The sequence below is a fragment of the Paenibacillus sp. FW507-14B1B genome (assembly GCF_058781425.1).
On sequence record NZ_JBYSWS010000002.1, the window covers coordinates 1,034,682 to 1,089,516 of the forward strand.

67 protein-coding genes and 1 pseudogene (1 of these 68 running past the window's edge) are annotated in these 54,835 nt (G+C 42.4%); 17 read left to right on the forward strand and 51 right to left on the reverse strand.

Translation table 11 applies throughout. The annotated features are described in order from the left end of the window. From AC3WJJ_RS13195 to AC3WJJ_RS13215, 5 genes are all read right to left on the reverse strand, one after another. Positions 1-614: the 5' portion of an ROK family transcriptional regulator gene (locus AC3WJJ_RS13195; protein WP_492541205.1), read on the reverse strand. The gene continues 544 nt to the left of window position 1, outside the view; 614 of the gene's 1,158 nt are visible here — the first part of the coding sequence; it begins with the start codon at positions 612-614; its stop codon lies off the left edge, out of view. Between the two features lie 280 nt (positions 615-894). Continuing rightward, complete coding sequence (gene fabV / locus AC3WJJ_RS13200; RefSeq protein WP_422657895.1) at positions 895-2,085, reverse strand: enoyl-ACP reductase FabV; 1,191 nt, start codon at positions 2,083-2,085, stop codon at positions 895-897. Positions 2,086-2,204: 119 nt separating this feature from the next. Continuing rightward, complete coding sequence (locus tag AC3WJJ_RS13205; RefSeq protein ID WP_492541207.1) at positions 2,205-2,795, reverse strand: DUF4825 domain-containing protein; 591 nt, start codon at positions 2,793-2,795, stop codon at positions 2,205-2,207. Then, entirely contained in the window at positions 2,788-3,471 is a 684-nt protein-coding gene (locus AC3WJJ_RS13210) for a permease prefix domain 1-containing protein (protein WP_492541209.1), read from the reverse strand. Before AC3WJJ_RS13210 ends, AC3WJJ_RS13205 begins: the two co-directional genes overlap by 8 nt. Then, positions 3,455-3,817: a PadR family transcriptional regulator gene (locus AC3WJJ_RS13215; RefSeq protein WP_422657898.1), complete on the reverse strand. Its 363-nt coding sequence runs from the start codon at positions 3,815-3,817 to the stop codon at positions 3,455-3,457. The genes AC3WJJ_RS13210 and AC3WJJ_RS13215 overlap by 17 nt, the downstream gene beginning before the upstream one ends. Before the next feature lie 203 nt (positions 3,818-4,020). Here AC3WJJ_RS13215 and AC3WJJ_RS13220 point away from each other — a divergent pair, with 203 nt between their 5' ends. The 5 genes from AC3WJJ_RS13220 (at position 4,021) to AC3WJJ_RS13240 (ending at position 8,669) form a co-directional block, all read left to right on the forward strand. Further along, the gene (locus tag AC3WJJ_RS13220; protein WP_492541211.1) at positions 4,021-4,539 is read left to right on the forward strand and encodes a DUF2062 domain-containing protein; all 519 of its coding nucleotides are present in this window, start codon (positions 4,021-4,023) and stop codon (positions 4,537-4,539) included. A gap of 184 nt (positions 4,540-4,723) precedes the next feature. Next, the gene (locus AC3WJJ_RS13225; RefSeq protein WP_492541213.1) at positions 4,724-6,169 is read left to right on the forward strand and encodes a spore germination protein; all 1,446 of its coding nucleotides are present in this window, start codon (positions 4,724-4,726) and stop codon (positions 6,167-6,169) included. Next, on the forward strand, positions 6,166-7,311 hold the full coding sequence (locus tag AC3WJJ_RS13230) for a Ger(x)C family spore germination protein (RefSeq protein WP_492541215.1): 1,146 nt from the start codon (positions 6,166-6,168) through the stop codon (positions 7,309-7,311). Before AC3WJJ_RS13225 ends, AC3WJJ_RS13230 begins: the two co-directional genes overlap by 4 nt. A gap of 34 nt (positions 7,312-7,345) precedes the next feature. Then, positions 7,346-7,537: a hypothetical protein gene (locus AC3WJJ_RS13235; RefSeq protein ID WP_492541217.1), complete on the forward strand. Its 192-nt coding sequence runs from the start codon at positions 7,346-7,348 to the stop codon at positions 7,535-7,537. Between the two features lie 31 nt (positions 7,538-7,568). Next, complete coding sequence (locus AC3WJJ_RS13240) at positions 7,569-8,669, forward strand: GerAB/ArcD/ProY family transporter (protein WP_492541218.1); 1,101 nt, start codon at positions 7,569-7,571, stop codon at positions 8,667-8,669. Between the two features lie 2 nt (positions 8,670-8,671). Here the strand turns inward: AC3WJJ_RS13240 and AC3WJJ_RS13245 are convergent, their stop codons facing one another. Both AC3WJJ_RS13245 and AC3WJJ_RS13250 read right to left on the reverse strand, forming a co-directional pair. Beyond that, positions 8,672-9,736 (reverse strand): copper amine oxidase N-terminal domain-containing protein, encoded by a 1,065-nt coding sequence (locus AC3WJJ_RS13245; protein ID WP_492541220.1) that lies wholly within the window; start codon positions 9,734-9,736, stop codon positions 8,672-8,674. Positions 9,737-9,830: 94 nt separating this feature from the next. Then, the gene (locus tag AC3WJJ_RS13250) at positions 9,831-10,994 is read right to left on the reverse strand and encodes a GntR family transcriptional regulator (RefSeq protein ID WP_492541222.1); all 1,164 of its coding nucleotides are present in this window, start codon (positions 10,992-10,994) and stop codon (positions 9,831-9,833) included. A gap of 272 nt (positions 10,995-11,266) precedes the next feature. Between AC3WJJ_RS13250 and AC3WJJ_RS13255 the strand changes: the two genes are divergently transcribed. Continuing rightward, complete coding sequence (locus AC3WJJ_RS13255) at positions 11,267-11,350, forward strand: putative holin-like toxin (RefSeq protein WP_379249454.1); 84 nt, start codon at positions 11,267-11,269, stop codon at positions 11,348-11,350. Between the two features lie 175 nt (positions 11,351-11,525). On the opposite strand, the gene AC3WJJ_RS13260 is transcribed toward AC3WJJ_RS13255, so the two are convergent. Next, positions 11,526-12,395 (reverse strand): DUF421 domain-containing protein, encoded by an 870-nt coding sequence (locus tag AC3WJJ_RS13260; RefSeq protein ID WP_492541224.1) that lies wholly within the window; start codon positions 12,393-12,395, stop codon positions 11,526-11,528. A gap of 211 nt (positions 12,396-12,606) precedes the next feature. On the opposite strand from AC3WJJ_RS13260, the gene AC3WJJ_RS13265 reads away from it, so the two are divergent. Together AC3WJJ_RS13265 and AC3WJJ_RS13270 are read left to right on the forward strand one after the other, a co-directional pair. Beyond that, complete coding sequence (locus AC3WJJ_RS13265; protein WP_492541226.1) at positions 12,607-13,572, forward strand: sugar kinase; 966 nt, start codon at positions 12,607-12,609, stop codon at positions 13,570-13,572. A gap of 19 nt (positions 13,573-13,591) precedes the next feature. Continuing rightward, positions 13,592-14,275: a bifunctional 2-keto-4-hydroxyglutarate aldolase/2-keto-3-deoxy-6-phosphogluconate aldolase gene (locus AC3WJJ_RS13270; RefSeq protein WP_492541228.1), complete on the forward strand. Its 684-nt coding sequence runs from the start codon at positions 13,592-13,594 to the stop codon at positions 14,273-14,275. 91 nt (positions 14,276-14,366) lie between these two features. Here the strand turns inward: AC3WJJ_RS13270 and AC3WJJ_RS13275 are convergent, their stop codons facing one another. Continuing rightward, positions 14,367-14,963 carry a YitT family protein gene (locus AC3WJJ_RS13275; protein WP_492541231.1) on the reverse strand — a complete coding sequence of 199 codons (597 nt, stop codon included), beginning with the start codon at positions 14,961-14,963 and terminating at the stop codon, positions 14,367-14,369. Between the two features lie 212 nt (positions 14,964-15,175). On the opposite strand from AC3WJJ_RS13275, the gene AC3WJJ_RS13280 reads away from it, so the two are divergent. Together AC3WJJ_RS13280 and AC3WJJ_RS13285 are read left to right on the forward strand one after the other, a co-directional pair. Continuing rightward, on the forward strand, positions 15,176-16,096 hold the full coding sequence (locus tag AC3WJJ_RS13280; protein WP_492541233.1) for a DnaJ domain-containing protein: 921 nt from the start codon (positions 15,176-15,178) through the stop codon (positions 16,094-16,096). A gap of 145 nt (positions 16,097-16,241) precedes the next feature. Then, positions 16,242-17,102, forward strand: coding sequence for a DegV family protein (locus tag AC3WJJ_RS13285; RefSeq protein ID WP_492541234.1), 861 nt, complete (start codon positions 16,242-16,244; stop codon positions 17,100-17,102). A gap of 75 nt (positions 17,103-17,177) precedes the next feature. Here the strand turns inward: AC3WJJ_RS13285 and AC3WJJ_RS13290 are convergent, their stop codons facing one another. From AC3WJJ_RS13290 to AC3WJJ_RS13305, 4 genes are all read right to left on the reverse strand, one after another. Next, the gene (locus AC3WJJ_RS13290; RefSeq protein ID WP_492541236.1) at positions 17,178-19,067 is read right to left on the reverse strand and encodes a PAS domain S-box protein; all 1,890 of its coding nucleotides are present in this window, start codon (positions 19,065-19,067) and stop codon (positions 17,178-17,180) included. A 156-nt stretch (positions 19,068-19,223) separates the two neighbouring features. Next, a complete protein-coding gene (locus tag AC3WJJ_RS13295; RefSeq protein ID WP_492541238.1) occupies positions 19,224-19,622 on the reverse strand; it encodes a response regulator in 399 nt (132 codons plus the stop codon). Positions 19,623-19,759: 137 nt separating this feature from the next. Continuing rightward, a complete protein-coding gene (locus tag AC3WJJ_RS13300; protein WP_492541240.1) occupies positions 19,760-20,464 on the reverse strand; it encodes a Na-translocating system protein MpsC family protein in 705 nt (234 codons plus the stop codon). 259 nt (positions 20,465-20,723) lie between these two features. After that, the gene (locus AC3WJJ_RS13305; RefSeq protein ID WP_492541241.1) at positions 20,724-20,897 is read right to left on the reverse strand and encodes a GapA-binding peptide SR1P; all 174 of its coding nucleotides are present in this window, start codon (positions 20,895-20,897) and stop codon (positions 20,724-20,726) included. A 217-nt stretch (positions 20,898-21,114) separates the two neighbouring features. Between AC3WJJ_RS13305 and AC3WJJ_RS13310 the strand changes: the two genes are divergently transcribed. Beyond that, positions 21,115-22,089: a cation diffusion facilitator family transporter gene (locus AC3WJJ_RS13310; RefSeq protein WP_492541243.1), complete on the forward strand. Its 975-nt coding sequence runs from the start codon at positions 21,115-21,117 to the stop codon at positions 22,087-22,089. Positions 22,090-22,187: 98 nt separating this feature from the next. Here AC3WJJ_RS13310 and AC3WJJ_RS13315 read toward each other — a convergent pair whose 3' ends face one another. The 3 genes from AC3WJJ_RS13315 to AC3WJJ_RS13325 all read right to left on the reverse strand — a co-directional run bounded on the left by AC3WJJ_RS13315 (position 22,188) and on the right by AC3WJJ_RS13325 (position 26,923). Next, positions 22,188-23,984 carry a S9 family peptidase gene (locus tag AC3WJJ_RS13315; RefSeq protein WP_492541245.1) on the reverse strand — a complete coding sequence of 599 codons (1,797 nt, stop codon included), beginning with the start codon at positions 23,982-23,984 and terminating at the stop codon, positions 22,188-22,190. A 202-nt stretch (positions 23,985-24,186) separates the two neighbouring features. Next, the gene (gene brnQ, locus AC3WJJ_RS13320) at positions 24,187-25,515 is read right to left on the reverse strand and encodes a branched-chain amino acid transport system II carrier protein (RefSeq protein WP_492541247.1); all 1,329 of its coding nucleotides are present in this window, start codon (positions 25,513-25,515) and stop codon (positions 24,187-24,189) included. Positions 25,516-25,750: 235 nt separating this feature from the next. Then, positions 25,751-26,923, reverse strand: coding sequence for a GNAT family N-acetyltransferase (locus tag AC3WJJ_RS13325; RefSeq protein WP_492541249.1), 1,173 nt, complete (start codon positions 26,921-26,923; stop codon positions 25,751-25,753). Positions 26,924-27,255: 332 nt separating this feature from the next. Between AC3WJJ_RS13325 and AC3WJJ_RS13330 the strand changes: the two genes are divergently transcribed. Next, complete coding sequence (locus AC3WJJ_RS13330; RefSeq protein ID WP_492541251.1) at positions 27,256-28,158, forward strand: hypothetical protein; 903 nt, start codon at positions 27,256-27,258, stop codon at positions 28,156-28,158. Between the two features lie 67 nt (positions 28,159-28,225). Here AC3WJJ_RS13330 and AC3WJJ_RS13335 read toward each other — a convergent pair whose 3' ends face one another. Continuing rightward, positions 28,226-29,707, reverse strand: coding sequence for a methyl-accepting chemotaxis protein (locus tag AC3WJJ_RS13335; protein ID WP_492541253.1), 1,482 nt, complete (start codon positions 29,705-29,707; stop codon positions 28,226-28,228). Positions 29,708-29,848: 141 nt separating this feature from the next. Next, entirely contained in the window at positions 29,849-30,241 is a 393-nt protein-coding gene (locus AC3WJJ_RS13340) for a hypothetical protein (protein ID WP_492541255.1), read from the reverse strand. Between the two features lie 179 nt (positions 30,242-30,420). Between AC3WJJ_RS13340 and AC3WJJ_RS13345 the strand changes: the two are divergent. Continuing rightward, positions 30,421-30,597 (forward strand): annotated as a pseudogene (locus AC3WJJ_RS13345) (SpoVR family protein); the annotation flags it as partial. Positions 30,598-30,646: 49 nt separating this feature from the next. Here the strand turns inward: AC3WJJ_RS13345 and AC3WJJ_RS13350 are convergent. Further along, entirely contained in the window at positions 30,647-30,931 is a 285-nt protein-coding gene (locus tag AC3WJJ_RS13350) for a hypothetical protein (RefSeq protein WP_492541257.1), read from the reverse strand. 77 nt (positions 30,932-31,008) lie between these two features. Here AC3WJJ_RS13350 and AC3WJJ_RS13355 point away from each other — a divergent pair, with 77 nt between their 5' ends. Beyond that, complete coding sequence (locus AC3WJJ_RS13355) at positions 31,009-31,236, forward strand: helix-turn-helix transcriptional regulator (protein ID WP_492541259.1); 228 nt, start codon at positions 31,009-31,011, stop codon at positions 31,234-31,236. A 167-nt stretch (positions 31,237-31,403) separates the two neighbouring features. Here AC3WJJ_RS13355 and AC3WJJ_RS13360 read toward each other — a convergent pair whose 3' ends face one another. From AC3WJJ_RS13360 to AC3WJJ_RS13375, 4 genes are all read right to left on the reverse strand, one after another. Next, on the reverse strand, positions 31,404-32,003 hold the full coding sequence (locus AC3WJJ_RS13360) for a replication-relaxation family protein (RefSeq protein WP_492541261.1): 600 nt from the start codon (positions 32,001-32,003) through the stop codon (positions 31,404-31,406). A 1-nt stretch (position 32,004) separates the two neighbouring features. Continuing rightward, complete coding sequence (locus tag AC3WJJ_RS13365; RefSeq protein WP_492541263.1) at positions 32,005-33,219, reverse strand: FtsK/SpoIIIE domain-containing protein; 1,215 nt, start codon at positions 33,217-33,219, stop codon at positions 32,005-32,007. A 133-nt stretch (positions 33,220-33,352) separates the two neighbouring features. Beyond that, complete coding sequence (locus tag AC3WJJ_RS13370) at positions 33,353-33,556, reverse strand: hypothetical protein (RefSeq protein ID WP_492541265.1); 204 nt, start codon at positions 33,554-33,556, stop codon at positions 33,353-33,355. After that, positions 33,531-33,722 carry a hypothetical protein gene (locus tag AC3WJJ_RS13375; protein ID WP_492541267.1) on the reverse strand — a complete coding sequence of 64 codons (192 nt, stop codon included), beginning with the start codon at positions 33,720-33,722 and terminating at the stop codon, positions 33,531-33,533. Before AC3WJJ_RS13375 ends, AC3WJJ_RS13370 begins: the two co-directional genes overlap by 26 nt. Positions 33,723-33,857: 135 nt before the next feature. Here AC3WJJ_RS13375 and AC3WJJ_RS13380 point away from each other — a divergent pair, with 135 nt between their 5' ends. Continuing rightward, positions 33,858-34,085: a transcriptional regulator gene (locus AC3WJJ_RS13380; protein ID WP_492541268.1), complete on the forward strand. Its 228-nt coding sequence runs from the start codon at positions 33,858-33,860 to the stop codon at positions 34,083-34,085. A 34-nt stretch (positions 34,086-34,119) separates the two neighbouring features. Here AC3WJJ_RS13380 and AC3WJJ_RS13385 read toward each other — a convergent pair whose 3' ends face one another. After that, positions 34,120-34,521 (reverse strand): YhjD family protein, encoded by a 402-nt coding sequence (locus tag AC3WJJ_RS13385; protein WP_492541270.1) that lies wholly within the window; start codon positions 34,519-34,521, stop codon positions 34,120-34,122. Further along, complete coding sequence (locus tag AC3WJJ_RS13390; RefSeq protein WP_492541272.1) at positions 34,511-34,708, reverse strand: hypothetical protein; 198 nt, start codon at positions 34,706-34,708, stop codon at positions 34,511-34,513. Before AC3WJJ_RS13390 ends, AC3WJJ_RS13385 begins: the two co-directional genes overlap by 11 nt. 153 nt (positions 34,709-34,861) lie before the next feature. On the opposite strand from AC3WJJ_RS13390, the gene AC3WJJ_RS13395 reads away from it, so the two are divergent. Further along, positions 34,862-35,440 carry a hypothetical protein gene (locus AC3WJJ_RS13395; protein ID WP_492541274.1) on the forward strand — a complete coding sequence of 193 codons (579 nt, stop codon included), beginning with the start codon at positions 34,862-34,864 and terminating at the stop codon, positions 35,438-35,440. A gap of 7 nt (positions 35,441-35,447) precedes the next feature. Then, positions 35,448-35,660 carry a hypothetical protein gene (locus AC3WJJ_RS13400; protein WP_492541276.1) on the forward strand — a complete coding sequence of 71 codons (213 nt, stop codon included), beginning with the start codon at positions 35,448-35,450 and terminating at the stop codon, positions 35,658-35,660. Positions 35,661-35,677: 17 nt separating this feature from the next. Here the strand turns inward: AC3WJJ_RS13400 and AC3WJJ_RS13405 are convergent, their stop codons facing one another. From AC3WJJ_RS13405 to AC3WJJ_RS13530, 26 genes are all read right to left on the reverse strand, one after another. Beyond that, positions 35,678-36,412, reverse strand: coding sequence for an N-acetylmuramoyl-L-alanine amidase (locus AC3WJJ_RS13405; RefSeq protein WP_492541278.1), 735 nt, complete (start codon positions 36,410-36,412; stop codon positions 35,678-35,680). Continuing rightward, entirely contained in the window at positions 36,393-36,599 is a 207-nt protein-coding gene (locus AC3WJJ_RS13410) for a holin (protein WP_492541280.1), read from the reverse strand. Before AC3WJJ_RS13410 ends, AC3WJJ_RS13405 begins: the two co-directional genes overlap by 20 nt. A gap of 5 nt (positions 36,600-36,604) precedes the next feature. Further along, positions 36,605-36,883, reverse strand: a complete 279-nt coding sequence (locus tag AC3WJJ_RS13415; protein WP_492541282.1) for a hypothetical protein — start codon at positions 36,881-36,883, stop codon at positions 36,605-36,607. Between the two features lie 53 nt (positions 36,884-36,936). Next, positions 36,937-38,091 (reverse strand): siphovirus ReqiPepy6 Gp37-like family protein, encoded by a 1,155-nt coding sequence (locus tag AC3WJJ_RS13420; protein ID WP_492541284.1) that lies wholly within the window; start codon positions 38,089-38,091, stop codon positions 36,937-36,939. A 102-nt stretch (positions 38,092-38,193) separates the two neighbouring features. Further along, on the reverse strand, positions 38,194-38,352 hold the full coding sequence (locus AC3WJJ_RS13425; protein ID WP_492541286.1) for a hypothetical protein: 159 nt from the start codon (positions 38,350-38,352) through the stop codon (positions 38,194-38,196). Next, the gene (locus tag AC3WJJ_RS13430) at positions 38,352-38,645 is read right to left on the reverse strand and encodes a hypothetical protein (RefSeq protein ID WP_492541288.1); all 294 of its coding nucleotides are present in this window, start codon (positions 38,643-38,645) and stop codon (positions 38,352-38,354) included. Before AC3WJJ_RS13430 ends, AC3WJJ_RS13425 begins: the two co-directional genes overlap by 1 nt. Positions 38,646-38,674: 29 nt before the next feature. Next, positions 38,675-40,015 (reverse strand): hypothetical protein, encoded by a 1,341-nt coding sequence (locus tag AC3WJJ_RS13435; RefSeq protein ID WP_492541290.1) that lies wholly within the window; start codon positions 40,013-40,015, stop codon positions 38,675-38,677. Positions 40,016-40,030: 15 nt separating this feature from the next. Beyond that, positions 40,031-40,897, reverse strand: coding sequence for a phage tail family protein (locus AC3WJJ_RS13440; RefSeq protein ID WP_492541292.1), 867 nt, complete (start codon positions 40,895-40,897; stop codon positions 40,031-40,033). Next, positions 40,898-43,846, reverse strand: a complete 2,949-nt coding sequence (locus tag AC3WJJ_RS13445; RefSeq protein ID WP_492541294.1) for a phage tail tape measure protein — start codon at positions 43,844-43,846, stop codon at positions 40,898-40,900. Positions 43,847-44,025: 179 nt separating this feature from the next. Next, entirely contained in the window at positions 44,026-44,403 is a 378-nt protein-coding gene (locus AC3WJJ_RS13450; protein ID WP_492541296.1) for a hypothetical protein, read from the reverse strand. 10 nt (positions 44,404-44,413) lie between these two features. Then, entirely contained in the window at positions 44,414-45,007 is a 594-nt protein-coding gene (locus tag AC3WJJ_RS13455) for a major tail protein (RefSeq protein WP_492541298.1), read from the reverse strand. Positions 45,008-45,011: 4 nt separating this feature from the next. Next, positions 45,012-45,347 carry a hypothetical protein gene (locus AC3WJJ_RS13460; RefSeq protein ID WP_492541300.1) on the reverse strand — a complete coding sequence of 112 codons (336 nt, stop codon included), beginning with the start codon at positions 45,345-45,347 and terminating at the stop codon, positions 45,012-45,014. Positions 45,348-45,349: 2 nt separating this feature from the next. After that, positions 45,350-45,730, reverse strand: a complete 381-nt coding sequence (locus tag AC3WJJ_RS13465) for an HK97 gp10 family phage protein (protein ID WP_492541302.1) — start codon at positions 45,728-45,730, stop codon at positions 45,350-45,352. Next, complete coding sequence (locus AC3WJJ_RS13470; protein ID WP_492541304.1) at positions 45,723-46,034, reverse strand: phage head closure protein; 312 nt, start codon at positions 46,032-46,034, stop codon at positions 45,723-45,725. The genes AC3WJJ_RS13465 and AC3WJJ_RS13470 overlap by 8 nt, the downstream gene beginning before the upstream one ends. Continuing rightward, a complete protein-coding gene (locus AC3WJJ_RS13475) occupies positions 46,031-46,333 on the reverse strand; it encodes a hypothetical protein (protein WP_492541306.1) in 303 nt (100 codons plus the stop codon). Before AC3WJJ_RS13475 ends, AC3WJJ_RS13470 begins: the two co-directional genes overlap by 4 nt. Beyond that, on the reverse strand, positions 46,333-46,506 hold the full coding sequence (locus AC3WJJ_RS13480) for a hypothetical protein (protein ID WP_492541308.1): 174 nt from the start codon (positions 46,504-46,506) through the stop codon (positions 46,333-46,335). Before AC3WJJ_RS13480 ends, AC3WJJ_RS13475 begins: the two co-directional genes overlap by 1 nt. A 20-nt stretch (positions 46,507-46,526) precedes the next feature. Further along, a complete protein-coding gene (locus AC3WJJ_RS13485) occupies positions 46,527-47,963 on the reverse strand; it encodes a phage major capsid protein (protein WP_492541310.1) in 1,437 nt (478 codons plus the stop codon). Further along, positions 47,963-48,535, reverse strand: coding sequence for an HK97 family phage prohead protease (locus AC3WJJ_RS13490; RefSeq protein WP_492541312.1), 573 nt, complete (start codon positions 48,533-48,535; stop codon positions 47,963-47,965). The genes AC3WJJ_RS13485 and AC3WJJ_RS13490 overlap by 1 nt, the downstream gene beginning before the upstream one ends. After that, on the reverse strand, positions 48,528-49,727 hold the full coding sequence (locus AC3WJJ_RS13495) for a phage portal protein (protein ID WP_492541314.1): 1,200 nt from the start codon (positions 49,725-49,727) through the stop codon (positions 48,528-48,530). Before AC3WJJ_RS13495 ends, AC3WJJ_RS13490 begins: the two co-directional genes overlap by 8 nt. Positions 49,728-49,732: 5 nt before the next feature. Continuing rightward, positions 49,733-51,457: a terminase large subunit gene (locus tag AC3WJJ_RS13500; RefSeq protein ID WP_492541316.1), complete on the reverse strand. Its 1,725-nt coding sequence runs from the start codon at positions 51,455-51,457 to the stop codon at positions 49,733-49,735. Further along, a complete protein-coding gene (locus tag AC3WJJ_RS13505) occupies positions 51,450-51,803 on the reverse strand; it encodes a P27 family phage terminase small subunit (protein WP_492541318.1) in 354 nt (117 codons plus the stop codon). Before AC3WJJ_RS13505 ends, AC3WJJ_RS13500 begins: the two co-directional genes overlap by 8 nt. 112 nt (positions 51,804-51,915) lie before the next feature. Next, positions 51,916-52,104 (reverse strand): hypothetical protein, encoded by a 189-nt coding sequence (locus tag AC3WJJ_RS13510; protein ID WP_492541320.1) that lies wholly within the window; start codon positions 52,102-52,104, stop codon positions 51,916-51,918. Between the two features lies 1 nt (position 52,105). Next, the gene (locus tag AC3WJJ_RS13515; protein WP_492541323.1) at positions 52,106-52,486 is read right to left on the reverse strand and encodes an HNH endonuclease; all 381 of its coding nucleotides are present in this window, start codon (positions 52,484-52,486) and stop codon (positions 52,106-52,108) included. Between the two features lie 26 nt (positions 52,487-52,512). Continuing rightward, positions 52,513-52,680 (reverse strand): hypothetical protein, encoded by a 168-nt coding sequence (locus AC3WJJ_RS13520; RefSeq protein WP_492541325.1) that lies wholly within the window; start codon positions 52,678-52,680, stop codon positions 52,513-52,515. A 57-nt stretch (positions 52,681-52,737) separates the two neighbouring features. Then, positions 52,738-54,141, reverse strand: a complete 1,404-nt coding sequence (locus AC3WJJ_RS13525; protein ID WP_492541326.1) for an SGNH/GDSL hydrolase family protein — start codon at positions 54,139-54,141, stop codon at positions 52,738-52,740. Positions 54,142-54,155: 14 nt separating this feature from the next. Beyond that, on the reverse strand, positions 54,156-54,512 hold the full coding sequence (locus AC3WJJ_RS13530) for a hypothetical protein (protein ID WP_492541328.1): 357 nt from the start codon (positions 54,510-54,512) through the stop codon (positions 54,156-54,158). Positions 54,513-54,835: the final 323 nt, after the last annotated feature.

The window sequence follows — 54,835 nt, forward strand, 5'->3', positions numbered from 1 at the left end:
GCAGCAGCTCCCTTCACATGTTCCGCAAGAGCCTTTAATTTAAGTTCGTTATCCACCGCTACTTCATATCCTGTTAGGGCCTTTAACTGTTGAACAATATTCACTTTCCTCCATCCTAGCTGAACAGAGAATACTACTTCACCACTCTCGTCATCTACAATGCCAGGAAGCCCAATACCAATGCCTGCAATACGAGCGGAATTCACACCTTCAGAATCGATCATTTCTTGTAATACTCTGGCAATGTTGTTCAGTGTCTCCTCAGCACTTTCTTCAAGGAGCCGTTCATCAACTCTGCTATATAGTAAGACACCATTAACATCGACAATGCCGATGCGGTACTGATGCTTATCAAGCTCTATACCAACAGACAGAACCGACGTATCCACGAGCTTAAGCATCGCTGCTTTACGCCCTAAACCGTTAGATACCAACTCAAACTCAGTAACATAACCTTGTTCACTCAGCTCACCAACAATTCGACTAACCGTCGTTGGGCTCATTCCCGTTATTTTGGCAATGAGTGCCCTTGATATGGGGCTACGGACTTTGATCATCTCGTAAACCGTTTTCTTATTTTGCAGCCTCATAAAATCTTGGTCATGCTTTTTCATTGAAACGCCCCTATTAATTTCTCCATTGGATTAATTGATTGCATAATTCAAATAAAACAAGTTAATCCAAGTGTATTTTGCATTCAATATAGAATTTTCGATTGACATCAAATATAACTTACTCCAGTCACGATAATAATAATCCTGCATTTATGGATCGTCAACATGATAATGACTATTTTCCCATCCTTTTCTCTACAATGAAAATGTATCAATGCAAAAAAAGGCGTGATACCCCCGACTACAGGGTTTATCACACCTTTTTTACAACGATTAGCGATTATCTACTTTCAGGAATCTCCACGATAGGATTCACATCTGCTTCATAATCCACACCATCGGTTTCAAAACCAAACAACTGGAAGAATTCACGACGATATCCCTCTAGATCCGTTAAGTCATAAATGTTCTCACTCGTCACTTGTTTCCAAAGCTTCTCGACTTCTTCCTGTACATCTGGACGAAGCTCCCAATCATCGATACGAATACGGCCTTTCTCATCGACTGGTGTATTCTGACCACTATACAGACGATCCGCGAACAAACGGTATGTCTGCTCAATACAACCTTCATGAAGTCCTTTCTCTTTCATGACTTTATAAAGGGCAGAAACGTATAGCGGAACAACAGGAATCGCTGAGCTGGATTGTGTAACGAGCGCTTTACTTACAGATACATATGCACTTCCTCCACCTGCTGAAAGCTCCTGGTTTAGTCTTAGTGCCGTTGCCTCTAGATGATCTTTAGCTTGGCCAATGGATCCATCACGATATATGGCTTGAGTGATCTCAGAGCCAATGTAGGAATAGGCAATGGTAATTGCGTTATCAGCCAGGACTCCGCCATCACGCAGCTGCTGAATCCACATTTCCCAATCCTCGCCGCCCATGACCTCTACCGTATCACGCACTTCCTGATCATTCGCAGGTTCAATTGTCACTTCAGTAACTTCACCTGTATGAAAATTAACGGTTTTGTTCGTATATGCCTCTCCAATCGGTTTAAGAACGGAATTCACCGCTTCGCCGGTCTTCGGATTCGTACGACGAGCAGATGCCACACTATATACAACAAGATCTACTTGCCCCAGTTCCTGACGAATCAGGTCTACTGTTCTTTGCTTCGTCTCATCAGAGAAAGCATCACCCGTTACACTGAATGATTTCAGATTAGCTTCTCTAGCAGCCTTCTCGAATGCAGCAGAGTTGTACCAACCAGCAGAAGCTGTTCGTTTCTCGGTTGCCTGACTCGGACGATATACGCCAATCGTATTCGCATTAGCTCCGAACGCAGCAGCGATGCGGGCAGAGAGACCATACCCTGTGGAAGCACCAATAACTAGCACATTCGAAGGACCTTTAATGGCTGGCTTAGATTTAATATATTCTACCTGCTGCTGCACCTGGCGTGCGCACCCATCGGGATGAGCTGTAGTACAAATAAAACCACGTGTTCTAGGTTTAATAATCATTGTTTAATAATTCCTCTCTAAATCAAATGATATTCTGATTCCATAGTACCCTGACATACCTATTCTAACAATTTTTTTCGAAAACGAAAAACGTTTCAAATTAAAAATAATGATGAGCTTCAACGCCTTTTGTTTCCTTCTATAAAATTCTTCTCCACCAATTGTTCATTAAATTTTTCGATGTATGCATTATCCTTCATTTTCGTCTGCACAACCTCATGCCACTGTTTCTCATTCTGCAGTGGACGAAGACTATCCTCTCCACCATACCATTCTTCCACTGCCTTTCTATGAATCGTAAAGGTTATGTCCTCGAAGGTCAAACGTAGAACTTGTAAGTTATCAATCATAGCAAAGTTTGCAATTGTGTTATAAACGAGCATTTCCTTCAATTTCGCTGCATCCACATAGACAGAAGAATTCGGAAATTTAAGTTCAGCAGTTAACTCATCTGGATACAACTGATATGTTCGATTCAATTCATTAAACGGAAGAGAATTGTTAAGATTCATCAGATTTCCGGCATCACCCATATACTTGCTCTTAAATTGTAATGTTCGAGAGATATCATGAGTATATGGATTTTGCTGCTCGGCAGCATATCTTGCTTCTTGTTCCCTTACCTTTGGCTTTGCATAACCTTCCACTGCAACGATACCGCTGATGCCAATGATGAGCAGGATAAGAATCCATATATTTTTTTTATTCATGCTCAGTCACCTCATGTTTCTTAATCAGTCTGTCTGCTTTATAAACCGCTATTGGGATAATCACCGTAACTAGCGGAATCGCGAGCTCCAGCACAATGACATAGAGAGCATACGGTCCATTAATCTCAATCGTTCTGCCAAACCACAAATCGCTTCCGAAACGAGTCAGGAGTGTAAAGGCTGTAATGACGGAGGCATAGATCCCCCAAACAATCCATGTGATCCCACTTAACTTCTTCGCTTTCACCACATTCATTGTACCTGTGCGATTACTATCCTCTTTCACAATACGTGAAATAAGGAAAAAGATGATCCCTACAGCGACTACAAGTAAAATGAGTACGTTATTCGCAAGCATGCCTACAGGCATAAGTCGCAATGGAATCGTGAAGATCCAGGCCAGTAATGTATATAATAATGTGCTCTGCGCAACATCATAACGATAGCGGTTCATATATATAGTTAAATGATCATCAATCAGATTGTCTATCGCTTCAATATCCTCAATAGCTATACATACCGCCTGCTGATATTCCATTCCGTTCTGCATATAATCGGTAACTTTAGCTTCCAGATTGCTAAGCACTTCATTCCGGAGATCGATCACGGCTTTAGTCTTCCGGTGATTAGCAAACAATCGGTCTACAAATAATTCAAGATCATTTTTGCTTCTCATCATGTACTCCCCTTTCAAAGCCAATCAATACGTCGATGATTTCCCGTGCCGCCTTCCACTCTTCCCTATTCTGAAAAAAACGATCTTTCCCTTCAGATGTTAACGTGTAATATTTCCTTCGTCCCCCTTGGGTCTCTTCGCCCCAATATGATGTAATAAGTCCCTGTTTCTCCAATCTTCTCAGACTTGAATACAAGGTAGGCTCCTTCAACTCGAAGCGATTTCCACTACGAATCGAAATTTCCTTTATAATCTGGTAACCGTAATTGTCTGCATCCTTAAGCACCCGCAAGATAAACGTATCAATGTTACCCCGAACAAGATCGCTATTATGTAATGAATCCATTGTTATTAAATTCCCTCCCTCAAAATAGGGTGAGTACAATCTAACACATATAACTATGTGTGTCAAAGTAATGTTAATGACATATATATTTTGTTCAAATGATCCTTTATACTATTTATTAGGACAAATTCCATTTGACTACTAACTACTATTTATCCGTTATTTTTTTATATTTACCATTTTGCATTTCTGGAGGAAATCGCTTGCTTCGGAGAATTTTTAGAACACTTAAATATTACATCCTGACGTTACTTCGTATGCAGAACAGCGACCACCGGATTGCGCTAGGATTCTCATCAGGATTCTTTCCATGCTGGTACCCTACTTTTGGCGTTGATATTATTATTGCCATCGCACTCAGCCGAGTTGTCAGTGGGAATATGGTCGCAGCCATATTAGCAGCATCTATGGGTTCCTTTCTCTGGCCGTTGCTATTCTTTATCAACTATAAGGTTGGTTACATGATCAGTCATATTTTCTCTACACCACCCCCAATCGAGCTTAAAGATGTTATAACAGCTCCCGTTCCAGATCGGGATTATTCTGTTCTTGCCAGCTACTTCAGCAAGCTAGGGGATATGGGCGTAAACTTCTTGATTGGATCTGCTGTTAACAGTATTATTTTTTCCTTTATACTTTATTTTGTTGTTCGTTATTTACTGTCTCAGTATCGAAAGCCACTTCTCACCAAATTAAAAAAAGCCAGAAAAAAGCGTATTTAATAGGTAGACGCTCTAACTCGCTTCCATATAAGAGGCAAGCTGCATCCATAAGCAGTTTGCCTCTTCTTTATCGTCTCCGTAATAGGTAATCTTTCACTTTCTCAGCCATTCTTGGGTATAACTTAGGTGTTGTCGGCAAAATATAAGCTTTAACCTAATTCTTCTACCTAAGGAGGGAGATCCCATGGACAACACTCAGGATTTACTGGAGGGTATTCGTCATAAACTCACAAACTGCGATGATGTAACCTACATGCCAATCCATGTCCAAGGACACGAATGTACCCTCATCTATATCCAATCCATTATTGATCTTCAGGTCTTGCAGAAACAGATTGCAACTCCGCTATTATCCTTAAGCATTTCAAATTCAAAAGAACTTAAAGCGTCTTTTGATGAAGGGGTTCTCTTTCCGATCCCTTACACACAATTAGCAGACCCTGGGCAGATCGCAACCTCCCTTGTACAGGGAAGTGCGATTGCTTATATTACTGGTTTCTCCACCGCACTCGTGTTTAATATCCCCATGTATCAGAAGCGATCTGTAGAGGAATCCCAGAACGAACAGGTTGTGATCGGTCCAAGAGAAGCATTTATTGAGGACATTGAAATTAATCTATCCCTTGTCAGACATAAGATTAGACATCCGGATCTGAAAATGATTCACTACACCTTTGGATCTTACACAAAGACCTCTGCATATGTCGTATATATCGATGGCTTGTGCAAGCAAGAGATACTGGACGAATTAGATCAACAATTTAAGAATATTAACATTGATGGTGTCCTTGGCATTAGTTATCTGGCTGAACAGATGAAAGCCACACGACGAACACCTTTCCCACAATTTCAATATACAGAGCGACCAGATACGGTTGCAGCTTCCCTCTTAGAAGGGCGTATTGGGATTATGCTTGACGGAACTCCCTCGGCTTTACTCGTTCCTGTATCCATCTTCTCACTGCTGCAATCCTCAGAGGATTACTATCAAAGCTTCTACTCCGCTAGTTGGATTCGGATTGTCCGATTTGTGTTCTCTTTAGTCTCTTTAATGCTTCCTTCGCTCTACGTCGCTATCACTACCTTTCAGCAAGAAATTATTCCGACAGATCTGCTGATTACGATTTCGTCAGCTCGTGAGAATATTCCCTTCTCCGCATTAACCGAAGCGCTTGTCATGGAGCTTACCTTCGAAGCGCTTCGGGAAGCAGGAACAAGAATTCCTAAACCTGTGGGTCAGACCATCTCCATTATTGGTGCGATCGTGATCGGGCAAGCTGCCGTGGAAGCAGGTATTGTATCAACCCCAATGGTTATCGTTGTTTCTATAACCGGGATTGCAGCTTACATTGTTCCCCATTATGAACTGGGCCTCACGTTCCGACTGTTAAGATTCCCCCTTCTCATTATCGGGGGGACAACGGGCCTGCTTGGTGTACTCGCAGCGACTTTTCTCATATATGGCCATCTGACCTCCCTGCATACGTTCGGTACACCGTATATGCAGCCACTCGCACCACTCGTGTTATCCGACTGGAAGGATATGCTGGTCCGTGCTCCATCAAACTTAATGAAAAAGCGCCCAAGCAGCTACGCTTCTAAAAACAAAAGGAGACAATCCCATAAATGAACGTTCTAAAGCTCTGCAAAATGATCCTCCCCTTACTGCTGCTAACAGGGTGCTGGTCCAGGGTGGAGATCAATGAACAATTGTTTGTTTTCGCATTATATGTTGATCAAGGCGACCAACCGGATACTGTCGAAATTACGATCAGTTCTCCCTTACCTAACAGGTCCATATCCGGAAAAGGCGGGGGTGGTGGTCAGGGGAAACCATATGCCATGATAAATAAGACGGGATCTTCCATTCCAGATACAATAAATGCGATCCAGCGAGATACCACAAGACAACTGGATTTCAGTCATACAAGCGCCATTGTCGTCGGCAGAGAGTATGCAGAGACTGGTATCCGGGACATCCTAGACTGGATTATGCGAGAGCCATCCCTAAACCTAAGCACATTCATCCTAGCCGCTGCTGGAAAGGCAAAAGAGATCACAAAACTAGCTCCAGTTTACGAGCAAATGCCTTCTTTTGTGTTGATGCGATTTGAGATCCTAAGCAATATTCTGTCAACAACAGCTAAAGATTGTTTAATTGGGGAACTCGGAGGCCAAGGATTTGCACTCACTTATCTGAATAGTCATCTGAAACCAATGATTAGTGAACAAGAACAATTAGAGCACTGGGTTGGTATCGAAGGAGCAGCACTTTTTCGAGGAGACCAGATGAAGGGAGCCATCCAACAAGTAGAATCAAAAGCACTAGCTTGGGCGATGTCTCAGATTCGTAAGCCCATATATACAGTGACTTGGGATGAGGGAAGAAGCAAAGCTAGTGTTATTTTTATCAATCCAAAAGCAACTAAAGAAGCTTATATGACAAGTTCAGGCCCTCTTTTCAAAGTGAAACTATCCGGCATGGGCGATATGATTCTACTCAAAGATGCCAAGAAGCGTAGTCCACTGGAAGTCAATCGAATTATCATCAACGAATTAGAAGAGCTTATTCGTAACGATTTAAACAATGCCCTCCAAACAACGCAAAAATTGGGAACTGATGTTATGCAGTTCGGGAATATACTCGAAGCTAAATATCCGAACGCATGGGACAAATTACGACCAAACTGGGGAGAGCACTACCGGGATATTGCGGAATTCGACGTGAAGGTTAACGTAATGGTCCGCACATCAGAGTCTTCCGCATTATAAGTTTAAAGAACACAGCTTTAAGGAGGCATACGACATGCTGGCTCTGTTATTTGTATGTATCGCTATGTTCGATTGGTTTCTTATTAAATCCAAATCAAAAGTAGAGAAATGGGGAGGGCTCCTCCTCATCCTCCTGATCGCCACGTGGAATGTGAGCGCCAACTTTATTTTGTGGTGGGCAGATCCATTTGTCATCATTAATATGGCCCTAGGCTGGATCCAATAAAGCCTATCTCGATGGAAGGATGAAGGACATCATGATCAAAACACCTTGGCAAACATTTCGCTTTGCCTTCATTTATCTTAATTCTCAGCCATCAGCGTATCTCATCCCCATCTTACTTGGAAGTTCAATGTATCTGGGATGGGCAGCTATACTTTTAGGCAGTCTCTTAAGTATGTTCATCCTTTGGTGCACCATTCGTTTAGGGATGTGGGATCGTGAGAGAGCCTGGGTCGATTTCGGAGAGCAGATAGTCGGCAAGTGGATTCACTCCCTTGTGCTTCTACTTCTATCATTTTGGGCTGTTACCTATGCCTCTATCGATATTCAAAGCTTCACCTTGTTCTACGGCTCCAACTACATGAGAGAAACGCCACAATGGTTTATTCAAACCATACTTGGAATTGTGATCATTTTTACAGCTCGATGGGGATTCAAGACATTAGTCTATCTTTCAGATGGCTTATTTTTCTTCACTGTTGCAGCACTGGTGCTAACCATCAGTTCATTTGCTAAAGATGCTGATTTACATATGGTTCCAGGATTCTTCACACACCACAATTATGGAACATTAGCTAAAGACACCGTTATTGTCTTGTCTTATTTAGGTGAGTGGATTGTTTTTCTATTCATCGCTCCATATATTCAGATCGGATGGAGAACGATGAGAAATCTATTTTGCGCTGGTTTACTTGTTACGATTGCAATCACTTTGCAATGGACGCTAACCTTCTTAAATTTCGGCCCCCACCTCGGGAAGCTGATGCAGTTTCCCTTAATTGAACTGCTTAGAAGCTCCGTTACTGGTGTGCTAGGAAATATAGATCCGCTTATTATCGGTCTATGGTCCAGTTCGATGTTTATTCACAGCGCTTTTCTGATCCACATTGCTGCTCGCTGCTTTGGAAAACTGCTACGCACACAAAGAATGCAATTAACTCTTGTTACATTAATGGGGGGCTCTGCTACTGTATCTGCCTATCAATTCTCAAGAGACCCAACCTCCTATCAGCAGAATGTAGGGCTTCTATCCACTGCTGTATTTTGGGTCATTGTCGAGTGTATTCCGGTCATGTACTGGATCGTCACGCTGTTCCGTTCCAAAGAGAAACAACAAAGAGATCGCCGTTCTTAATACTATTTCTGTACATAAGGGATGTATTCATCAAAAGGGGTGAATTTCAACTTGTCAGCTACATACCGCCCCTCTTCAAAGGCATAAGTGATCTCTAAGTCACCAAGATACATACTGAAATAAAAAGCACCACCCAATCGAGCAATCAGCTTGTTATTCTCAACTCTATGATAAACAACGCCTCCAAAGCCGATTTCGGATTGATCTACAAAGCCCATCTCCGGGATACGGAGGATGACATCATCCCCCTTATCATGAAGAAGGATGGAAGCCTGGAGAAGATCTCCATCTTTCTTCAGCTCTGTAGATACCCAGTTCTTAATCGTCTCTTCTTGGGCTTCAATAGGTATTTCTTTAAAATCGCTCATGCTGATCATATGCACATCTTGTGCATGAATGCCAGTTCCAGAACCTTGATTCAGTAACACGACAACTTCTGACTTGCCATCCTCATTCAAGTCGCTCACAATCAGTTCAGGTACTTCTTTCCAGCCAAGGGGGGTTTCCCAATCAAAATGATGACGCTTACCAGCAATTTCGAGCACCAACCCTTTATATACGTCACCTTCTATGTTCTCGCCAAAGATCTTAACATCCGGATGAGTATCTGACACTGCTATAGGACTTCTTCCCTTAGAATTTATCGTAAGAAAGCGATATTTCTCGTTAAACTGGATACTTACTCCTGTCATTTGCTGTAACAATGATGCAGGAATCATGACACGGCCATTATCAATGTACGCAGCTGTGTCTAGTGTAATGGTCTTTTCACCCACTTTAACTGTTCTGCTTCCACGAACAATTTTGTAGGATTGTCCATCGACTGTGACTGTAACCGTTTTGGTCCCTTGATTCCAATGCAGCCTCACGTCCGACCAAGATTTCGTCATATAGATAGGTACGAATGGAGACTCATTCTTCATAACAGCGTTTGTATCCAAATCTAAGAGTCGTTTGTCTAATTGAACGGATAACACTTCAGATGAGGCTGCCGATGAATGGTTAGGTATGTAAATAGCCGTTGATATTAAGACTGCGGCTATGAAAGAGCTTAGTATTTTTTTCATATATATATATTCCCTTCATAAATAGACCTAGTTATTTACTCTATCATAGCTGATCTACTAGGAAAAAGGGATAAGAAATGGTCATTTTTTCAAATTAAAAATGATTATCGCTGTTCTCTATTTTAGAAACGGTTGAATCTCTGGTGATCAATTTAGTTCCCAATTTAATCGATACCGGATCACTAGAAGGATGGTCCACTCGATTCATTAGCAATCGAACGGCTGAACTACCAAAGTCATTCATCGTCTGCATAACAGTCGTCATACGAATAGGAGCATACTCAAGCACCTTGTGGTTGGAGAAACCGGCAATCGATAATCTTTCAGGCACTTTATATCCCAGCTCGAGTGCCATTTTCATCGTTAACATCGCTAAGAAATCATCTGAGCAAAACACGGCTGTCAGCTTACCATTCGCAGTTAGAAAGGACTGAATGGCTTGCTGTTTGACTGATACGCCCTTTTCACCACTCTCATGTTTCTCCAAAAACAGAAGTCGATCGGTTTGAATATCCATTTTCCAATCTAGTAGTGCATCAATGTACCCTTGGTACCGTTCCTCTCTACTCTTCGCCATATTCATTTCACTCGTCATAAACCCAATCTCTCTATGCCCCGTTCGAAGTAATTGTGCAGTCATCTCATAAGCTCCGCTATAATGATCATGGCTTAAGCTGTCGAACCCAACCTCATTAAATTGACGGTCAAGTATAACAACGGGGTATTTCAATAGTTTTAATCGAAGAAGGTGATCTCCACAAATTTTTCGATCGACTGGAAACAACAGAATACCCACAATATCACTCTGGTGCGAAAGACTACGAACCGCTTCGGCTTCAGCAGCTACATCTCCAGTAACCTTAATAACGATTTCATACCCTTGTTCTTTAGCAGCTTGTTCAACAGAGGTAATGATGCTGCCAACATAATCGTCAATGACAGGCACAATCAATGCAATGTAATGCCCTGCACGGCGAGGTTGTTTTGCTTCGTACGAATGGTTCATACCTGCTGATTGCTTTAATTCATCCAAATCCACGTCTGCCAGGAATGTACCTCTCCTAGGAAGACGATACACAATTCCCTCATCTTGAAGTGCCTGAAGCGCAAGCTTACCTGTCATACGGCTCACGCCAAATCGATTCGCAAGTTCTCCTTCAGATGGTAGAGGGTCATGTGGCTTTAAGCCACGCTCCAAAATGATGCCAAGCACCTGGCCCTTCAGTTGTTCAAATAACTTCCCCGATATATTATTCATCTGGTATTCATGCCTGCCTTCCTCTCCATATCAGCGATATCTATTTTATCACATGCAAAAGAAACCTGTCCCCAGATCAAGGATACAAGCTTCTTTATTTAAAGATCACTTAAATCTGACTAATGTATGCTGAATATGACGATATCATTAATTTTTTTTGAATATATTGTGAAAGCGCTTCCCATAATCAGTTCTTTTTTTGTAAGCAATTGGCATATTATATATTACAATAGACCAGCTGGTAGGGGGCGGTAGAACAGGAGGTGAAATCCATGGGCGTGAATGAAGCGTTAACGTTAATGATTTCGTTCGCCACCTTGGTCGTGTCGATGCTTGCTTTTCACAATAAGAAATAGAGCCTTCCCTTTAAGAATGTATCTATTTCTTATCCGTTAATTGAAGCATGTTAACTATAACCGCCCCGCACACATCTGGCTGTTGTTCAGGGAGTCGGCTGCCACCGGCTCCTTTAGCTATGAATCGGTACACAAAAATATCCTATTCTCCGAAAAAAGCAAATATAACTGTCCCTTATTTCTTTTTTTGTTGAAGCAGAGGTTTAATCTCTGCTAACAGTTGATTTAACCGATTAGCCGTATTCGTATAAAGCTCCTTCGTCTCTTTCGTAGGAGCTGAAATGCCGAACATCTCCAAGTCCGCTTCACACTTTTTAAGATTAGCGAACAGCGCAGCCTTCTGCCGTACTTGGGGCAAACTGATCTGATCGTCATACAAGTCCAGTGCTAGTTGACCACTTGTATCAACTTGTGCAAGATACACTTCTTCCTGTTTGACATTATTCTTATTTAGCTCTCGTTTCAACCATGCCGCACTTTTACCAGATAAACGTAGAGGTTCTTCCATTACCTCTCCGTCCATAATGACCAAGTGAGGCTCTTTAATGCTTCCAGGTTGTAATCCAAGGTGTTTAGGTGTTAGTGGTTGTTTCTCACTTACAAGCATTACGTTAACTTCACCACTGGATTCCATAATTGCAAACTCGACATCAGCTATATCAAAAACACTTTTCTTGCGCAATTGCTCCATGAGCTCGTCCGACGTCAGGCGCTCTTTTTTTAAGTTTCCTTCTAATACTTTTCCTTCTTTTATCACCGTTGTTGCTTTAAAATCGATAAAATCCCTTAGCCTCTTACTTTTAATTTGCAAAACCTCAATAAGTAGTGAGAAAGCTACCCAAACCGCTAGGGCTATCAATCCTAAATACCAATTAGCCTCTAAATCAAGCGATAAGGACGCAGCAATACTACCAATCGTAATACCCGTGAGGTACTCGAAGAACGACAATTGCGATACTTGTCGTTTACCTAACAGTTTTGTTAATAAGAACAAGACGATCACGGCACATAATGTCCGAAGTACAACTTCTAGCCATTCCTGCATGATTTCACTGCCTCCCTTCCGTATCTTCTACATCGAATTATTATTGGTAAGATACCTTTTTTCTAAACCCTGAGATTTTTCTCTCATGAGGCTGGATATTCACAATGCTATAATCCGCTTAAAAGAAAGCGCTTAATTCTAATTGAGTATTTTTATCTTTCAAGGTAAAGTGTTACATAAAAAGGAATTCGAACAAGGAGGCAGCCTGAATATGACTACTGAAATGCGTCGTCCTTTTGATGTCATCACTTTTGGTGAATCCATGGGACTCTTATATCCAGATGGCCCGCATGGTATTGGACAAGGCGGTACGATGGCTCAATCATTCGGCGGAGCAGAAAGTAATCTTGCTATTGGCTTAGCTAGACTTGGGTGCACTTCCGGATGGTTTGGACAACTTGGTAAAGATCCCATGGCACAAGGAATTGTGAAAGCGCTTCGCGGGGAAGGTGTAGATGTCTCTAGAGTAAGGTATTCCGAATCTGCGCCAACCGGTCTTATGCTTCGTGAATCGGTCAGAGGGAAATCATCTGTTTATTACTACCGTGCAGGTTCAGCTGCAAGCAAAATGACACCTGAACTGATTGACACAGCTTATATCGCTCAGGCGAGAATCGTTCATTTTACTGGGATTACAGCTGCCTTAAGTTCGAACTGTCTTAAGACCATTCAACACGTGATCTCCATATGCAAAGACAATCATGTGCAGGTCAGCTTTGATCCCAATCTTCGACTGAAACTCTGGAATATTGAACAAGCTCGCCCTGTACTACTGGAGCTGGCAGAAGCTTGCGATTATTTCATGCCAGGCTATGATGAATGCAAGCTCCTATACCAGACGGATGACGAGCATGTAATCATTCAAGAACTGCGTAAGCTTAATGCCAAATGTGTTATTAAAAGTTTTCACGGAAACAACGTCCTTGTGGACAAAGACCAACTTATCAGAGTTCCGTTCGAGCAGGTCGATGAGGTAGTGGACCCGGTTGGAGCAGGTGATGGATTTTGTGCCGGTTTTCTGGCTGGTATATCCAAGGGGTATTCCCTTGAGGAAGCCATTCGACTTGGCAGCTTAACAGGGTCCATGGTGATTGAAGCCATTGGCGATTGGGAAGCGCTTCCCACATGGGAGGAAATCGAGGTTCGCCGTGGTAATAGAACACACATCGAACGATAATCGAAAAGGAGTGTAAACGATGAAAAAAATGAGGTTGCTTCAACAAATTCATGATGCAGGTGTTGTTGCCGTGCTTCGTGCTGATTCACCAGAAGAAGTTGTGCGCATGGCTAAGAAGGCAATTGAGGGTGGAATCAAAGTTATGGAGATCACCATGACAGTTCCTTTTGCGACAGAGGCCATCACGGAATTATCCAAAGCTTATTCCTCTACCGATCCTCTTGCAGATAATTACGCTATTATTGGAGCTGGTACCGTTCTTGATCCCGAAACAGCAAGACTTACGATTCTAGCAGGTGCTGAATTTGTTGTATCTCCAGGATTTAATAGAGAAACCATTATGCTCTGTAACCGTTACCGAATTCCTGTTATGCCCGGTGCAGTCACTGTGCATGATATTGTGGCATCACTGGAGCTTGGTGTTGATGTCGTAAAACTATTTCCTGGCAATCTCTATTCTCCATCTGTCATTCCTTCTCTGCGTGGACCATTGCCTCAAGCAAACATTATGCCAACAGGCGGTGTCAGCCTGGATAATCTAGCTGAATGGATACTTGCAGGTGCTTTTGCCGTTGGCATAGGCTCTGACCTAACGAAAGAAGCGGTCAAAACAGGGAATTATCAATTAATTGCTGAGAAGGCAAGCGCTTATGTCCATGCTTTTCAAGATGCGAAACGTCAATCCATTATCCAGCATGTATAGCATGCTGCTTAACCTACAGAAGGCCGCTCAAGGATAATCCCTGGCGGCCCTCTTCTGTTTATACGTATTAATTAAAGTATGCTACTCTTCTTCACTTCTTCCTAGCCCAACGCCGCTGTGTGCACATGCCTGTGGTGAACCCGCCAGATACAATGGTAAATATGGATAAAATAAAGGTTTCACCTGATAGTAATAAACCACCAACTCCGATAATAACTGCATCCATTAATAGAATAATGACACCCACATTCAAAGGAATTCGCCTCGAGAGAAAGTGTGCAAGCAAATCGGTCCCACCCGTGCTTGTCTCAAACCGAAGCATGATTCCGAGCCCCGCCCCGATGAGTAGTCCTCCGACTGAAGCGCTGGGAATAGCTCCGATCGAAACATTTTGCTGAAAAAATGATTGTAAGGGCGATAACAGATCAATGACAAACGATGAAATAAGCATTCCGGTCAAACTGTTATAGAAAATCTCTCGGTTTAACAGCCATGCGGCCATGAACATTGGGATGCTGCACAATATAATAACAAAACCAATATGTACATCCAACAAATAATTGGTAATCAGCGCAATGCCAATTACACCCCCATCGAGTATCTTGTGTGGTACAAGGAAGAAGTTTGTCCCTGCGGCGATCAGAAAACTTCCAAGAACAATAACGATATACTTGATTAAGGTCTGCATATAGAACAGCTCCAAACATAGGAATGTTTATTCATATGCTTGTCAGAAGAAAAGTTATACTCCATGTTAGATATTTTTTTCTAAAAAATAACAAATATTTACCATCAGTAGTATCTACCACTCTGCAAAGTTATATCGTTTGTATCAAGAGGCCATTACACTATATACTGGTAACTAGGAAACTCTCACAGTATAGAAGAGGTGAACTATTCATGGATCAAATGAAAGAGGCGTATGAGAAGCTTGGACTTCCAGAAACAGCAACCTCAGAAGAGCTGGATGACCGATACACCCTGCTCATGCGCCAGACCCGTTCAGAGCAACGGCGGAATCCGGATAAGTCAGATGAAGTAGAAGAACGTTTTGCGGAAGTTACGAAAGCTTACAATTTTATTTTGGAAGAGGAGAAACGCAAATCCCTGGAGGAATTGAGCCGTCAAAAATACGGTAAATTTAAAGGTATGGCCGGCGCAGCGGAGAAGACAGAACATTTTTTCCGCTACTATAGATACCATGTTCTGGGTGGACTTGCCCTCATCGGCATTATCATCTATATCATCATTAGTATTTTCGATCATCGGGCAGAGCAAGAACGCCTTGCTAAGCTACCACCTGTAGATTTATCGGTCATGTTCTTAGGTAGTTATATCACCCCGGATGGAAGTCAAAATTACAAGCCAATTGAAGATGCGATTTTGGCACAGTTCCCAGATTGGAAACGAGTTGAGATCAATGTAACTTACGTTCCAGAAATTGATTCCGGCAATCCGAACGATGCCGCTCTTCTTCAGAAAGCTATGCTCGTACTTGCCACCGAACGACCGGACTTATATATTATGGATCAGGGCGCATTTGACTGGGTTGGTAACCAAGGGATGATACGAAGCCTTGAGCCTGAACTCGAGGGGGAGCTGAAGTCACTAGTTACTCCCGATATGCTGAAGAAGACCAAACAAGATGAAGAACCTACAGAACAAGTATATGCCGTGAATATTATAGACAGTCCGCTTTCAGAAGAGCTTCCTATAGCGAAAAAGGACATGTTCGCAGGTGTCCGTGCAGGATCAGAGAAAGAAGCTAACGCGTTAGCATTTATCAAACACTACTTGGAAGCTTCCAAAACAAATAAATAACGAAATTAATGTCAAAAGCTCCTTTCTTGAGGGAAGAATGTATACCCTCTGAAGGAGCTTTTCAATTCCGTCGTTTCCAGCCTTTGAAATCAGGCTTAACCTTGCTATAATAAAAGGAATTTGATTGAGTTAAAGGGAGATGTTCATGTCTGGAAAAATAAAAATATTCGCTGACAGCACTTGTGACTTACCGTCCACGTGGATTGAAAAACACGACATTGGCATCGTACCATTATATGTTGTTTTTGGGGAAGATTCACTTCGTGATGGAATTGATATCACACCTATCGAGTTGTACGCTAAAGTCGAAGAAACGGGAAGTCTTCCAAAGACTGCTGCTCCGTCGCCTTCTGATTTTATCGCTGCATTTACACCATCGATTGAACAGGGTGACGATATACTATATATCAGCCTTTCTTCTGAGCTGTCCTCTACATATCAAAATGCCTTGATTGCTGCTGATGAGATGCCGCCAGGGCGCGTCACCGTAGTTGATTCGAGGAATCTCTCCTGCGGTATTGGACTCCTTGTTATGAAAGCAGTCCATGCGGCTAATGAGGGTTCTTCCATTCCACAAATCGTAGATTTGCTGAACAAATATACAGGCCAAGTTGAATCCGAATTTGTTATTGATACGCTTGATTATTTATACAAAGGTGGGCGCTGTTCCGGGATGCAGAACCTGATCGGTAGCTTACTCAAAATCAGGCCTGTCATTAAAGTTGTGAACGGTAGCATGACACCTGCTTATAAGGTTCGTGGAAAGAAAGAAAAAGCACTTGATCAAATGTTAAGTAATGCACTCGACAAGGTCAAGGATATGGATAATGATCTCATTATTGTTGTACATGCTATGGCTGAATCGGAGGCACGCTTCCTTCAAAAGGCGCTTCAAGAAAAGACGGGAGCAAAAGAAGTCGGTCTTTCTACTGCTGGCTGTGTTATAAGCAGCCACTGTGGGCCGCATACCGTTGGACTCATGTATACCAAGAAACCGAATGCATAGCATTGAACAATAGGTTTTCTATAATGAACGGCCATTCTGTCTTAGCAAAAGCTAGCAGAATGGCCGTTCATTGTTTTATTCATCACACTCATCTTGTACAGTCTGAATGGGTAAGAGAAATCTAAATACTGAGCCTGATCCTTCTACACTATCCACAAAAATGGAACTGCCCATAAGTTCAACAAGCTGTTTACAAATGGCAAGCCCTAAGCCTGTACCACCGTATTTTCGGTTAATTACAGGGTGCAGCTGGGAAAATGATAAGAATAATTCATCCAGCTTATCTGCTGGAATTCCTATTCCTGTATCTGCTATGGAAAACTCAAGTGAGAAATTTTTGTCCGAATCGTTTGATCCAACGGGTGTAATCGTTACAGTGACTTGTCCCTGTTCGGTGAATTTCAATGCATTCCCTATGAGATTCACAAGGATCTGCTTAACTCGAATCGGATCGGCTATGATCAGATTTGGAACTCCCTCCTCAACAACTGCTCTGAAGTGCAATCCTTTTTCAGAGGCTTGTCCCATGAATAATTCCATCACCTCGTTTACCAATTCTCGAAGATCAAACATCGCAGGTTTTAATACCATCTTCCCCGCCTCCATCTTACTGAAGTCGAGAATATCATTCAGGATAGACAGAAGAGATTCCGAACTTGACCTAAGAATGTCTACATAACTTCGCTGTTCCTCATTCAAGTCACTATCGAGCAGCAAATCCGTCATCCCAATCATTCCATTCATTGGAGTACGGATTTCATGGCTCATCATACTCAGAAATTGAGACTTAACCTGAGCCGTTCGCTCAGCCAATTCTTTTGCCCTCATAATCTCACGCTCGGTTGTAATATCATTAAAAACGACAACAGCTCCTTTAATTTCCCCTTGATCCATGATCGGATTCGTATGGTATGAAACTAAGAAACTGGATCCATCCTTTCTCCAGAACACATCTTCATTTACGACACGGCTTCTACCATCGCGAATCGTCTGATAGATGGGACAATTCGACATCTCATGATGTGAGCCGTCAGCTTGGGTATGATGAATGCAATCATGACTGTTCAAGCCCGTAAATTCATCTTTGTCATAACCGAGCATTTCCGCTCCTGCAGGATTGATAAATATGGACTTCCCCTCTCGGTCCAGCCCATAAATCCCTTCCGAAACCGAATTTAAGATCAAGCTATGCTGACTGCTCAACTTCTTAATTTGTTCAATATATAATTTTTCGTCCGTTATATCTCGTGCAATTCCATACACACCTACAATCTGCCCTTTTATGATAATAGGAACATTCGTAATATGAACACGACGTTCTTCCCCGTCCTTACGCAGTACACTGCTCTCAAAGTATTGAAGCAGCCCTTGCTTGGCAAGTTCAAAGTGCTTCATCGTATTCCCTAACTCTTCAGGCATAAGTTTCTCATGAAAAGACCCTGTTAACAGCTCTTGCTTGGTATATCCTGTTAATACTGTCAATTGATCATTTACAGACAGATAGTTACCTTCAAGATCCAGGGAATATACACTTGAGGGGTTATATTTAAAGAGGGACTTATAACGCTGTTCGCTTTCCTCTAGTTTATTTCTAGCTATAATTTGTTCTGTAATGTCTTGAGCAATCCCATATATACCTACAATCTCTTCCTCAATCTTGATCGGGACATAGGTAATACGAGCATCCCTTATTTCTCCATTCTTATGTCTGAACTGGATTTCGAAATTCTGTGATGTTCCAGATAACGCCTGGTCCATGTAACTGCTTCGATTTTTAAGACCTTCTTCACAAAACAAAGCATTTTTCGGTAAACTAAATAACTCTTCCTTGTTATAACCTGTAATTCGCTCGGTTGACCGATTAGCGTCCACATACACACCTTGTGTATTCATGATATATATCGCATCTGGATGATTCTCGTATAATGATCGGTATGCGCTTCCTTCCGAAATTAACTTCTCCATGATATGAGTTTGATGGTCGCTCAATACGGCTTCATTCCTTTCTTTGTGAGTCCAAAGAGAATATAACATATTTACTCAACATTAGCGCATGGATTAACTGGAGGATTGCTAAAAAAACAAAAAGAGCGGTGCTAAACCGCTCTTTAAATATAATTATTACTCTTGATCTAGCATTACTTCCCCAGTACTCATAAGTAGACGCTCTACGATCTGTAGAAAATGTCCTACCCGGATAGGTTTTGTTACATATTCCGTAAAACCTGCTTCGAGTCCTCTTTCGATATCTACCTTCTCAGCAAATGAACTTAATGCGATCACCGGAATACGAGAAGTCTTTTCATGCTCCTTCAAACGCTGAAGGGCTTCATATCCGTTCATTCCAGGGAGTTGAATATCCATAATGACGAGATCAACATCTTCATTTAACGCAATTTCCAAGCCCTTCTCCGCATTAACCGCTTCACGAAGGACTACATCATGAAGTCTTTTCACCACATGCTTCATTACGAGCATATTTAAATCGTTATCCTCAATACATAACACTATAGAAGCCAATGGATCAATCCTCCTTAAACACAAAAAAGCCAAAAAAGAAGCGCGAAGGCTCCTTTTTGGCTTATGCCTAGCTCATCCGCATATGAGGATGTCTAGTTCATTACCACCAAATATTAATTTGTATAGGAACATTTAACTCAGGAATGGAAAATATAAGCGACAATCCCTTTATCCCGTTCTAGATCCCAATCAACATAAACATCCGCGAGTTCTTTACCAAACAATTCTCCGATACGATTATCCTGTCCGAATACCCTCTTCTCTAGCTTACGCTTTGTGGTCTTCAGTACATTCTCATATCCAAGCCCGATTAATTCCTTCTCTAGTAGAATCAATAGACCTTCACGAACCACGATTAATGTTCGAGAATTAATCCACCATGAATCAATGCGTTCGGGCTCCTTCTGTACCTTGGCTGTAAGAAGGGCGATTTGTTTGTGAACCTCGGCTTGTCCTTCGTAATAATTGGAAACTTGAATGGCATTTTGAAATAGTCCAACAATGATGCCTGTGGCGTTATGTAAGCCCCAATCATAGAACATCTCATCTACATCCAGTCCTATCTCATTCTTCAAGTAGATTGTCAATTCTGGCAGAAGGGATTTCATTAACAGTTCGCGAGTATAACGGAGTGCCTGTTCTTCTTCCTTACTCAAAAGAAACTTCTCAACAGGTCCGATAAAATTGCGGATGTGCAGTGTAATGCCTCTTTCGCCAATCGATACATACACTGATTCGGGGCCTTTACCAAAACGATCTCGAAGCAGCTTCCCCGTGAAGCTGGATACCTGATTAATCTGAGCTTGCGTAAACAAGATTTCACTTCCTACCGACAGAATCATTACCTTTTGACGAAGAACCATTGTACATTCGATCCATTAGAATAATATAGATCGATACTTATTCTATTATTGTAACCTTTTTTTAATAGAATACAACCTGAATAAAACAAAGGAGAACATAAATTGTATAAATGTGTATTCCCATAGTCCTTATAGAGCCTTGCTGCAGAATCACAATCAAGTATTTTCTTCCAAAAAGCGAGGCCCTTAATCGGACCTCGCTTAAGAGAAAGCTGTATACATTACATCTCCTCGCTCACTAATCCTCAGAACAAACTCCTCTGCACTCTTCCCTGCCACAATGACTATGGATAATCTTTACACCGTCGGTCGGCAAAGTATCGATCAACTCGTCACAGCCAGAGCATATGATCAGCCCCATATCCTTGCTTTTGTCCACATTACCCGCCATCATGCTTGTTAGCGTTTTCATGTTATTCCTCCTCAGGGTTAGGTGCTTTTGAATACCATAGACAACCGACTTACAGGGGCTTCCTTTCAGCGTATTATGCAGCCAATTTTTAGGCCCTGTTCTTCTTAGTGTATTGTCAAAAAAATAAACTTATGAACAAATGATTTAACTTAAAAAAATTGTGTTAATATAGCAAATTATAGGACAATTAATTCACAAAAAAGATGGAGGGTACTGCTTGAACAATTTGTTACAGCTTATTAAAAAAGGTAATACCTCGTCAGGAATTGCTGCTTTAGGTAATACAGGGCTTGCCATCATTAAAGGGGTGGCTGCTTCACTCAGTGGTAGCGGTACTATGTTTGCCTCTGCCATGCACTCCGTGGCCGATGCTGTCAATCAAGCTTTTGTATTCATCGGAAGTGTTCTTGCCGAGAAGAAGCCAACCAAGAAATTCCCCTCCGGATTCGGCCGAGTCATTAACCTTGTCTGTATGGTGGCCGTTATTGTCGTCACCGTCATGGCCTATGAAACAATCTTGAAGGGCTTCAAGCTTCTAAAGCACCCTGAAGAATCAACCAACTTCTGGCTTAACTTTGTTGTATTGATGATCGCCATCCTCATCGATGGGTCAATACTCATGAAAGCCATGAAAGAAATTCTAAAAGAAACACGGGTGAAAGCCCATGGACTTGGGATGATTCCAGCGGCTTTTAAGAATGCAGGCCGGGCCGCTCCGCCTACCCGACTCGTGTTTTACGAAGACATTGTAGCTACATTAGGTGCCTTGTTTGCGCTAGTTGCTATCATTTTTGCTCATTTCCTTGACTTCACTCTTCTCGATGGAATTGCTACGATTCTTATCGGACTCCTCATGATTGGTGTAGCTTTTAAGGTAGGTTACGATAACATGGTAGGTCTAATTGGAGTTGCTGCTCCGAAAGATGTGGAAGAGAAAATATCTCAGACCCTCTTATCGGATCCTGATGTACGCGATATCAATCGTCTGCGGATTTTACAAGAGGGCAGAACCTATCATGTGGAAGCATACATTGAACTACGCACCGGAATGACCTTAGCAGAAGCAGGCCTAACTAAGGCTAGAATAAATACCCTGCTAATGAAAGATCCAGATATCGCCGATGTCGTTCTAGGTATTCTCGAAGATGATGGAGTTAAGCTATGGAATCCAAATTATGATATAGAGTCATAATGACGAATTTTATAGATAACAATAAACGGCAGGTTCAGAGGAAAGCTCTGACCTGCCGTTTTCATTTCTTGTTTTATATCAGAATTTAAGTTCATGTGCTATTTACAGCGGTTAAGAAACTCTACCATACGGGCATAGGCAACTTTCTCATTGGCTTTTTTCGTAATGCCGTGACCTTCATCCTCGAACACCAAATACTCCACATCGCGTCCTTTTGCACGCAAGGCTTCAACGATCTGATCCGATTCTTCCTTCACAACACGGGGATCATTCGCCCCCTGAATAATGAGCATCGGGTTAACCATGTTATCCAGATACGTAATCGGTGAATCCTTAATAAATCGTTCACGGTCCCGCTCGGGGTCCCCAAGCCAGCGCTCCATGATCGGCTTCCAGTGCTCAGGTACCGAATTATAAAATGTAAATAGATTGCTGACACCAACAATATCAATAGCCGCAAGGAAGTACTCAGGATTACGCCCTGCGAGCAGGAGCGTCATATACCCACCATAACTGCCACCCATAACAAACAATTTCTCACGGCTTGATATCCCCTGCTCGAATAACCAATCCATCCCAGCCAAACAATCCTTACGCGGACCCTCGCCCCAGTCTTGCTCAACTAACTTCACGAAAGAACTGCCATAACCGGTGCTACCACGGAAGTTCGGACAGAAGATGTTATAGCCCTGCGCAATAATATATTGAAACATGGCACGAAATTGCTTGCGTTCAGCCGCTTGAGGTCCGCCGTGTGGCCAGAATACTGTATAGCCATTCGCTAGGTCCTCTTTGGCACGAAATAGAAGTGCTTCAATCTCCATACCATCAAACGATGGATATGTAATAACGTCCGGAGATACAAGGTCATCCTCAGACAACCCTGTCATGACGTTTCGGGTTAGCATACTCCATGTCCCATCTTGATAGCGGTAGATATTATGCGGCTTTACTGCTCCGCGGGCTAGAACATACAGATTACCCGATTTTGCTACCGTTAGTTGCTCTACAATATCGGATGGAAGCGGAATCGACATAAGCTCTTCACTATCAAGTGAATATCGATAAAGCTTATCCTCAACCCCCTTTTCGGTCACTACGTAAACTGTACGCGATTCTTTATGATATCGCATCAGACTGATACTCTCTTGTTCAATATGACGCAGTGGCTTGAATGCTTGATTAGGTATGTCGTATTGCGCAATATACGTGAACTCCGAATCAAAGTTAGTCGCGAACAACAGCGTATCGTTGTCGAGAAAAATAACATCACCGGCAATATGAACTTGTTCCGGAGAAGGAGTCAGGCATTGATCTTCCATACCTTCGCGTCGTACAAAACTTAAGAAATATGTATTAGCATATACTTTTGTATACACCAAACTGTCCTCATCTGGACTCACTGCAGCCAATTCGGTTGTCGTATCCTTCCCTTCAATCAAAAGCTTATCCTGCTTCGACTCTAGGTCATACACATGTGAATTCATAAAGGAAGGATTATTCTTGGAGGTGCTGTAGTACAGACGCTTTCCATCTTCGGATAGTTGTACAAAATAATGCTTATCCTCTGAAGAAGCAGATTCAAATAAGGGCATTGGGTCTCCACCATTCCAACGCAGTGCATGGAATTGATAGTTCTCATTACCATCATGGTCAAATGCCGTTAAAATATGTCTTCCTTCTGGATCCAGCTTAATAAAGCTGCTGATCTGGTCGTTATAGGTAAGTGGATATGGAAATGATGTTTCCTTGTTCAAATCCATTGCCCATAAGTTAAACTTACCATTCAAGTTGCTGCTGAAGACCAACCGTGACTCATCCATATCCACCCCAAAGGAACGAATAATGTACGTTTGAAAAAATTGCTCCACATCCGGCTTAGGAAATTGAATCATTGCATTGCCTCCCCTATCCAAAACATATGATTTTACAGGTAAATAGACTCTCCCCCTGCATAAATCTAATTATATCGTATTCGATTGGTAAATAAATCAAACCAGGGGTGTATGCCACCTCATTCTTTTGTCGTACCTAGAACATAAATAAAGCAGGCTGCCCATGCGTTCTCCCTGGGGCAGCCTGCTTTATTTTATCGGTTTATTTTGTAACGGATCTATCTGATTTCAACATCTCTATAATAAAACCAATCAGGGCACCTACGATCGCGGGAATTACCCACCCTATCCCCTTCTCATACAGTGGAATATACTTAAACCACGTTGTTATGAAGTCGATCGATATATTGGCCTCCTTCAATCCATCAAAGATACTGATGAGCACGGTGGCAATCATGGCCCCAGCATAAACATAAGGAGACACATGGAATAAGCGATCTAAGAATGAAAGGAGTATAAGCACGATAGATACTGGATAAATCACGAGCAGGACTGGTACCGAGATGGAAATGATCTGATTTAGTCCCAGATTAGAAACTAACAGTCCAAGCACACATATGATAAACGCAACCCAATTGTAGCTAGCCCTACTTATAAGTGTTGAGAAATATTGACCACAAGCAGCTACGAGACCGATACAAGTCGTAAGACAAGCAAGTGTTACGATAAATGCAATCAGAATGAGACCGTATTTACCGAATAACGCTTGTACAACAACGGTGAGCAGTTGACCGCCATTCTCTGCATACCCGAAAGATTCAACGCTCGTTACTCCGATGTATCCCAGAGCAGCGTATACCAATGAAAGACCGATCGCAGCTACGATCGCAGCTTGAATTGCTGCCTTAGCAATGAGCTTGTTGTCCTCCACACCCTTCATCCGTATTGCATTAATCACAACCACACCGAAGGCAAGTGCAGCAATCGTATCCAGCGTTAAATATCCCTCCATAAACCCTTTGAAGAAGGGGGATTCAACATACTCTTGAACTGCAGGTTGTGCAGATCCTTGAGGATTCACCATGGCTGCAACAAACAATCCCGCTACCCCCAACAGAAGCAGAGGTGTCAGCACGTTACCAATCCGGTCCACAAGCTTAGACGGATTCAAACTAGCCCAAAATACTACACCAAAAAATACCAGTGTATACGCGAACAGCACCCAGCCGCTCGATTTCAATGATTCAGGAACAAATGTCTGCGCACCCATCTCAAACGCCACATTTGCTACTCTAGGAATAGCCATCGAGGGACCTATCAGAATATACACCACGATTGTAAATACAATTCCGAATTTAGGATGTATTCGTCCAGCTAGCTCTTGCATATTCCGACCTGAAAGTGCAATCGCAACGATCGTCAGTAACGGCAACCCAACACCTGTCATAATAAATCCTAGAATAGCTGGCCAAAATTGCTCTCCTGCTTGTTGACCTAATATCGGCGGAAAAATTAGATTGCCTGCTCCGAAGAACAACGAAAACAGCATTAGCCCTATGAAGAAAATATGGGTCTTGGATATGGTTTTCATTAAGAACCTCCTGAAAATCTCTCTTAGCTGTCATTTAATAAAAAAAACGTCCCACGAAGGGACGGATTATACTACACATGATCACCCAATACCGACTTAAAAAGATCGGTGTGAATCGTTCACCTGCATTCATCCATTTTAATTATTGCTTCAAGCATTTTCTCATGATGTTATCAGTATTGTCAAGTTACTAGCCCATCTCATAAAATCCATTTTAAGGATATTTATGAGATGATTAGCAACAATCTAACATGGGTGTATATAACGGGAGTGGAAACCAACCTAAAGGAATGTTTTCAGGTTCATTCCCCGTAGAAAATGCAGTATAAGAACTAAGCGGCGAGAACAGCAGGGCAGTTGCTTCTCTTGCAGATAATACAGCATCCGGTTGGATCACACCATTTGCATCGTCAACACGCTGTACGCTCACTTCCCCATTCCTCACTTGAATATCAATAGTTTCAGCATTCTCGATCTTTAACACGTACCTTCCATCCTGTATTCTTCTCTCAGAAACCTTACATTTCATAAAGGCTTCAATGACCGGAGTATAGAGGAATACATTGTAATTATGTTGATAAGTAGTCCTATAGGTGTCACACACGCTACCCAGCAAGGTAATTTTGTCCTTGTCATACGCAGGGAGCGAGAAGTGTAGCTCTGTCAGACGTTTAACAGACATCAATGACTTACAAACAGCAGGCAACAAATCTGGATCGACAAGCATAATCTCTAAGATCGAGCCGTTCTCCTGGGATAGACTAAGATAACCTGCAAATTGCCCTCCCTGAGTAATAACGTATGGATGGGTGTTCCATGTATGCAGTATATCCACGAATTGTTCTTTGTTTCTTGCCCCACTAACTAACCCTTTTTCATATAAGTTAAAGGCATCTCCAAGGAAAGCTGAATCTTTCAATAATTCTTCAAATCGGATATTATCCGCATTCAATCCCTTAAACTTATGCCGAACGTTATCACTAGTTAGTGTGAAATCCATCTTTATCCCCGCGGGCTCATAACCGAAATATTCATATCGCTGTCTTTGTCCACCCAGCACACTGAAGTGATAGCCTTCAGATTTCATCTCATCTAACGCGAATTGGAGCAACTTCTGCATATATCCTTTTCCTCTTGCCCGCGGATGGACCGACACCGTCCCTACACAACCAACCTTGAGCACGGTACCCGCCACATGAAAGTGGAGTGGTAATACACAGAGCATCGCACGAATTCTACCATCTTCTTTTACTAAATAGTGAAATTCTTGAGTTCTCTTCCCTTCACCATATAACTTTGGAATCATTTGTGCAAAATCATGTGGTGCTGTGGCTGTACTGAATATGTAATCTGCAAAATCTACAATATCCTGGGCGTCTTCTAATGAACCTTTACAGTAATTCTCCATGTATCTTCCTCCAAATATGTGTGATTTAAGGGACAGAATGCATGCCTCAAGCATATCCAATCCATAGGATTGACTTGATAGCGCTTGCATATATTCACTACAAATATATCATATACCGCATTCCAAGATGTGACAGGTTCAGATGATCGTCTATTCTATGGATCCAGTACTTACGTTAAAAAGGTTGTATGCGAAAAGTTATTTATTCATATCAGAAGCATATGATTTATGATATTGTTGAATTGGTTTAATTTGCCTCACCCTCTGTTCACTATACTTCGTACGAACTAGACCTCTTATAATAAGTATTTCACTAACTGGAGGAATTACTTTTGAACACTGTGCTCATTCTGGTCTCCATCATCCTGTTTACTGGACAAACGTTATCGATGAAGCTGATCCGATCTAACCTATTCAGAGAACGGCTGTTGATCTATTCGGGTTTCACTTTAATAGCTGCTATTGGCTTACTACTATTCAGTCTATTTCAGCCAGAGGTACGCGAGATTCATCCTATAACCCTCATGTTCGGCATTTTATTTGGTCTTGGATTTATGCTGACCATTATATTTTATAATCTTGCGATCAGTACCGGTCCCCTTTCGTATACTGCTTTTTACTTTGCCGCTAGCATGCTCATTCCCACATCTATAGGATTCATTGCCTTTAATGAATTACTGACGGTTGCTGCTATCATTGCAGTCTTTTTATTCCTTGCTGCATTCTACTTCATAAATGTAAATCCAAATTCGAAGAAGAAGAAGAACACCAAGAAAAGTGATCGTTGGTTGCTGTATTGCCTTCTAACATTTTTATTTAACGGTTTACTTGGAGTTATTCAAAAGTTCCATCAATATCAATTGGAGGGAACTCAAGCCACGGGGCTAATGCTTGTTGGTTTTTGTTCTGCATTTGTATTTTATTGGATTGCCTACAGTATTCAGTACGTTAGAGACAAGAAAAGTGCACAACTGACGCTCTTACAAGAAAGCACTACACTGTGGCATAATATCCTCCCTATGGTGCTCCTTGCATCCACATCACTCATTGGGAATATTATCATGACATTTCTCTCCGGCGTCGTACCTAGCTTCTATCTGTACCCTCTTGTTCAGGGCAGCGTGATCGTCTCAATCACCCTCTGCTCCATGCTGTTATTCCGTGAGAAGCTCACCACGTACGGCAAATTAGGCATTACACTTGGTGTAATCGCTATTGTTGTCATAAATTTTTAAGACAGATTATAAGAAACCCTTGGAAGGCAGCAAATGCTCCCCTCCAAGGGTTTCTTTCATCACACAATTATGTCTCGCTCTGACCAACCAGAAGCTCAAGATTTCGAATCAGCTCTTCCAGTTCTTTGAAACTAGCCACAATTTCATTTACCATCGCTTTCTGTTCTTCCATACTTGCCAGAATCTCTTCTGAAGCAGCACTGGATTGTTGTGAAACAGCAGAGATAGACTCTACTTCGCCTATGATTCCACCAGAAGATCTCTTAATCATTGCAGCTTGTACATCCAGACGGTCGGCATGACTTGCTACCTGACCTGCAATGTCATTCAACTGCTGAAATACTTCCCTGGATACTGCGGCCGCATTCCGGCTCTGATCAATCGCTACCTGCCCTTGTTCTACCTGCTCTGTTAAGGAGGAAGTCATTCCAATAACTTTATCAAGAACAGCGGCAATCTCTTCAGCTGAGCGACTAGAATGTTCCGCCAATTTCCGAACCTCTCCCGATACTACCGCGAAGCCCTTCCCATGTTCACCCGCTCTTGCTGCCTCAATAGCTGCATTTAACGCAAGAAGATTGGTCTGTTTCGCAATATCCTGAATCGTTGTTAGGATCATGCCAATTTCTCTGCTCTGATCGTTAAGCTCGTTCATTGACCGCACGATATGATGAACAATATCACTAACCTCATTTACTCCGGTAAAAAGCTCCTCTATCTGTCTATTCCCGTGTACAACTGCTTCGACCGTTTCATCTGAGAGATGTTTCATTTGCTCAGAGCTGCCCGCAACACTAGTAATCTCCTTGTCAGCACCATTCAGGATACCAGAAATTTCACCTACACTAACGGCTTGATGCTCAATCCCCTTGTTTACTTCTGCAAAACCTACAGCAATCTCTGAAGTAATACTCCCCGTATGCTTGACGTTCTCTTGCAACTTCACATTAAATGAACTCAGCGTATATATGGATTGCTTCAATTGAACAAATAAATGTTCAACTTGCTCTTTGGCATCATAGACTTCTCGTGTATTCCGGTAGGTCTCATGAATAAGGCGCTGAAATAAAAAAGAGATCATCAGAAGAATACTGAGGTTGATTAAGAATTCGGTGTTACTGCCGCTAGAAATCACTTCTTTGGTCGCTTCATTCGGGTATAATGAAAACCAATTAATAATACCAAGTGACAGGATTCCGTATACAAGAAGGGGCTTATATGAAGGATAAATGGTTAAGACCGCTGTAAAAGCGATCATCATGGTAAGTGAAGGCTGTACAGCAGTAAGCGAAAACATCAGTACGGCCATTAACACGGCAATCAGATACGGAAAATAAGAAGAAAGCCAGCGTTTCCTATGAATAAAATCAATGAGTCCTACTACCAACGCACAACTCGCACCTAATATCAGGGTAACTATAAAATCGTACGAAAAAGTAGACAACACAACAATTACCGCAGCTAGTACCCAAAAAAACCGAACAATTAACGTACTCCGGCTTACCATTAATTGCTCAAAGTAACTTTGTTCCTTATGATCTTTTGACATATTCAACTCTCCTTTAGACGTTCCACCTATACCATTTATCGTCAAATAATGTCGTAATTTAAGCTTTTTAATTTTTTTATTGTTAATCAGTCATAAAAAAACCTTGAGTCGCTGTAATAGCACTCAAGGTTTCTTCACGTCTTATAAGTTCACTTTGTATAACATAACGGATTGCGTTCTTACTTTTATTTGTACATATGTTCCAAATGGAAAAGGATTACCCAGCAATTCGAGGGATATTAGACTTGTACCAAACCTAATATCATAACATCCCTCATCAAATGAGGATTCTAGCTGCCCTGTCAAAATGGTAAACTCTCGCTCATTCTTAATCGAGTGTTCTGCAGTTTCTGATGGAGTAACATCCATATCCCATATCAGTACATTAGGAATTTCTATTTCAACCTCATATTGACTGCCAACGATTGGCGCTTCACCTTCAAAATAAGCACTCGCCGTTCCCTGTTCGGATTGGAATGTGACCATACAGCGATCTTTCAGCCGTAATCCTACACTCGTTATTGTGATGTTCATTATTAATGTCTCCCTTACATTAATAACAGTGCCAACGCACCGTCCATTTTGCACTTTAGTAAATCCATTTTGTCACGCTTCCTAAAGCTTTGTCAAAGCGCCCTATTTCCGCATATCGTCACGAAAATCCCATATATATGATAAGAATCATCTTTTTCAACTACAAGGGGGGATTTCTCGTGCATCAAGACGAGATTGCGGAACTGGAACGATCCATCTCAGAAATAACGGAGATCGCTACTGGCTTTGGCCTTGATTTTTACCCCATGAGATATGAAATTTGCCCGGCAGATATCATATACACTTTCGGGGCTTACGGCATGCCTACTCGCTTCAGCCACTGGAGCTTTGGAAAAGCAAAATACAATATAAATGAAAACAGTTTAAGCCCGTAACAACGGGCTTTTATTCTTTTATCCTTGATCCCCAATCAATAATCAAAAAATCTTGACCGCGCCCCTTCACATTGCTTCTTTCGACATAATATTGTTTTCGGCCACTTTCATTGCTTACCGTTATCATGCATGGATATTGATAATCTTCATTAGTGAATGACAAGTAATTACGTAACGACTTTTTATCTAATAAAATACTCTCGATAACATACTCTTCTCTCGTCATGTTGAACATGCCACCTTCCAGTTGATGTGATATAACCGCCTGAGTTATCGTCAGTGAGATTTTATTCATGAACGAACTATGTGTTATACTTTACCAGTAATAATTTCAACACCTCGCTCTTTTTGAAATGAAAGGGGCAAACAGGCGTGCACTACAAGTTAGGGGACTGCCTGTTGCTTTCTTTGATCAATCGTAAAGGTTGGACTCAAGCCGAGTTTGCTAGACGCATAGGTGTGACGAGACAGTACGTCAATGATCTGATCTTAGGCAAAACGAAAATGTCATATGAATTCGCCATTAACGCAGCCTACATTTTAGACTGTTCCACCGATGATCTATACGAACTTGAAGTTGTAAGCAACAGGAAAGAGTAGAATTTATCTACTCGCCCCTGCTTGTTTTGTCAACCTATAGACTGACAATGTACATAATATTACAAACTTGGGATTCACACTTACGCTATTCAATTTGATTAATTCGATGAACAGGCAAGTCATTCCTTCATAGGTGTGCAAATATTTACATGGTAAAATATTACTATTCATTTCTTTAAACGCTCTAACATCTGAGCTACACTTGCATTAACAACTCTAAACGGTCTCCCCGTAACCGCATACGTCCCTACTCCAACAATCCATACATAAGGGAATATCTTTTTATCTGCTGGCTGCCATGATTCCTTTTCCCATTCACCGCTCAAATGGTACTGCTCATAGCGATTCATTTTATCCTGCATGACCTTATCACTGAACTGGCTACGTTGTATCTCTACGAACCACGGCACCCCTTTCCAAATGACGAATGCGTCTGGTTCCGGTCTACCCTTACCACCTAACTTCGGTTCAACGCTAAATATCCTTGGTTCCTCGATCTTCTTAAGCTGCTTATAAAAATCTACGATGGCAAGAAAGTGTCCTAACTTTGCGCTGTCTTTCTTGATCCCCGGCACAGGAAAGTAAATATACTTCCTGCGATCTGTAGAGCATGTGATAACCTCATCTCTTCTCAATCGTTTAAGGACCATGTTCGCTTGATTAATTGGATTCTTAACATTCGAAAAGTGAAGCTCCGCTACATCATCACGGGTCATGCAGCGGAAGCGTTCCAAGTCGGATACAATCGCTTTATCCCTTTCGTTCAAGTTACAACACCCCTATCTCTATGGTGTCTTCTTCCTCGGCTTTTACAGGCTCTTTCTTAGGCATTGTCGGCTCCTCTGCGATCTTGTATGGCTCCAATAGCGTCTTTGCCTTGGGTAAGTCTAAGTACGGTCCCTGAACAGTTTTAAGGCCATCCAGTTTGAGGATCAACCGACCTTTTTGGCTCTGTTGGATATCTGCGGCTTCACCACTACCTATTGTGATCCGACTGTTGATTTCATCCGCATGTCTAAACGCCATTCTAACTGTTAGGTTCTGCTTCAACTTACCATCAAGCACATCCGCATCTGGACGCAAACAGGAAAGAATTAAGAACACTCCTAGCGCTCGACCGATTGAGGATATCTCCTCGATGCCTTCCATAATCGCTTTTTCTTTTTTAAGAAGCGCAAATTCATCGATAGCTAAAACAATGTAAGGAGGTCGAACCTTCCCTTTAAGATCATCAATGTGTGCGACCTCGTGAGTATCCAACAGATCGCCACGTTTCTTCATTTCACGTCTCAGCATCATAACGATTTGTTGAACTCCTGGAGCTTCCATAACCACTTCCTTAGCAACGCCCTTGAATAGATGAAACTCTGAACGCTTAAGGTCGGCACAATACAGCTCCATACGATCACTAGCCGTCCGAATCAGTGTTGTCAGGATTGAGCGCAATGCAACGGACTTACCTCCACCCGTTTCTCCTGCTACCAGTAGATGTGGATGTTCGGTCATGTCATATACTTCGATCCCTGTACGACTCTGACCAACATAGATAGGGAGACGCAAACCTGTAACAGCCTTTTGGACAACTTCTGGATCGTACTCAAACCGTTGAACATCCTGATTGTAAATATTAAGGGTAAACGTCTTGGACGTGCCTGACAGCTCGATGTTGTCCCCAAACGTCTGTTCAAAGAGCCATTCCCGTTTTCTAACCTCTTTAGGGTCCAACCCATTAGGCAGGATAAACACCACTTGGATGCAATCATGATAAACCGTCACTCTGCTCACCTGCGGATAAACAATTATCTCCTTACCCTTTCGAACCTTCCGCTTAAAGCAAATATCACCCGAGATAAAGAGCTTTCGCATCTTGGCCCGATACACTGATTCAGCGCTTGACCTATAAACCGACCACGCCCCACCAAGGCAGCCGCAAGCCGCCGCTAATTTCAAAACCGTAAGTCCCCCTACTCCGCTCATTATCATTCGCTTCGCCTCTTTTCGCTATCGCTCAAAACAAATTCATTTTTCCGCTATATATCAACCTTTTCGCTCGTACTACATTGGTAGTGAAACTGCTGTACTTACCAAGGTATCTGCAGAAGTATCTACCGCAGTATCAAACATGCACTCCAAAGGTATGGGCAACCTTTCTTAAGCACTCCCACCAGGCGTCAAAAGCAATGTAAGCACACCCTACATAAGCACCGATTTTGATGTACATTACCTTTCCACCGTGACCCATTTGTTCAAGTGCATTGCTACTAAAATGAGATACCACTCCGATACCCAGCACCTCAAAGATTGGAGTCAGTTCGACCATAATAGATCCCTCCCCGTTTCAAATCACTCATCATCATGTCTTGCTGGACAAGTCGTTTTAGGTATCCTGATTTGTTCGGTCTTTGACCAATGTACTTGAATAGCTGCAGCTGATCAGGGTCTAAAACGTTAAACGCCACCTGCACAATGCGGATATCCTTCGCCATAAACACTCCACCTTTTCCCCTTGATGCCGTATCTAGTTACATATCTATGTCGTAAGGCTTGCTCAAGTTGCTTCAACCATTGAATAAATTTTTAATAGATTGTCCACCCTGTTTTAATAGGGAGGCGGTAATTGTATGTATGGATTAGGAAAGAGCAGATCTCCATTGGGAGTGTTTCTTGATAAAAACAAACTCACACAAAGCTGGCTTGCTAATGAAGCTAAACTGAGCAGGAACGTGATTTGGAGATTGTGCGATGGTCAAAGAGATAACGATAAGGTTCCGGTTAAATCAAAATCAATGGTGATTTCAGCGCTAAGGAAAAACGGTTTTGATGTGATTGCCACTGACTTTTGGACATAACAAATAAACCTGCCCCAAAGACAGGTTTTCATCATTACTTATTTTCTTTGGAATATGCTTTCAACACCGCTGCCAGATCAGATGTGTACTTGGTTAGTTGCAAGCTTATTTCTGCACGCATTACATCACGAGTCATGCCAAACTGATCCTCGTACCCACGACAGTAATACCGGTGATAAATGATGAAGTCAGACTGTTCTTCGTCAAACACCTTTATATTTCTCTTTGTCAGCTCACGGCGCAAGTTAATCTTATCCTGAGTGATTTGGTTTAGAATCTTTTGGCTGGCTAGGATATATAAACGCTTAAGAATATTGGTGGAGTACTGTGCTTCATCGATGCTTTTCTGCACCATTTTTTCCATATGCGGCAATAAGATATAGTCACGGATCATAGTAAGTTCATCAGGTGTAATTATCTTTTTATCAGGATGCATTGATTTCACCCACTGGTTTCATTGCCAATATATTCTCTTCATTAAATATTCGGAGTTCACCAGACTTCAGACAGTTCGCTTTCACACGTCCGTTTCTAACCCCTAATACCTCAATTCGGCGCTGTGTAATATTCCCCTTACGATCTAAATAGATAATCTCAACAATCCGTCCTATATACTTTTTCATCATGATCGCCTCCATAATAGGAACAATTGTTCTCATTATAGACAGATATTATTCATTGAGCAAGCGATTTTTGCATAAATAGTTATTTGTCGTAGTAAAATTTTCCTACCTTTGATAAAATTATTTGAAAACCAAATATAGGGGGTCTTGTTTTTGAAGAAACCATTGTTCAAAAAGTGGTGGTTTTGGGTGGTCATTATATTAGTTATTGGTGGTATTGGGAATATGATCGATCCTGTTGAGAAAAAGGAAGATGTTCCTGTCGCTGCTCCTGAAGTGAAACCTAAAGAAGAACCGAAAAAAGAAGAGCCAAAAAAAGAAGATTCCGATAAAGAAGCAAAGAAAGAGAAAAGCGTGAAAGAGATCGCTGAATCTGCAGCCGGCAAGAAGTTTAAAAAGATCGAATTGATCAACTTTAATGAAGATAACGGTTTTCTACTCATTAGAGCCGAGGGAAAAGAAAATCTAACAACTAGCTTTACGGTGAAAGGCTTCAAGCTGTCTATTATTGATACGTTAAAAACCATTCGAGATAATCAAGAAATTAAAACAGCTGCCTTCAATATTACTTATCCATTAGTTGATAAATACGGAAACTCCACAAATCAGAATGTCCTAAAAGTTGAATTTTCAAGGGATACAATGGACAAAATCAATTATGATAATTTCGATATAGATAATATGGAGTCTGTGGCTGATTCTTACTGGGAACACCCAGCCATTAAGGAGTAGTATGGATATGCGCGAAGAAATCAAACTCGCTATACAAAAGGGGCAACAGTTAACAATCCGATTGTATGACGGAGAAGTATTACAAGGCAAACCGGAAAGTTGCACTGATCGAGTGAAGATAAGGAATGAGGATGGTGCAGTGTGGGTGCTTTTAGAGGATATAAAGCATGTGAGTAGATTAATACAGTTAGAACGCAAAAAGGACCCTGCCAGCACTTAGCCGGTAGGGTCTTTGTGTTACTTTTGGGAAAGGGTATTTATAACTCGACTCAGTACAATCGCCATCTCTTCACGTGTGATCGGAGCGCCTGGACGGGTGCCATCAAAGTATTTTTTATCAGTCATGTCTTTCCATACAGCTTCGGCCCATGGACTGACTTTGTTAATATCGCGTTCCTTGTTACCCAATTTTTCTTCCTCCTTAGCTTTAAGTCCCAAATACTTAGCAATCCCCTTAACATGACCATGGATCAAGGCGTTAATAACTTCTGTTCGTTTCAATCGTCCAGCGTCATCTACCACATCAATAAACAGGTTCTCGGTAAGGACCGCCGGCATTTTACTCTCCCGGACCATATGCAAGTTCGCTGATTTCTGTCCTCGGTCGATAACCACAAATGGTTTCAGTGCTAACATAATCTCAGTGTGAAGGACGTTCTGTAACGCCACCGATGCTGTGATTGCAGTGGTATAGCGGAATGATTCAAAACCACCCGAACCACCGCCAGCATTACAGTGTACAGATACCAGTAGGTCCGCATTCTCCTTGTTAGCTGCATTTGTGCGTTCAGAGAGCTCTAGGAATACATCCGTGGACCGTGAGAGCTGCACTTGAATATCTTCATACTCAGATTCCAATCGTTTCTTGATACCCAAGGACACTGCCAAAGCAATATCCTTTTCTTTTAGCCCGTTTCCAACTGCGCCCGGATCTTTACCGCCATGCCCTGCATCAATCCATACTTTTTTCATTAGTCGTCACCTCCGGAAGTCCTGCCAAACTTGTCAATAAACTTGTGATAGTCGCCAACAGGACTGTTCCACCTACCACATACCAATCCACCTCATTAAATACTACTGTCGCACCAATTACACCGATGGCTGTTTGTGCTGCTGTCTTAATTGCGCGAATACCTGCCGCTTTCATCCATTTGTTCATTACAATCACCCTTTCATATCATCTAATCGTTTATGTGCCTGTTTTGCCGATTCTTCAACCCTTGTAAGACGCTCTGAAAAATCATCCATACGCCTACCAAGTTCACGGATGTCAACGCGGATATCCGAGATCCCGTTTTTGATGTACGAGACATCCGTATGCAACGAAGCATCAGCCGTGGCTTCCTGCGCAACCTCATCTTTAAACGCCTTTGTTCGTCCCATCCACCCCAGCAACATGCCACTAATAGCAGCTATTAAAGCAATCATGGCAGTAACGTCCACCCTTCTCCCCCCTGTATCTCTAAAATAAAAAGCCCCCGGACCACTCCCGAGGGTTAACGTGTTATTTCCGCTTTAATGTTAGATAATTCTTGTTTGACCTTACTTATCAATGTTGGCCGATTGTTTCCAAAGGTAAGCTCCACTACTGTTTTACCAGGTTCATATATTTCCTTCACCTCAGTGATACGAGCATTTAATGTGACACCCCATTCTTTATTTTGAAGCGTGACTATATCTCCTAAATCGTAATCCTTCTCATAGGTCAGTCTGGACTTTGTAAGAGCCTGTCCTTCAAGGTATATCTCTTGATCGTACTCCATTAAGTGTTGTTGCCCTCTAGCTATTAGATCAGCGTTAATCTCTGCATCAGGTCGCTGTACTGGGGGATCTTGATCATCCGTTTCTGATACGTCCCGAGCATCTACAAATAGCTCATAACGGTCATATCCAGCAGAGGCTCCGACTTCTACAATACGCCGATCAATATCCTCACCTTGACCACCTACAACAGCAGCATTACGGTAATTTAATTCTGATTCGGTAAAGGTCATTTTACCAAGCGTGTTAAACTCTGGACTGAAAATAGCTGGCGGTAAAATGGATTGATCAGCAGTTAGATTTCTACCTTCGGATACCTTAAATACGAACTGCTCACTGAATGTATCAATATCAACATTCCATCCTAAACCGCTTATTGTACTGATTTCTGTTAACTCGTCAGCAAGATTTTTATACCGAGAATTCCAAATAACCTGCGATCCACGACCAAGATTAGAAGCAAGCACAACTTTATTCATCTTACGTTTTGAATTCATCGGATTAATGACGTTGTTATTGACATAATGCATCATCACTGTTTCGGCGTTCCCTTGTTTGTTGTCGTATCCAGTGGTGGAAGGTGGATAGGTTATACGCTGACCCATCCATGATTTTAAAGGTAACGCCTGTATAATCCAGTTCTCTGTTGCTTTGCCGTTCTCGTCTAGTTCTATTTCACGATGTCGAATGATATAAGCTTTGTTGAGTTTGTTATGAGGGAATATGATCCGTCCTCGGTGCAATTCATTTGCGTGCTTCAAATAACGGTTAATCCGCAATTCAATAGAACCGATTCCATGCCAAGAACGGGTTAGCTGTAATGAAGAATATTGTTTGACCTCACCTATTAGGTTGAAGTCTCTTGTCATAATACGTATTGGTAAGGTCATACCAACCATCCTTATAGGTCGAATTTGTAGCGGTGAAATAGGCCCTTACGGACCACTCTTAAGTAGCATAAAAAAACACGCCCTCATAGGAAAGCGTGTCTGTTAGATACCTTCTGTATTTTCTAGGATATAATCCTCTACTGCTTTTCGGTAATCTGGATTTGTGATGTCATCCAACACATATACTTGACCAGTTTTAGGGTTTAAACCACCGTTTTTGATTCTTTCTGCCGCAATACGTACAACCACTGGATTTACCATTATAAAATACCTCCTGTATTGGCATCAGCCATTAGTAATAGTTGATCTTCTAATTCTTTAATACGTTGTTGATCAGGTGTTAATGGTACTTCAATCGATTCTAACACTGGTTGTTTTGTGATAGGATCGATACTTGCGATTCGATGTGTATTATAATTAATATCTCCGTAATTCAAATCAACAAAGTTAAGTTCAATTATTTCTTTTCTAGGCAGTACGGACCCTTCTCTTTCACCAGAAATGCAAATCACATCCCCATCTTGGTCATATATAACCCTTGCCCCTATTTCCATATTGAATACCCTCCTCCTATACATAGGTTCTAACCACAAGCAATCCATCTATAAGTTACTGTGTTGTTAGATAATCCAGACAATTCAAAACCGTCTGAAAATATCTGCCACGAAGCACCTCCTGAACTTGACCCCTGTGAATAAAAACGATCATTGATAGATGAGTTGCCTCCCTCATAAAAAACAGCTCTACCGTACACGTCATTTTCTACCAGTATAAAAGAAGGTCTGAACGTTAATCCTCTCGCAGTTACTTTTGTATCTGAAGTGCTCGTGCTATCTGTTCCCGTGGCTCTTTTCTCCACTGGATAAGTTGCAGTTACCTTCCCTAGACCGTTGTGATACCCTTCAAGAATAGTAACACTGTTGCCTTGTGCGGTAATAGAGTGTGTAGTGCCTCCCCTGTTCACCATGCTACCTACTATTTCTCCTGTGTCTGTTGTTGCTGTTTCAGGATATAGTATTTGCGCAGCTTTCGCGGTTCCACCACCTCCTTCACCCTGTAAGATAAAAGAATTTTTGCTCAGGCTATATCGAGCGGTATATATAGAGTCTTTTTTTATATTATTCTTAGCCGCTCCAGATTCTTTGATTAAAGGCACTACTCCTAATTGGTTAACTTTTACCGATACTGCCGCATCACTATTCAACGTTGCTGAGAATGATATGGCTAGACCATCTGTATACGATGTTACCTCCGAAGAAGATAATTCCAAATTATTTTTATTACCCCCAGCCGCGCCTAACCATTTAACGTGGTCATTATTTTTAATGTGATTTGCGAAATCAGCTTGGGTAGCAAACCCTTCATCGTTTATTCCTGCGATGAACTCGTCCCATTGTCTTTGAAATTGTTCCGTGGGGATGGAAATTAGCGAATAGACTAATCCACATAAACTCTCATTTAATCGTTCATCGACCAAATCAGACTGTTGTAACTGCGATGTATTAGCTCTTACAAGGATTTGAGCAAGTGACAACTCGTAGATGAAGTTATCACGCTGAAGGGCTGGAGCAACTGGCGAAGAGGACGGTGTCCCTTCTTTTACAGCCAAATTAATATCCCTTGTTGCATTGCGTAGATCATGGCGAAGGACAATTCGATCTATACGATTTAAAGAAGCTTCTGGAATACTATGAGTCAATGTTAGATCCGACGTATTCTTGTACAATTTCCCAAGCATAATCGCTTTACCTGGACTTACGACTGTAGTTAGCGTACCAGGGGATACTCTCACCGACATACCCGGAATCTCATCAGTATGAAGTAATCCTGTCGATAATACGCTCCCGAAATATTCGGCGAAATCAGATGCTTCATATACCCTTGGGTCACCCGGAGCTGAGTTAAAAAATAACGACCTTTCCATAAATACACCTTCCTTTTAGACTGCTGTGTACAATTTACTGTAGCTGATATTTACTACAGCTCCTTGAATATCATCGTCAGCTGTATATTCGATTTCGTTTTCTCCAATATCCAATTTGAAGAAAGTGCTGTTCAAATCGATCCAGTTAAATACGTTTCGCTCCACTCCGTTAGAATCAATGAAATATACAGAAGTGTCATTGTCACTGGTATCAATAATCATACGTTCACCTTCGTCCAACTGTTGACGAACTCTGATATATTCTCCTGTAGTGTTGTTGATGATCTTAGGATTAAGAGCTGGTCCAAAGAACTCAACCTTTATCGGTGCTGGCGCGTGACCATCATTAAAGATAATCCGTTGATCTCGTTGGAACCCCATTTGGAATTTACCTTCGAACGGGAACTGGAACAAGGGTTCAAACGTTGGTTCTTCAGAAATGCTTGTTGAACGCCAGTAAGGATTAGGGCACTTGAAGTCAATGAGCGCTCTTTGGTGATATTCGCCTCTATTTTTGAAGCCAGCCCCATAAGTAGGTACGTGTTCAGAGACCGCATTTATAACCCTAATGACATCCCCATACTGATATTCAATTAATCCCTCACCGTTCTTAGGATTAAGCACCTGAGCCAGCCTAGCCCTCTTCTGAGATACGTCTGTATCATTCGCCCCAACTATCCATACTTCAAAGCTAATGTTTCGTTCCTCTAGGACAGCATCGATAAAAGATGACCCATCTTGGTACGGCGCTTTTTGAGTTTGTATATCTGCATCTACATCACCTAATCCGGTGATATCTCGCATAAAGAAAGAAGAGTCCAAATTATTAAAAATAATGGACTCCCCTCTGCTGTTTGTGAATTTCAATTGTTTTGATTTCATCTACATCCCCCACTCAAGGGCTAATTGACGCGATGCTTGTTTGCTCTTTCTAGCAATATCCGATGGGGACAAAGCTTGTGGACTATTTATTGTAATATGTTGGGTGAATGACTTGCCAGCCTCTTGCCCTCCAACAGATGTAAATCCTCGCGTTGCCGCATCTGCAGCAATTGATACATTTGTTGGGTTAATACTCATCGCTTTAGAAACAGCGCCTGATAAGTTTTCGGCTGATTTAATAGCCATCCCTCCAGCGGCAGAGATACCAATAGCCAATCCTTCAGAGATGTACTCACCGTAACCCATCATGAGACGTGATGGTGACTTTATCCCAAAGAAGTCTTTAAAACCATTTTTGATACCGCTTGCCACATCTTTGGCACTTTCCCATACAGCGTCTGCCATGTCTTTAATACCGTTGATCAATCCTTGCATAATATCTTTACCGATGCCCCTCATGGTGCTGCCGACATTTGAAAACATATCTTTAATGCCATTCCAAACAGATTCAGCAACACCTTTGACCGCATCCCAAGCACCTTTCCAATCCCCTTGGAGTACAGCTAAAAACCCTTTGATGACATTGGAGATTACGCCAATAGTCGTTTCGATAGTAATCTTGATCGCATTCCAAGCACCTGAAAATATTGTTTTAACAACATTTAAGGCGGTTGTAAATAAACCTGTTATCGTCTTGCCCCATGTATCCCAAAACGCTTTTATCGCATTGAAAATCGTTTGGACCACAACCGATATCGCATCAAACGCAGTATTAAAAGCAATCTTGAGTATTTCGAACAAATTTTTGAATGTCTCGGTGATCGTTGTTCCCCATTTATTCCAAAACGTTTTAATCTCATTAAAGATCGTTTTAACAATAAGTGTGATCGCATCAAATGTAGTCTTGAAAACAGTTTTAGTTAATTCCCAATTGGATTTAAAAAAGGATACGATATCCGAACCCCATTTGTTCCAAAAGGATTTGATTCCGTTAAATACGTTGGTAGCTGTTGTTTTTAAGAACTCCCACGCAGCGTTCAATCCATTCTTGACCGTCTCATTGTTGTTGTATAGATAGGTAAGTCCAGCCGCTAAAGCAGCTACGGAGGCAATGACGATCCCGATTGGCCCTGTTATAACCGATATAGCCGGACCTAACATTGTAAACCCAGCTGCTATTTGAGGTAGAAAACCAACCAGCAAAGTAAGCGGACCGATGATCAGCGCTAACACCGCTGTAACAGCTCCAGCTATCGCTATGAACGATTGAACGGAAGGAGATAGCGCGTTGAAACCATCCACCATACCCTGAACTAGTTTTGTCATCATGTTTAGAGCTGGGAGCAATGCAGTTCCTAATGAAATTTGAGCAGTTTCAAAGGAACCTCCTAATTCTTCTATGGCACCTTTAAATGTGTTTAGTTTCTGAGCTGCGACATCGGCTGCCGATATCTTTCCCATAGCTTCAGCCATTGAGTTGACACCTTCAGCACCCTCTTTAAAAAGGATGTTAGCGCCTCGAATAGCATCTGATCCGAACATAGTGTTTAAGGCTACAAGGCGTTGCTCGCTAGTTAGACCAGACAAAGCCTTTTGCAAAAGGCCACTGATATCCGACATGGATTTCAGGTCACCATTAGCGTCATAGAAAGCTGAAGATAATGCTCCGACATCAAATGCCATCTCTCTAAATGCTTTATTCGCCTTGTCAGTTCCTACTTTTGCACCAACGGATTCGGCTGCGTATTTTGTCAGTGCATCTACGACATCTTCAGTTGCTGTAGATGCTGGCTTAATACCATTGAAAGTTAGGTATTCAAGAGCTTCAGCTGTATCGAATGTGATCAGACCTAATTGATTGAATGTCGCATATGCGTCTGAAGTTGTTGGTGTAAGACGCATAAGCATTGTTTTGAGAGATGTACCGGCATCAGATCCCTTCAGACCATTTTGCGCGAATACGGCCAATGCTGTTGTGGTATCTTCAAAACTTAGACCAACTCCAGATGCAACTGCAGATACAGCAGACAAGGAGAATTTTAATTCGCTTACACTTGTTGCCGAAGCGTTTGCAGCTCCTGCCAGAATATCAGCTGCGTCATTAACCGAAATAGCATCCGCTTTAAATGCATTCAATGCAGTTGAAGCGATCTCTGCCGCATCAGCAAGTTCAAGCTCACCGGCTGTAGCAAGTGATAAAGCTCCGTCTAGTCCACCGCCTAGAACATCTTGAACGCTTACACCAGCTTTGATCAGTTCCTCAATGCCCTGCGCAGCTTCCGTTGCACTATATTTCGTATCAGCACCCATTGTAATAGCCAGTTTCTGGAGTTCTTCTCTGAATTCCGAAACCTCTTCAGGCGCCATCACTGAAAAGGCGTTAGCCATACCTTGTTCGAAGTCTGCGGCCTTGTTAACAGCTACACCTAATCCAGCAGCTATTCCAGCACCAGCAGCCGTTATACCTGCTCCAACTTTCTTCATTTGTTCAAACGAATTTCCCATAGACTGCTTCGCTTGATCAAATGATTCTTGATAATCCTTTCCTAGCTGAGACACTGCCACGCCTTGCTCTTTAAGGCTTGAGGTGGTTTCGTCTAGCTGTCCATCCATGCGTTTTAATTCTTGCTCTGTTTTCGTAAGTTCACGTTGGAACGCCCGATACTGCCCTTCACTTATTTCCCCACGGGCGAACTGTTCGTTTACCTGCTGCTGGGCAGTCTTTAAAGTATTAAGTTTTTGACTTGTATTGTTTATTGCATCAGATAATAGCTTTTGTTTTTGTGCCAGTAGGTCTGTGTTGCCCGGATCAAACTTTAAAAGTTTTTCGACCTGCTTTAATTCGGACTGAATATCCCTGCTTTTCTTATTTACATCAGTCAGGGCTTTCGATAGCCCCGTTGTGTCTGATCCGATTTGGACGTTAATACCTTTTATCGTCTCTGCCATCTACTCACCCCCCATAAAACTTGTCTATATCTTCTTGGGTTGCTTCTCTAGGTCCATCATCCTCAGCGCCTGAATAACACCGCGCCAATTCAATCAAGTCAACAGATCGAAGCTCGTTGATTTCTACAAAACTCAGCCCAATGCGCTTGCCTAGCGCAAGAAGCCGTATCTCAACTCGTTCATCTTCTTGATTTTTCGACTGCTCCTTTGACTCCGGAACGAAAAAAGCCGTCTACAGCTTCCTCCATAGCGCCTGACATAAAGGCAGGGTCTCCAAAGTCAATGTTTTCAATAGAACTGAGCCAAGTTTGAAACGAGGGAAAATTATTACCGAATTTATCAGCCTTAGCCATTGCCCAAATGATTTGCAAGATCGGGAGGAAATCAAGGTTATCGAAATCAATTTCCTGTTCACCGCCTACACCAACCTTCATCATTTTCGTGAGACGTGTGAGGTCACCCAATAAATCAGATTTAAACTCCTGTTTGTAAAACAAAAGAGCCAAGGCCGTAGCCCTGACTCTCACAACTTGATTGCCAACGTTTAATTCTTTCATGGTTTCCTCCTTATACTCCCGGAACAGCAGGCGTGAATTTTGGTAAATAAACCGTTGTAAAGAATGAGTTGAACGCAGTAGCGTTGGTGTCGCTCAATTCCAGATCACCTTTAACGATCACGCGCCCATCTACCTCGATAGGCGTTACGGTCACGTTAAATACCTCAGTATTCGGTTCAACACTTTCACCCTTCGTTGTTTTTTCTTTTGATGGACGCGTTGCTTGGCAATCGTAGTAAACAAAACGACGGTTACGTTTGTCCCCCTGCACTTCCCCCATCATTGCAAACTTCCTTGGTATTGCATTTGCTATTTCAATCAGTGCGCCGTTGTCGTCAATTTCCCATCCGAGCATTTTAGCTTTAACCTCATCGGTCACATTCGCCATTTCCAATTCACCGATATAACCATTGTTTGCAGTCATCACAAAATACGCCATATTATCAGCATAGAACGTACTTGACTCCCCCTGTGCTTCAGGAGCCCAACGAACCGCACCTGGTACTGATGAAGGCGTATCCCATGCAGGTAGCTCCAATGCTTCTTCATCCATAAAAGCGATATGCACCCGGCTAAGTCCGAATGTAACTTTGTTTTTACTCATATCCTCAACCTCCAATTAATTGTATTTCGTATACGATTTGAAATAATTTTTCACTGTCCAGCCACGCTTCGGTTTTGCTGTATGGCATTTCGAGTGACTTGAATTTGTCTTGCACCAGCTTTTCAGCAGCCAAGTCCTTTGTCTTGGTGTACAGTTCAACCTGAAAGTTACTGATCTCGACAAAATTGGTGTTATCAGCGATCAAATCATTGCCATAGGCAAACTGATAAGTAATAAATGGGGGTTTGGGCAGTGGTGACGTGGGTGTTTCTGTAAACGCCGAATAAGCCACTGGGAGCCCGAGTGACTTGAGTGCACTATACAATTCAGGTTGATTCATACCTAACCCCCATTCCTTATGATTTTCCGTATGCGGTCCAGAAGATCGGAGGCATTGCGGTCATAAGCCACTCTTAAATGCGGCCTACCAGCGACCCTGCCACCACCTACTTTGGCGTGTCCAAATTCCAAAAGATGGACAAGACCCGAATGCTTTTTATTCCAGATGATGCGCCTAGTAACACCGGGACTGTCTCTATTGGTTTTTTTGAAACCTTTGGCATAATCACCAGTCTTCTTAGGAGCGTCTTGCTGTGTTTCCTTCAGAACTTTATCAGCTGTCTGGTCAACTTCTCGCTCGATGGCTCTCTCAACATCTTCCGTATATTCTGTGACCGCTTTTGTAATCTCGTTGGCCAACTGATCAATGGATATGCTACGCATTGGAAGCCACCCTTTCACAGGTTAATTCCAACTCTTCAAAATCCACCTGATACGTCCTGACTACGTTATATTGTTTCTCTTCAAACTCGACAAGCGTCTGTCCGTCATACTCGTATCCATGGATAACAAATACTATTTCTGGACGCATTCCAGCTGTCGCGGCGTTGTAATATTCGTTACGTCCAATAGATTTCTTTCCGCAGAGAATCGGTAATCTTACCGGATCAACAATGATTTCATTGCCTATATCGTCCTGTTCAACCCTGCCCGGCTTGATAAGTATCAATTCATGGTCGTAACTCATGGCGTTTTTGTCTTTTCATGGACCATCAAATTATGGAGCCTAAATTGCAGATGCCTCGGCATTGACATAGGCTGTCCAGTAAATGACGTTTCATCGTTTGTTGCGCTTTGATATCTCCATGTAGCATAATCCACGCAAAACATAAGATGATAAGGGTTATTTGTCTCGAGAGATATTCCCTTTTCTTCTTTCAGTTCTGCCACAACACCCTGCACAATAGCAGTGAGGTATGTGTCCCTCACCGCTGTGCGGATGCCTAAACGCTCTTTTACAAGCGCTACGATTTGGGCTTCATCCATTAGGAATCGCCTTCTTCCTCAATCAAAGGTTCGCCAAGCTTATTCTCACTTCCCGATAATTCTTCAACACGCTCTTTCTTGCCTTTTCCCTTTCGGGGGTATTTATCCCCCACCCGGTAGATGTGATTGTCATCCTGCAAGTCTTTAAAGTCCTTGATAACTACATGAGGCATTTATATCACCCTTTCGTTTTTTATGCTCCTCCTGGATCTTCCGTGTTTGCTGTATCAGGTGCGAATGTCATTGTTGTCTTAGGTGCCACACCAGTAATGTTCATCGCTACGAAACCTTGTCCAAGGATGGGCTTTCCATCATAACGAGATGTTGCCTTGTAGACAGTATTGTCTTGGATGAACTGTACATGCTCAGACACCGCAAACTGTGAACCAGCACGTTCAGCAAGCAGGTACTGCGAACCGTAACCGCCAACAATGTCTCCATCTGCCATAAACGGAAGGATTACAATGTCACCGTTGATAATCGGCATTGTGTTGTTGATGCTCGATACCAAAGCACCTGCAGCGTTAAACTCAACAAGTCTTGCTTGCAATTCTGTAAATGTTGTATCATTCATCGCCCAGAACTTGCCGCCGTTTCCATAGTTAGATTTAGCTTTACCGCTGAATCGAACCATGTTCGCAAACAAAGCCTTAGCATCCGCACCAGTGACTTGACCGATGTTCGTAGTAGACAAATCAACCCATGTTGGAGCATGTGTACCCCAATAAGCTGGTTTTGCCTTTTCAGCTAGACGTGTAACGATACCAACTGGCATTTTAACGCCTGTTCCATAAAGGATTGCTTTATCAATAGCAAGACCCATTGCTTGACCGAGCGCATCCATGATTTCATTGGCAAGGTTGAAGTCAGAGTCCTCTAAAAGAGCATTACAGATCGGAATATAACCACCGACTTTGTAACCATCTGTTTCAACTTGATAGAATTGAATGGACAATTCATTCAGTGATGCACAAGCTTCAGTCCAGATAGCCTCCGGAATGTCACCCACAATGTTGGTACGGGATGTACCTGGAATAGCCCGAAGATTTACTTTAGTAATCAACTTGGAGTAACGATGTAAATTGTCTCGGATAAGGCCAAGGATTACATCAGGAATTCCAAGTTCCCCGCCTTGAACGCCTCTTTTATTCATGTTCTTTTCGTTAGGAATTTCACCTGAACGGATTTTATCCAAGAATCCTTTTACTTCTTGTCGCTGGATCAGTGTCTCAGCGCTACCACGTTCCATGCCTTTGAAAAAGCCTTTGTTTACCTTCATTCTTGTTTCGCCCCCCACATTTGGTTGTTGTTTGCTTCTTTCTTCTCCGCCTGTCTCTGGTGTTTCTTTATTTGTCGGAGCCTTTTGATTCAGCTCTTCCAATTCCCCTTCCAGAGCGGAAATCTCATTTTCGAGTGTCCCTTTCTTTTCGTCCAGATCACCCTTTTCAGCGTCCAACTTCTCGATTTCACCTTCTACGGTGGAAATCTCTTCATCAGTTGTAGCTTCATCGATAGCGGTCTCCAGTTCTTTAGAACGGACTTCAAAGGCTTCTTCCTGTTCGACTAAAACCGCCAGTGCCGACTTTCTTTGTTCTATTTTCTTTGCCAACATAATTTGTTTAAGTGACATTATTTCAACCTCGCTTTCAATTGTTGTTTTCTTTGTTGCATCTGTCGTTCTTTGTGCTGTTCGACCTCAGCTTTTCGAGCTTGTACGCCCGTAGCTGCATAAGCCGGGAATGTACAAACAGATACTTCGTGGAGATCCACCTTTCGAATCATCCATTTCACTGAGCCATCATCCCGAAATTCAGTTTCTTCATCCAAAATGTTAAATCCGAAGCTGCACTGGTCCACATCTCCACGCTTCACACGCTCGTACATGTTCACAGCATCCGAATCATTGGGGTTGATCTTAACTCGTCCCCATAGTCCGTGTGAGTCCGCTCTGAGCTCCAACGTACCCGATTTGTTGCGTCCTAACACTAATGTAGTGTCGTGGTTAATGAGTGCCCTCACATCGTTATTAAGCGTCTCTGTGAATGCCTCTGACGCTAACTCTTCGAATGCTCCGGGCCAAAGTTCTGTCTGCTGATTAAACACAGCGAAATAACCCTCGATAACCATTTCTGATCCGTCTTGCTCTGCCCTGGTTTGAAGTTGCGTCTGCACACTTCGGGTTACTTTCTGCCCCCTATCCATCGTCCTCACCTCCTTGAACTAGTTTCTTTTGTTGTCCCAACATATCGGCAGGAACATAGTTCTCCAGCGCCAAGAGGTCATTCATTCGAGGATCAGGACCGAATCCAACCAAGTCACGCCATTCGTTCCTATCCATCGCCATGCGGTCAACCATCTCAGCGCCAGCCGTTATCAATTCGCTCAAGTCGTAAGCGTATAGAGAACGAGGATTTAACTTGAAGTACAGATCAGGAGCAAAAAGCAAGCCTTTGGTTAGAACTTGTTCTATTCCCTTTGCCATTGGTAGGATTCCGGACGTGATAAATGCGTTAAACTCTTCTTTTTTAAAGTCGCCAACGCCAACAAAAAAAGCTGGAACCCCAATGAGTCCAGCCACTGTTCTTTTATCTAGTTGTACAGCGTCATTAATCGCCAAGTCGTTAAGGGATAGAGGTTTAATCTGATCAACCTTGATGAATTCCGCTGGTACTATCCACGGCTTGCCACCGCCAGTTTCAGAGATATACTTTTCGAGAATCTTATCCCGGCCTTCCTCACTTGCAAGTTCCTCCGTCATGGCATCAACGGAAACAATTACAGAAGGTTTCCACTTATCCGACATAAAGCTGTTTTTCGTTTTTGTTGCTTGCTTCAGGTTGTTTATGATGTCTTTCAGAACCACTTTATAGCCGGTACCAATCCATGGTCGCTCAGGATCAGGGTTAATCGTAAAGTGTAACAATTCATCATGGTCGTACAGTTTCCCTTGATACCTGATTTGATAAGCGGTGTCTGTATCAACGAAGCTAACCCCTGATGGTTTAAATGGTATTAGTTCTTCAATCAGACCATCACTACTCATTTTCGGATACACAACGCTGTTACCAGCTCCATCAAGCAACATCGTGTAGATTATATTGTACATCCATGTTTTTCGCGTCATTAGGCTGTATGGATTAACATCCAGTTTACGAGACAATGCATTTTTGACTCGCTTATCTCCATCATCTGTGTTTTGCATTAGATGGATGGTCATGCTGCTGATTAAATCAGCCACCTTGTGAACTGCCATCTTTACTTCTGGATTATCTGAGAGCCTTGTATAACCCGGTACACACAACGTATCATGTGCGTCACCCGTCAAGAACCACCCCATTGAGCTGCTGGGTTCAGCTCTCGTCTTATTCACTGTGCGATTTTTCTTTTTCCCCAAATGTATCAGCCTCCCTTCAGCCATTGCGTTGCGTTATTGGATCGTTCCAAATCTTCAAGCATTTGCACCGCAGCAAACACCGAAGCGTCAAAAATATCAATCCGTTGCTCAGGCATGATTTTCTCAAATTGAATCATGTCATCTGTCTTTTCAATGGCGTGAACATTCTGCACACAATATTCAAACGCTTGTGAGTGCATGTAATATAAATTGGCGTCTTTCGCTTGCTTCTCGATCCTACGGAATCCCTCGGACTTCTTGTAAAAGTATTGAGGTTGGTCAACGATCTTGAAGCCTTTCTTCTTCATTCCCAAGAAAAACTCACGTCCAAACTTGCGGTCAAACCCCACTTGCTTAATCTTGAATCCCTTGGCCTTCATATCGACAAACCATTTAATGATGTCGTCATAGTTGACTGTTGGTGTGTTACACATCGTCAGTAAACCATCGTCTTTCCAGCCAAATAGAGGTATGTTGTCCTCGTCTGCCTTTCTAGAAGCCGCAACGATAGGGAAGAATGCATGTGACACGATAATGTCCACGCCTTTGTAGTGCCCGTATAAAGCAGCTGCTGTAAGGTCATGCAACTTTGACAAGTCAGCCCCGCCGAACCAATCAATAGGTAGTTTCGCCAACTCTTCAAGAGTCCATTTATACTTGCGGTCAGACGCTTTGAATTCATCAATGTTAAAGTATGATTTCATGGCTGATGTATAAATGTTTAAGGACTTCGCCAAGAATGATTTACGCTGCTGCGGATCGTTCTGTGCTTGCATGGCATCATTCATCAACTCTTGTCCGGATACAGATACGTTATAATTAGGATTGGCTTTCTCATGCTCTATTGGATTAGTGTAATCAACCTCACCAGTGTCAGGACTTTCATCAGCCTTAGCGATAAACACAAATAACTGTTCATCAGTCACAACGCCTTCCAGAACCTTTTGAGCGTAAACCATCCGGTTGTAACAGAAGCTGTTCATGTTGTCGCCAGCTGTTGTGATACCGATACACAAGCTATTCCGGTAAGCTTTGCCTGATTCCTTGATCGTGTTGTACTGGCTTGCGTTTCGGTAAAGGTGCAGCTCATCCAGTATCTGAATAAGTGTATTAAGTGAGTCCATCCGGTCACTGTTGCCGGCTATGGTTTCAATACGCATGTAGCCATCACCAAGTTCACCGCTTATGCTATGCTCTTGGTTGTTGTCCAGTATCCGGAAGTTCTTCTCTTCGCCCATGTTCTTCAGGTTGTAATTCAAAAAGTTAAAGCTTTGTAGTGCTTGTTTTAGCTGCGCTCCTACAATGACTATTTCAGCACCAGAGCGTCGTTCCAAGAGCCCTAGTCCCCATGCTAAGGAACTCATAAGCGGAGTCTTGCCCTGTTTACGTGGAAGCATATTGAAGGCTTCTTTGTATTTCCTCAGCTTCGTCCCCTTATGGAAAAATCCAAGCAGGTTATAGATAATGAATTTTTGCCAAGGCTCCAACAAAAAAGGCGTACCCCTTAGTGGATACCCCTGCATGTTTTCACCCTTTTGGTGAACAAATGTTTTTTCGATGATCCCTATGACAAATTCAGCATCTTTGGGGTTGAAGTCATAAGCAGGATTCTCCATATCTCGGAAAAACCTCTCACATGCCTGTCTAACCTCTTTACAGGCAACCTTACGACCCTCAACGATACTTTTGGCATACTCCGTTACAATGTCATAGTTTTTGAATTTACTCATCCATGCCAGCTAAGGCAGCCGCTAAGACTGACTTGCCCTTCTGCTCCACCGTTACTGTTTCAAGGGACTTCGGATTGAGACATAAACGATCGGAGTATGCCAATATATCCTTACGTAACGATTCTAGGGTTGCGACAATTGGTGATTTTTTAGCGCCTCCTGCAGCAGTGTAGCTCTCATATTGATATCCTTCATCCTCGAACTTCTGATTAAGAATCAAGAACTGATGAACTAGATCAGAATACAGGTCAATGATGCGCCCATACTGGATTTTATAAACCCCAAGCTCTTTCATGTCCGATATGGTTCTACGCTTAATTGTTTCCTTTGTCGGTACGTTCGCCATGCTCTCACCTCCCTCAAAAAAAGTTTTATAAAACACGCTCTATTGGAAAAAGCTCCCCTCCCCGGTCCCACCGGCCCCGCAGTCGCACCTCGATAGAGGGGGGGATTGTGGATTATACTCCTAACTCTTCAATCAACCATGATTCTTTCGCGTATTCATCTTTCCCTGCGATTGATGCACTAACCGCATCGAGTTTCTTCATGGTTAACACCTTTTCGATCTTGTACCTTTTTCCCAATCGGTCTAAGGCATCCATAGCACTGTTCAATCCTTCCCTCGTATGAACCTCTTCTTTATACATCCTATTGCACCCACCTTTCATAGTGTGGTCTCACTCTCTCCTGCCACTGCATACCAAGAGCCGTAAGCTCATGCGTCACTCTGTCATGCATTGCGTTGTGTTGCTTCTCACATAAGCTGATAAGGTTCCAATCCTCTAGAGCTAACTCAGGGTAATACTCCAATGGGTAGATGTGATGTACTGTTGTGGCTGATACTGTCTTGCCGTACCTCTTACTCTCTTGGCACATGTATTCATCACGTCTAAGTACCTTTGCCCTCTTGGTGATCCATCTCTTACTCTTATAGAATGGATTAGTTATCTTCATGCCTTCTTGCCTTGCCTTCGTTCCTGCCTGTTCACCGGCTGCTGTTCCCTGCCATGTGTTACTCTTACAAGCCACTGGATAAGTTTCATGTCAATCACCCTTCACCCGAATAAATAGATTGCAAAAAATGTGATTGTTACAGCTTTGAATAAAAGGTTAACTCCAGATTTCGCTCTCTCCTTCTTCTCGTCTTCCATGAATATTCCAAGTACATAAGTTAAAGCCAGTAGAGAGTTGAATACTAAGAGCACCCATGCAAATGCGTTCATTCTACTCACCCTTTCTTGAGTAAATAAAAAGAGAGAAGGATATGTCCCTCTCTCTGGTCAGACAACAAACACAGATACATCTATTGCAGCCATCATGGCAAGGTGTCCAGCTGCACTCGGATGAATTCCCAAGTTATCAGTGGTAAGGACCATTCCCTGCTTCCATATGCCACTGTTGCGTTTAGTCTCGACTGTGTCCGCAGTCTCAAAGTACCCACTGAGCGGAGTAGGAGTGGTCCGAATCCAGTCATTCAAGCGAACCCGTACAGCTTCATTACTCTTAACACTCTGATTACTTTCTGTTGTCCATCCGTCCGTGCTATTGGTAACTGGAACTAGCGTGCAAGCGTAAACTTTCATTCCACGTGATGAGAGTTCATTATAGATGTTCAAGAGATTACCCTGAATTTCATTAAAACTCCTATTCTGATTCACGTCATTGATTCCATGTTCCACAACTGCATGTGTCATGCCTTCGGTAATTCTAATACGAAACTTACGACTCAACCCTACAAAGTGACGCGTGGCTTCTCCTGATATACAGAAGGCAGTGTACCCGAAGTTATCATTGAGCGCACGGATAAAGAAACCATAATTATCTCCACCTACAGTTGGGTTTATAGGGTTCTTGTCACCTGCTCCCCACATAATGCTATCTCCAATGACCGCTATTGCCGGTTGCTTTCTAATCGTTTTCCCTTTGATAGCTATTGGCGTAAACCCATACACACCAACAGAAGCACTTTGATATACCTTCCAAGTGACAGTACCATCAGTGATCGTTTCCCCGTCGGTTGAAGTAGTCACTGGAGTAGTTGCACCTGTCGTCCCTGCTGTAACGCATTTGAGCATATATTTCCAATCAGCAATAAGCCTTCGCCACGTCCCTACAGTCACGGCCTTGTTAGCTTCCCAAAATGGAGTCTTGGACCAATTCCACACAAATTCAGTATCCAACGTTTTGTCACCCAAAACCCCAGACTCACTGCTAGCGTCACGCTGTAATAACATCCCTCCAGGCCAAATTCCGCTTTCTGCAGAAACGTAAGTGTACACAAAAAATTCTTCGCCTTTCTTAAACTGCAAACCCATAGGATCAGTTTGAGCAGTCCCACCAGGACCTATTGTCGCCAATGATTCTCCCCTAATAGTTAGTGGCACTCTTACCCAATCTGTGTCACCCATTTTTTCTAATACAACTTTAACCTTTATATCATTAGCTGTCGCAGTATCAGTAGAACCGTGGAAGTTTCCATATACAAGCTGAAGATCAGTAAAATCATAAGCGGCAATATGTCTTGATTTGTAAGTGGAATTTGGCTTTCCCGTCATCCCACCATTATCATTAGACCTGTGATACACCGTAGCTCGTGTAGCTACTGCCGAACAGTTATATCTCTTATCTGAGGACCTTTTCTCCATAGTTGCCGCTAAGCTCAGTGCAATTTTTCCGTGATCCACCCTACAATACCTCCTTAAACTACCGCCGCTTTAGCAGATATTTTCCCTCCACCAGTTGGAGCCGTGTATTTTACTCTGAATATCAACCCGGCTGGCTTTTCATACTCAACGACTTCTCCTGGTTTCGCTGATTTCACAAGTTCCATTGAACCTGTTACTCGAAATCCATCGATCGGATATTCATTACCATCTAGATCTACAAGGAATGTTGTAAATGTCGCTGTTGTACCGGTTGTTGTTGCAGAATAGGCAATTGTAACGCTCTTCTTTTCGAATGCCGCATAGTCGTTTTGTCCAGCTTTTGAAACTTGATCTGCAAATGTAAAAGTCTGACCTGCCGCTGTTACTTTGTCCATAAACGCTCGATCCATCTTTTTCACCCTTTCTTAAATAAAAAAGCCGCTGAGTTATCAGCGACTGAACATTCATTATTTTGTTTCTGACATTTCAACCTCAAGCATGTTTGCTTTGTTCCTGTCCATGTGCCCCACTCACAGCCTTTACACTGCGTTGGTTGCTTGTACACTATATCATCTTCATATCGCTCCATAACGAAGCTCCTTCACTCGTTTGTAAGGCCTTGACAGGATTCGAACCTGCCTATACCATGAAGGCCATAATATAAATGTGCAGTGATCTTAACTGCATTCCCCGCATGCTACATCACCGGCGATGAACGCCTAGGCACGAAGCC

Excerpts from the sequence above, each read along its gene's own strand:
- AC3WJJ_RS13350 (WP_492541257.1), bottom strand. The coding sequence starts at position 30,931 with ATGAATAAAATCTCACTGACGATAACTCAGGCGGTTATATCACATCAA.
- AC3WJJ_RS13235 (WP_492541217.1), top strand. The coding sequence starts at position 7,346 with ATGCTGGCTCTGTTATTTGTATGTATCGCTATGTTCGATTGGTTTCTT.
- AC3WJJ_RS13435 (WP_492541290.1), bottom strand. The coding sequence starts at position 40,015 with ATGGAAAGGTCGTTATTTTTTAACTCAGCTCCGGGTGACCCAAGGGTA.
- AC3WJJ_RS13240 (WP_492541218.1), top strand. The coding sequence starts at position 7,569 with ATGATCAAAACACCTTGGCAAACATTTCGCTTTGCCTTCATTTATCTT.
- AC3WJJ_RS13410 (WP_492541280.1), bottom strand. The coding sequence starts at position 36,599 with ATGAACAAATGGATGAAAGCGGCAGGTATTCGCGCAATTAAGACAGCA.
- AC3WJJ_RS13210 (WP_492541209.1), bottom strand. The coding sequence starts at position 3,471 with ATGAGAAGCAAAAATGATCTTGAATTATTTGTAGACCGATTGTTTGCT.
- AC3WJJ_RS13370 (WP_492541265.1), bottom strand. The coding sequence starts at position 33,556 with ATGGTCGAACTGACTCCAATCTTTGAGGTGCTGGGTATCGGAGTGGTA.
- AC3WJJ_RS13380 (WP_492541268.1), top strand. The coding sequence starts at position 33,858 with ATGTATGGATTAGGAAAGAGCAGATCTCCATTGGGAGTGTTTCTTGAT.
- AC3WJJ_RS13385 (WP_492541270.1), bottom strand. The coding sequence starts at position 34,521 with ATGCATCCTGATAAAAAGATAATTACACCTGATGAACTTACTATGATC.
- AC3WJJ_RS13500 (WP_492541316.1), bottom strand. The coding sequence starts at position 51,457 with ATGAGTAAATTCAAAAACTATGACATTGTAACGGAGTATGCCAAAAGT.
- fabV (WP_422657895.1), bottom strand. The coding sequence starts at position 2,085 with ATGATTATTAAACCTAGAACACGTGGTTTTATTTGTACTACAGCTCAT.
- AC3WJJ_RS13440 (WP_492541292.1), bottom strand. The coding sequence starts at position 40,897 with ATGAAATCAAAACAATTGAAATTCACAAACAGCAGAGGGGAGTCCATT.
- AC3WJJ_RS13255 (WP_379249454.1), top strand. The coding sequence starts at position 11,267 with ATGGGCGTGAATGAAGCGTTAACGTTAATGATTTCGTTCGCCACCTTG.
- AC3WJJ_RS13215 (WP_422657898.1), bottom strand. The coding sequence starts at position 3,817 with ATGGATTCATTACATAATAGCGATCTTGTTCGGGGTAACATTGATACG.
- AC3WJJ_RS13270 (WP_492541228.1), top strand. The coding sequence starts at position 13,592 with ATGAAAAAAATGAGGTTGCTTCAACAAATTCATGATGCAGGTGTTGTT.
- AC3WJJ_RS13405 (WP_492541278.1), bottom strand. The coding sequence starts at position 36,412 with ATGAAAAAAGTATGGATTGATGCAGGGCATGGCGGTAAAGATCCGGGC.
- AC3WJJ_RS13425 (WP_492541286.1), bottom strand. The coding sequence starts at position 38,352 with ATGGTAAATCCAGTGGTTGTACGTATTGCGGCAGAAAGAATCAAAAAC.
- AC3WJJ_RS13475 (WP_492541306.1), bottom strand. The coding sequence starts at position 46,333 with ATGGATGAAGCCCAAATCGTAGCGCTTGTAAAAGAGCGTTTAGGCATC.
- AC3WJJ_RS13420 (WP_492541284.1), bottom strand. The coding sequence starts at position 38,091 with ATGACCTTACCAATACGTATTATGACAAGAGACTTCAACCTAATAGGT.
- AC3WJJ_RS13365 (WP_492541263.1), bottom strand. The coding sequence starts at position 33,219 with ATGATAATGAGCGGAGTAGGGGGACTTACGGTTTTGAAATTAGCGGCG.
- AC3WJJ_RS13470 (WP_492541304.1), bottom strand. The coding sequence starts at position 46,034 with ATGAGTTACGACCATGAATTGATACTTATCAAGCCGGGCAGGGTTGAA.
- AC3WJJ_RS13520 (WP_492541325.1), bottom strand. The coding sequence starts at position 52,680 with ATGAACGCATTTGCATGGGTGCTCTTAGTATTCAACTCTCTACTGGCT.
- AC3WJJ_RS13225 (WP_492541213.1), top strand. The coding sequence starts at position 4,724 with ATGGACAACACTCAGGATTTACTGGAGGGTATTCGTCATAAACTCACA.
- AC3WJJ_RS13510 (WP_492541320.1), bottom strand. The coding sequence starts at position 52,104 with ATGTATAAAGAAGAGGTTCATACGAGGGAAGGATTGAACAGTGCTATG.
- AC3WJJ_RS13455 (WP_492541298.1), bottom strand. The coding sequence starts at position 45,007 with ATGAGTAAAAACAAAGTTACATTCGGACTTAGCCGGGTGCATATCGCT.
- AC3WJJ_RS13265 (WP_492541226.1), top strand. The coding sequence starts at position 12,607 with ATGACTACTGAAATGCGTCGTCCTTTTGATGTCATCACTTTTGGTGAA.
- AC3WJJ_RS13480 (WP_492541308.1), bottom strand. The coding sequence starts at position 46,506 with ATGCCTCATGTAGTTATCAAGGACTTTAAAGACTTGCAGGATGACAAT.
- AC3WJJ_RS13490 (WP_492541312.1), bottom strand. The coding sequence starts at position 48,535 with ATGGATAGGGGGCAGAAAGTAACCCGAAGTGTGCAGACGCAACTTCAA.
- AC3WJJ_RS13325 (WP_492541249.1), bottom strand. The coding sequence starts at position 26,923 with ATGGAGAATTACTGTAAAGGTTCATTAGAAGACGCCCAGGATATTGTA.
- AC3WJJ_RS13260 (WP_492541224.1), bottom strand. The coding sequence starts at position 12,395 with ATGCAGGAATGGCTAGAAGTTGTACTTCGGACATTATGTGCCGTGATC.
- AC3WJJ_RS13460 (WP_492541300.1), bottom strand. The coding sequence starts at position 45,347 with ATGAATCAACCTGAATTGTATAGTGCACTCAAGTCACTCGGGCTCCCA.
- AC3WJJ_RS13290 (WP_492541236.1), bottom strand. The coding sequence starts at position 19,067 with ATGGAGAAGTTAATTTCGGAAGGAAGCGCATACCGATCATTATACGAG.
- AC3WJJ_RS13250 (WP_492541222.1), bottom strand. The coding sequence starts at position 10,994 with ATGAATAATATATCGGGGAAGTTATTTGAACAACTGAAGGGCCAGGTG.
- AC3WJJ_RS13530 (WP_492541328.1), bottom strand. The coding sequence starts at position 54,512 with ATGGATCGAGCGTTTATGGACAAAGTAACAGCGGCAGGTCAGACTTTT.
- AC3WJJ_RS13305 (WP_492541241.1), bottom strand. The coding sequence starts at position 20,897 with ATGAAAACGCTAACAAGCATGATGGCGGGTAATGTGGACAAAAGCAAG.
- AC3WJJ_RS13300 (WP_492541240.1), bottom strand. The coding sequence starts at position 20,464 with ATGATTCTGTCGGTAGGAAGTGAAATCTTGTTTACGCAAGCTCAGATT.
- AC3WJJ_RS13430 (WP_492541288.1), bottom strand. The coding sequence starts at position 38,645 with ATGGAAATAGGGGCAAGGGTTATATATGACCAAGATGGGGATGTGATT.
- AC3WJJ_RS13230 (WP_492541215.1), top strand. The coding sequence starts at position 6,166 with ATGAACGTTCTAAAGCTCTGCAAAATGATCCTCCCCTTACTGCTGCTA.
- AC3WJJ_RS13335 (WP_492541253.1), bottom strand. The coding sequence starts at position 29,707 with ATGTCAAAAGATCATAAGGAACAAAGTTACTTTGAGCAATTAATGGTA.
- AC3WJJ_RS13280 (WP_492541233.1), top strand. The coding sequence starts at position 15,176 with ATGGATCAAATGAAAGAGGCGTATGAGAAGCTTGGACTTCCAGAAACA.
- AC3WJJ_RS13445 (WP_492541294.1), bottom strand. The coding sequence starts at position 43,846 with ATGGCAGAGACGATAAAAGGTATTAACGTCCAAATCGGATCAGACACA.
- AC3WJJ_RS13390 (WP_492541272.1), bottom strand. The coding sequence starts at position 34,708 with ATGAAAAAGTATATAGGACGGATTGTTGAGATTATCTATTTAGATCGT.
- AC3WJJ_RS13465 (WP_492541302.1), bottom strand. The coding sequence starts at position 45,730 with ATGCGTAGCATATCCATTGATCAGTTGGCCAACGAGATTACAAAAGCG.
- AC3WJJ_RS13275 (WP_492541231.1), bottom strand. The coding sequence starts at position 14,963 with ATGCAGACCTTAATCAAGTATATCGTTATTGTTCTTGGAAGTTTTCTG.
- brnQ (WP_492541247.1), bottom strand. The coding sequence starts at position 25,515 with ATGAAAACCATATCCAAGACCCATATTTTCTTCATAGGGCTAATGCTG.
- AC3WJJ_RS13505 (WP_492541318.1), bottom strand. The coding sequence starts at position 51,803 with ATGGCGAACGTACCGACAAAGGAAACAATTAAGCGTAGAACCATATCG.
- AC3WJJ_RS13245 (WP_492541220.1), bottom strand. The coding sequence starts at position 9,736 with ATGAAAAAAATACTAAGCTCTTTCATAGCCGCAGTCTTAATATCAACG.
- AC3WJJ_RS13400 (WP_492541276.1), top strand. The coding sequence starts at position 35,448 with ATGCGCGAAGAAATCAAACTCGCTATACAAAAGGGGCAACAGTTAACA.
- AC3WJJ_RS13485 (WP_492541310.1), bottom strand. The coding sequence starts at position 47,963 with ATGTCACTTAAACAAATTATGTTGGCAAAGAAAATAGAACAAAGAAAG.
- AC3WJJ_RS13340 (WP_492541255.1), bottom strand. The coding sequence starts at position 30,241 with ATGAACATCACAATAACGAGTGTAGGATTACGGCTGAAAGATCGCTGT.
- AC3WJJ_RS13450 (WP_492541296.1), bottom strand. The coding sequence starts at position 44,403 with ATGAAAGAATTAAACGTTGGCAATCAAGTTGTGAGAGTCAGGGCTACG.
- AC3WJJ_RS13205 (WP_492541207.1), bottom strand. The coding sequence starts at position 2,795 with ATGAATAAAAAAAATATATGGATTCTTATCCTGCTCATCATTGGCATC.
- AC3WJJ_RS13285 (WP_492541234.1), top strand. The coding sequence starts at position 16,242 with ATGTCTGGAAAAATAAAAATATTCGCTGACAGCACTTGTGACTTACCG.
- AC3WJJ_RS13315 (WP_492541245.1), bottom strand. The coding sequence starts at position 23,984 with ATGATTCAATTTCCTAAGCCGGATGTGGAGCAATTTTTTCAAACGTAC.
- AC3WJJ_RS13375 (WP_492541267.1), bottom strand. The coding sequence starts at position 33,722 with ATGGCGAAGGATATCCGCATTGTGCAGGTGGCGTTTAACGTTTTAGAC.